The 45,326-nt window shown below is 74.1% G+C and carries 19 protein-coding genes and 2 pseudogenes; 11 read left to right on the top strand and 10 right to left on the bottom strand.

Translation table 11 applies throughout. The features are described from left to right. Nucleotides 1-345: 345 nt before the first annotated feature. Entirely contained in the window at nt 346-1,977 is a 1,632-nt protein-coding gene (locus AB0A74_RS30130) for a protein kinase (protein ID WP_358254686.1), read from the top strand. A gap of 9 nt (nt 1,978-1,986) precedes the next feature. On the opposite strand, the gene AB0A74_RS30125 is transcribed toward AB0A74_RS30130, so the two are convergent. From AB0A74_RS30125 to AB0A74_RS30105, 5 genes are all read right to left on the bottom strand, one after another. Beyond that, on the bottom strand, nt 1,987-4,086 hold the full coding sequence (locus tag AB0A74_RS30125) for a transglutaminaseTgpA domain-containing protein (protein WP_358254684.1): 2,100 nt from the start codon (nt 4,084-4,086) through the stop codon (nt 1,987-1,989). 89 nt (nt 4,087-4,175) lie between these two features. Then, a complete protein-coding gene (locus tag AB0A74_RS30120; RefSeq protein ID WP_358254682.1) occupies nt 4,176-5,306 on the bottom strand; it encodes a DUF58 domain-containing protein in 1,131 nt (376 codons plus the stop codon). Beyond that, on the bottom strand, nt 5,303-6,289 hold the full coding sequence (locus AB0A74_RS30115; RefSeq protein WP_358254680.1) for a MoxR family ATPase: 987 nt from the start codon (nt 6,287-6,289) through the stop codon (nt 5,303-5,305). The genes AB0A74_RS30120 and AB0A74_RS30115 overlap by 4 nt, the downstream gene beginning before the upstream one ends. A 31-nt stretch (nt 6,290-6,320) precedes the next feature. Then, nucleotides 6,321-8,462 carry a hypothetical protein gene (locus AB0A74_RS30110; RefSeq protein WP_358254678.1) on the bottom strand — a complete coding sequence of 714 codons (2,142 nt, stop codon included), beginning with the start codon at nt 8,460-8,462 and terminating at the stop codon, nt 6,321-6,323. Between the two features lie 227 nt (nt 8,463-8,689). Then, entirely contained in the window at nt 8,690-9,181 is a 492-nt protein-coding gene (locus AB0A74_RS30105) for a MarR family transcriptional regulator (protein WP_358254676.1), read from the bottom strand. A gap of 91 nt (nt 9,182-9,272) precedes the next feature. On the opposite strand from AB0A74_RS30105, the gene AB0A74_RS30100 reads away from it, so the two are divergent. Both AB0A74_RS30100 and AB0A74_RS30095 read left to right on the top strand, forming a co-directional pair. Continuing rightward, nucleotides 9,273-9,818 (top strand): YceI family protein, encoded by a 546-nt coding sequence (locus AB0A74_RS30100; protein ID WP_358254674.1) that lies wholly within the window; start codon nt 9,273-9,275, stop codon nt 9,816-9,818. 284 nt (nt 9,819-10,102) lie between these two features. Beyond that, nucleotides 10,103-10,606: an ATP-binding protein gene (locus tag AB0A74_RS30095; RefSeq protein ID WP_358254672.1), complete on the top strand. Its 504-nt coding sequence runs from the start codon at nt 10,103-10,105 to the stop codon at nt 10,604-10,606. Between the two features lie 134 nt (nt 10,607-10,740). Here the strand turns inward: AB0A74_RS30095 and AB0A74_RS30090 are convergent, their stop codons facing one another. After that, nucleotides 10,741-11,577, bottom strand: a complete 837-nt coding sequence (locus tag AB0A74_RS30090) for an EamA family transporter (protein ID WP_358254670.1) — start codon at nt 11,575-11,577, stop codon at nt 10,741-10,743. 173 nt (nt 11,578-11,750) lie between these two features. Here AB0A74_RS30090 and AB0A74_RS30085 point away from each other — a divergent pair, with 173 nt between their 5' ends. Next, nucleotides 11,751-12,365 (top strand): GTP pyrophosphokinase family protein, encoded by a 615-nt coding sequence (locus tag AB0A74_RS30085; RefSeq protein WP_358254668.1) that lies wholly within the window; start codon nt 11,751-11,753, stop codon nt 12,363-12,365. Here the strand turns inward: AB0A74_RS30085 and AB0A74_RS30080 are convergent. Then, nucleotides 12,362-12,967 carry an LUD domain-containing protein gene (locus AB0A74_RS30080; RefSeq protein WP_358254666.1) on the bottom strand — a complete coding sequence of 202 codons (606 nt, stop codon included), beginning with the start codon at nt 12,965-12,967 and terminating at the stop codon, nt 12,362-12,364. The two genes, AB0A74_RS30085 and AB0A74_RS30080, sit on opposite strands and share 4 nt — an antisense overlap. 125 nt (nt 12,968-13,092) lie before the next feature. On the opposite strand from AB0A74_RS30080, the pseudogene AB0A74_RS30075 reads away from it, so the two are divergent. Continuing rightward, nucleotides 13,093-13,335 (top strand): annotated as a pseudogene (locus AB0A74_RS30075) (sigma factor-like helix-turn-helix DNA-binding protein); the annotation flags it as partial. Nucleotides 13,336-13,467: 132 nt separating this feature from the next. On the opposite strand, the pseudogene AB0A74_RS30070 reads toward AB0A74_RS30075, so the two are convergent. After that, nucleotides 13,468-13,611, bottom strand: a pseudogene (locus AB0A74_RS30070) (tyrosine-protein phosphatase); the annotation flags it as partial. A gap of 45 nt (nt 13,612-13,656) precedes the next feature. After that, a complete protein-coding gene (locus tag AB0A74_RS30065) occupies nt 13,657-14,097 on the bottom strand; it encodes a nuclear transport factor 2 family protein (RefSeq protein ID WP_358254665.1) in 441 nt (146 codons plus the stop codon). Nucleotides 14,098-14,175: 78 nt separating this feature from the next. Between AB0A74_RS30065 and AB0A74_RS30060 the strand changes: the two genes are divergently transcribed. The 6 genes from AB0A74_RS30060 (at nt 14,176) to AB0A74_RS30035 (ending at nt 44,136) form a co-directional block, all read left to right on the top strand. Next, a complete protein-coding gene (locus AB0A74_RS30060; RefSeq protein ID WP_358254664.1) occupies nt 14,176-14,724 on the top strand; it encodes an ABATE domain-containing protein in 549 nt (182 codons plus the stop codon). A 516-nt stretch (nt 14,725-15,240) separates the two neighbouring features. After that, nucleotides 15,241-16,506, top strand: coding sequence for a serine hydrolase domain-containing protein (locus AB0A74_RS30055; RefSeq protein WP_358254662.1), 1,266 nt, complete (start codon nt 15,241-15,243; stop codon nt 16,504-16,506). A gap of 80 nt (nt 16,507-16,586) precedes the next feature. Further along, complete coding sequence (locus AB0A74_RS30050; protein ID WP_358254660.1) at nt 16,587-24,152, top strand: amino acid adenylation domain-containing protein; 7,566 nt, start codon at nt 16,587-16,589, stop codon at nt 24,150-24,152. A gap of 3 nt (nt 24,153-24,155) precedes the next feature. After that, on the top strand, nt 24,156-42,737 hold the full coding sequence (locus AB0A74_RS30045; RefSeq protein WP_358254658.1) for a non-ribosomal peptide synthase/polyketide synthase: 18,582 nt from the start codon (nt 24,156-24,158) through the stop codon (nt 42,735-42,737). Continuing rightward, nucleotides 42,734-43,945 carry an MFS transporter gene (locus AB0A74_RS30040; RefSeq protein ID WP_343932105.1) on the top strand — a complete coding sequence of 404 codons (1,212 nt, stop codon included), beginning with the start codon at nt 42,734-42,736 and terminating at the stop codon, nt 43,943-43,945. Before AB0A74_RS30045 ends, AB0A74_RS30040 begins: the two co-directional genes overlap by 4 nt. After that, entirely contained in the window at nt 43,942-44,136 is a 195-nt protein-coding gene (locus AB0A74_RS30035; RefSeq protein WP_343932106.1) for an MbtH family NRPS accessory protein, read from the top strand. The genes AB0A74_RS30040 and AB0A74_RS30035 overlap by 4 nt, the downstream gene beginning before the upstream one ends. Before the next feature lie 25 nt (nt 44,137-44,161). On the opposite strand, the gene AB0A74_RS30030 is transcribed toward AB0A74_RS30035, so the two are convergent. Then, on the bottom strand, nt 44,162-45,124 hold the full coding sequence (locus AB0A74_RS30030; RefSeq protein ID WP_358254688.1) for a Gfo/Idh/MocA family oxidoreductase: 963 nt from the start codon (nt 45,122-45,124) through the stop codon (nt 44,162-44,164). Nucleotides 45,125-45,326: the final 202 nt, after the last annotated feature.

The raw sequence follows: 45,326 nt of genomic DNA, 5'->3' as shown, positions 1-45,326 counted from the left end.
GACTGGATTACCGAGGTGTGCACTTCCGACCTCCCTGGGCGCAGCCCAACCACGCTTTGGTCTTCTCCGCAACCAGCTTTTCCGGTTGCGGAGAAGACCAAAGCGTGGTTGCCTCCGGCAGGCCGTACGGGGAACGAACCGACGCCCTTCCACCCCCCGGGGGCCTGCCGCGCGGCGAGCGCCGCTTTTGATCTTTCCGCTCTTCGCTCTTCGCTCTTCGCTCTCCGACCCCGACCCCGCCCCCCGACCCCGACCCCGACCCCGACCTTGACAGCACACCAGCGCGCAGCGTCCAAGAGCGCGAAGCCCCCTTCCACCCCCACCTCCGCCGGATAAGATCCGGGAGTGGATCCGTCGGACGACCTGAGACAGTGGGCACCCGAGCCCACCGCCACCACCGCGCCGGCGATCAGCCTGCCCGGCTACAGCGACTTCCGGCTAGTCGCCCACGGCGGCGAGGGCACGGTGTACCGGGCGCGCCAAGACGGGCTGGGGCGGGACGTCGCGGTCAAGGTGCTCGACGTGACCGATCCAGGCACCGTGGCGCGGTTCCAGCGCGAGCTGGAGATCACCGTCCGGCTCGGGCGGCAGCACCCGCACATCGTGACCGTGCTCGACACCGGCTCGATCGCGGGTCGGCCGTGCATCGTCATGGAGTACCACGACCTGGGCTCGCTGCACGACCGGCTCACCGAGCACGGCCCGCTGCCCGTCGCCGACGTGGTGGCGGCCGGGATCGCGGTGGCCGACGCGCTCGCGTTCGCGCACGGGCAGGGCATCCTGCACCGGGACGTCAAGCCGCAGAACATCCTGGTCCTCCCGACCTCCTACGTCCTCGCGGACTTCGGGATCGCGCGCGGCGCGGACGCCGGGCACTCCGCGTCCCTGCAGATGGTCAGCTACCGCCACGCCGCGCCCCAGATGGTGGAGGGACACCCGCCGGCGGCGGCGGACGACCTGTGGTCGCTCGGCTCGACCCTGTTCACCCTGCTCGACGGGCAGCCGCCGTTCGCGTCGGCGACGCCCGAGCAGGACACCATGCTCGCCTACCTGGGCCGCGTCCAGTCGATGCCGCCCCGGTCGCTGCTGCGCCGCGACGTGCCGCCGGAGCTGGTCGCGATCATCCTGCGGTGCCTGAACAAGAACCGCGAGGACCGCTTCCCCGACGCCACCTCGCTGCGCGCCGCCCTGGCCGCGATCCCGACCTGGGCCCCGCAGTCCACAGTGGACCCGGACCACACGGTGGCGGTGCGCCGGGACGTCCCCCGGCACTACCCCGAGGGCCCGACGATGGTCCCGGACTTCGGCCCGAGCCCCACCGCGCCCGAACCCGAACCCACCCCGGAACCGCCACCCGCCGAACCACCGGCGCCCCGCACGTGGACCGAGGACCTGGCCGACCTGACCGTCCGCCACTCCACGCACCGCCCACCGGTCCCACCGCCCGCGCCCCCGCTGGTGACCCTCCCGCCGGACCGCCCGCTCACCGCCAAGCCCCGCGACAACCGCATGGCCGGCGAGGGCTCACGGCGCGCGCCGAAGGTCCTCGCCGGCGTGGCGGCACTGGTGGTGGGCGTCGGCGGCGGGGTCTACCTGAGCGTCCGCGACAACGCCCAAACCGTCACCGCCCAGCCGCCGTCGTCCACCACCACCGCCACCACGACCGCCTCGGCCACGTCGCTGCAAGCCGACCCGAGGTTCGTCCCGGTGCTGAAGCGCCTGGAGGACAAGGGTTCCAGCATCACCGTGCACTGGACCGACCCGAGCAGCGGCAAGGCGCAGTTCGTGGTGTTCGACGTGACCGGGCAGACGCCGCGCGGGACGGGCACCATCGCCGCCGGCAACACCCAGCACACCGTCGAGGGCCTGGACCCCAAGGCGGAGCAGTACTGCTTCAAGGTGGTCGCCATCGGCCTGGAGGACTCGACCACGCAACGCGGCTCCTCCGACCAGTCCTGCGCGGTCCGCAACGGCTGACGGGAACGGTCAGCGACGACGCCACAGCGGCCGCGGATCCACCGCCCACAACAGCCGCCGCGACCACCGAGCCCGCCGCTTGACACCTCCCGCGACAACCCGCGCCAACCGCCACGTCTCCGCCTCGCCGCCATGCCTCCCCACAGCCTGCGGCCCGCCGCCCCTCCCCACCGGCTCCACCCCGCCCACCACCACCGCCGTCCCCACCGGCGCGAAGGCCGAGCGGTCGGCCAGTTCCGCCAACCGATCCGCGGGCGGCCCCAACTCGCGGGCGATGTCCGGAGCCGTCCGATCGGGCGGCGGCGTTCGGCCGGCCAGCAACAACCCGTCCAACACGTGCTCCCAGGCCCCCGCCGCACCGGCCCGCCTCAACCGCACGCGCCGCCCCACCCGCAACGCGACCACCAGCAACAACACCACCAGCGGGACCGCGGCCAGCACCACCCAACCCACCCACCGACGCGACTCCGACGCCACCGCCCGCGCCGGCGGCTGGGCGGACGACGGCACGAACGGCGGCGGAGCGGACAACGCGGTCGTCGTCGGCGTGGCGGTGATCGACGCGAGCCGGTCCAGCACCTCCCGCTTGGCCGCCGCGCTGGACCCACCCGACGACGACCCCGCCAGCGGGTCGAACGGGACCCAGCCCCACCCCTCGAAGTACACCTCCGGCCACGCGGTGGCGTCGCTCCCCCGCACCACACGCTCTCCGCCACCAGCAGCACCGACCGCACCGTCCCCGCCGGCGGGCTGGAACCCGACCACCACCCGCGTCGGCAACCCGACCGCCCGCCCCAGCACCGCGAACGCCGACGCGAACTGCTCCGCCGTCCCGGCCCCGGCCCCGGGCTCCCCGGCCGTCCCGAACAGGAACCGCTCCAGCCGCGCGTAGGACGACCCGACCGGCGCGCCGGCGTCCGGGACGCGCCCGGTCCGCACCACCTGCTCGATGGCCACCGCCCGCTCGAACGGCGTCCGGGCGTTCCGCACGATCTGCCGCGCGTACTCCGCCAGCGAGAACGGCAACCCCGGCAACGCCAGGTACCGCCGGGCCCGCTCCCCCGCCGGGACGCCGGCCCGCGTCAGGTCGGCGTCGTCGGGCACGTCCACGACCCCGCGCACCCGGTACGACAACCCCGGCGACAGCCCGTCCAGCAGCACCAGCGACCCGGAGTTCGGGTCCACCATCGCGCCGTCGAGCGTGACCGACGTCGGCCGCCCGGCCGTGGGCACCCAACTGCCGGTCAGCTCGCCGATGGTCACCTCCACCTCGGCCTCGGCGGTCCGGCCGCCCGGCGGCAGGTCCGGGTCCGCGACCGCGCCGATCGGCCCGTACAGCGACGCCGCCCGCCACGCCGCGCCCGAGTAGTCCGACAGCGCCGCGAGCCGGATCGCCCGCTCCGGGCCGCGCACGCGGAACAGCTCGACCGGCCCGAGGTTCGCCCAGGAAGCCAACTGCGGCAACGGGTTCGTCACGCCCAGGTCGGTCACCGGCGGCTCGACCAGCTCGCGCGGCTCGAACGCGCCGGTGGTCGGCACGGTCGAGGCCAGCAGCGCCACCACCGCGACCGGCACCAGCGGCAACGCCGCCAGCAGTCGGCCACCGGTCTCCAACCGGTCCACCACCAGCCAGCCCACCACCAGCAGCGCCACCAGCAGCAGCGCCACCAACCCGTGCCGGTCGGCCTTGCCGGCGGTCAGCAGCGCGGTGCACGTGTAGAGCACGACGACCCCGACCGCGGGCCCCAGCAGGGCGCGGCCGGTCACCGACAGGGCCACCGCCAGCGCGACCCCGAACACCAGCAGCACGCCCGGCACCAGCAGCTCCGGCGTGGCGGGCGCGGGACGGGCGGCGGTCAGCAGGCGCGGCACGACGTCGAGCAGCACGGTGGTCGGGTCGGTGGTCTCGGCGGTGTCGCGGGCCACCCAGTACGCGCCGGCCAGCGCGAACGCCACCAGGCACAGCAACGTCAGCCCGGCCGGCACCCGCCGCCACCGCACCAGCGGCACGCACGCGAACGCCACCACCACCGCGCCGGAGAACACCAGCGCCGGCACCCACCCCTGCCACCCGGCCCCGAGGTGGACCGCCGCCACCACAAGGACCAACACTCCCCAGGCCGACCGCACACCGAACGACCGCACACCCACCGACCCAGCACCCGCCGACCCAGCACCCGGCGACCCAGCACCCGCGCTCACCGCGACACCGCCGTCCCCCACGCCGACAGCAACGACTCCGCGTCCGGCGCACGCAACACCAACACCCCACCCGACGCGGAGATCCCCGCCGCCTCGTCGACCGCCAGCACCACGCCCACCGACGCCCGCGACGCCTCCAACGTCAACGCCGACAGGTCCGACGCCGACCCGCACACCACCGCCACCACGTCCAGGTCCCGGATCGGCACCGGGGAAGCGCCCGACGACCCCACCGCCATCTCGGCCAGCACCGCCAGCACCGCGGACGCGTCGACCGACCCGGCCGCCACCTCCACGTCCACCCCGCCCGAGGAGGTCAGCAGCCGCACCGGGTGCCCCTCGGCGACCGCCACCGTCACCAGCGACGCGGCCACCTCGACCGCGTCCTCGAACCGCGCGGGGTCCGGGTAGCCGCGGGCGTCGTCGTCCAGCAGCACGGCCAGGTGCGGGCGGGCCGGGTCGGCGTCCTCGCGGACCATCAGCGTGCCGGTGCGGGCGGAGGTCGCCCAGTGCAGGCGGCGCAGGTCGTCGCCGGGCACGTACTCGCGCAGGCCCACCAGGTCCGTGCCGCCGCGCTCGACCCGCTCGTCCGCGCCGACGTGCCCGCGCCGCACCCCGCCGGGCAGCCCGCGCACGGGCAGCACGCGCGGCACGACCCGCACCCGGACGACGTCGCCGAGCACGGTCCGCGCCACCGCCAGCCCCGCCAACCCCCGCCGGCTCAACGTCAACGGCCCCACCGGCAGCAGCCCGCGGGCGTGCGTGGGGATCGGGTACTCGACCTCGACCGTCTGCCCCGGCCGCAGCACCGGGATGCCCACCGGCACCGGGTTGCCCGCGACCAGGTCCACCGCGTCGAACACGACCGGGAACCGCTTGCCGGTGCCGGTCAGCTCGACCACGCCGGTGCACGTGCCCAGCCGCGGCACGGTCCGGGGCCGCACGGTCCGGCGCGGCGCGACCCGCGCCCGCGACAACACCGACAGCACCCCGACCGCGGCCAGCGCCACCAGCGCCACGCCCATCCCGACCACGCCGGGGTAGCGCCACCACAGCCCGACCGCCACCAGCAGCACACCGAGCACCACCGCGCCCACGCCGCGCCGGGTCAGCCGCACGCCCCTCATCGCGACGACGGTCTGGGCACCGCCACACCCGCGACGACGTCCTGGAGCACCTGTTCGGTCGTGACCCCGGCCAGCTGCGCCTCGCGGGTCGGCACCAGGCGGTGCGCCAGCACGGGCGCCGCCAGCGCCTGGACGTCACCGGGCACGGCGAAGTGCCGCCCGCGCGAAGCCGCGTACACCTGCACGCACCGCACCAGGGCCTTGAGCCCGCGCGTGCTCGCGCCCAGCCGCAGCCGGTCGTCGGCGCGGGTGGCCGCGCCCAGCTCGCCGACGTAGCGCAGGATCGGGTCCGCCACGTGCAGGGTCTGCAACCGGCGGCCGTACTCCGCGACGACGTGCGGGTTGGACACCGTCGGCACCGCGCCGACGAACCCCGCGCCGCTGCCCGGCCGCAGCACGTCCAGCTCGTGCTCGGGCGACGGGTAGCCGATGGACGTGCGCAGCATGAACCGGTCGAGTTGCGCCTCGGGCAGCCGGTAGGTGCCGTCGAGGTCGATCGGGTTCTGCGTGGCCACCACCAGGAAGGGCGCGGGCACCGCGTGCGCCACGCCGTCCACGGTGACCGTGCGCTCCTCCATGACCTCCAGCAGCGCGGACTGGGTCTTGGCGGCGGCGCGGTTGATCTCGTCGGCCAGCACGATGTTGGCGAACACCGGGCCGGGCCGGAACTTCACCTGGCCGGTCTGCGGGTCGTAGACCGACGTGCCGGTCACGTCGGAGGGCAGCAGGTCGGGCGTGAACTGGACGCGCCGCGACACCCCGCCCAGCGCGCCCGCGACCGCGCGGGCCAGCGTGGTCTTGCCGGTGCCGGGCACGTCCTCCAGCAGCACGTGGCCGCCGGCGAACAGCGACACCAGGACGAGGTCCACCACCTCCCGCTTGCCCCGGACCGCGGTCTCCACCGCGTCGCCCAGGCGCGCGTGCAGGACGCGGAACGCCGCGATCTCGTCCTCGCCGACCGCCGGGACCGCCGTTGTCGTCACTTCTCGCCCGTACCCCTCGTCGTGCCCTTGTTCACTGTTCGTCTTCGGGGCGCTTGCGGTTGCGCAGACCCAGCAGCCACGCCGCCGCCAGCAGCGCCAGGCCGCCGCTCGCCATCGGGGCGGCGTCGGCGCGGGGCGCGCTGCGCGGCTGGCAGATCCGGCCGCCGCCGCAGGGTTCGGGCTCCATGTCGCGCACGATCACGCTGCGGGCGTAGGAGTCGACCGACTGCCCGCCGGCGTGCGCCCGCACGACGATCCGGTTCGTGCCGATGTCCACGTAGATCTCGACCGACCCGCCGCCGCACGCGATGGGCACGGACGTGCTGTAGGTGATGTTGACGACCTCGCACGTGCCGCTGTGGTTGGCCCAGTCGGCCGGGGGCGAGGTGTTGATGATCCGGCTGAACATGTCGCCGGTCGCGCCGACCGAGGAGATCACGACCGCGCCCGCCGTGGGCAGGCTGGGCGGCGGCGGTGTGGTGGTCGTCGTCGTGGTCGGCTGGGGCTGCGGCGGGGGCGTGGTCGTCGTGGTGGTCGGCTGCGGCTGCGGCTGCGTGGTGGTGGTCGCCACGACCGGCGGGCGCACCGAGAACGACGCGGTCGCGGCCTCGCCCGAGCCGAGCCTGTTGTAGGCCGTGACGGACACGTCGAGCCGACCGCTGGCGCAGAACGCGCCGCCCGCGCAGGGCAGCGACAGGTCCGCCGACGTCCCGGCCACCTGGGTGGACTTCGTGCCGCCGCTGAAGCCGCCGGTCGCGGTCACCGAGTAGCCCGACACCGCCTCGCCGTTGTCCGGCGCGGCGCCCCACGTCACGCGGACCACGACGGTCGAGCCGTCGTTGGACACCTGGTTCACCGTCACGCCGGGCGGCCGGCCGGGCGCGACGCCCTTCACCCCGGCGCTCGGGGTGGTGGTCACCGGCGCGTCGGTGGTGGTCGTCGGGTCGGGGCCGCCGGGCCGCCGGTCGTCGCGCGTGGGCGGGTCGGGCCTGGGCGGCGGCGGGCTGGGCACGCTCGGGATGGGCGAGCGGTCCGGGTCGGTGACCGGGAGTTCGGGGCTGCGGATCACCACGTCCTTGGTGCGGCCGTCGGTGTCCACGATGACGCCGTTGGACGCGCCGGGGGTGTTGATGAACAGCTTGCCGTCGTCGAAGACCAGCTCGGGGTCGTTGCCGGGCGCGGGCACGTCCTGGCTGCCGCGCTTGCCCGACCGGTCCAGCACCACGACCTTGCCCGCGCCGCGGCACGGCACGTAGACGCGGTCGCGGAACACGGCGGGGCGGCCGGGGCGGGCACAGCCGTACTGGCCCATGTCCACGCGCACCACGTCGTCGTCGGAGACCAGCACGACCGCGCTCGCGTCGGGCACGGCGGCGGGCACCAGGCCGGGCGGACTGGACTGGGCGGCCAGCACCTCGCCGGACAGCGAGTCGGTGCCCAGGGTGAGGTCGCGGGTGGTGCCGTCGCGCACGACGACGCCGCCCTCCAGGCCCAGCAGGGTCACGCCGCGCTCGTGGGGCACCAGGGCCGTGCGGGGGCCGGCGCCGGGCACCGGCCGGTTGGAGAGCTGACGGAACCTGTCGGCGTCCTCGGCCCACTCCAAGGCGTGCAGGTTGCCGCCGTGGTCGACGGCCCACACCACGCCCCGGTCGTCGGCGACGACGTCGGCCAGCGGCCGGCCCACCCGCCACGGCTCGCCGACGTCGGCCAGGGTCACCGGGTCCACGTTGTGCACGGTGCCCGCGTCGCGGTCGACCACGTAGATGCGGTCGTCCACGATGAGCACCTTCGGCGACTGCCCGACCGGAGCCTGGCGGCGTCCGCTGGCGAGCAGGGTGGCCAGGTCCACGACGGTGATCTGGCCGGTGCGGCGGTCCAGGACGATCAGCCGGTCGTCGGACTGCGCGATCTCCAGCTGCGCGTCGCCGCCGCTGACCTGCAACCGGGTCTGCGGCTTGCCCGAGCTCGGGTTGACCTGCACGACCTCGCCGCGCTCGTCGTCACCGAGCCAGGTCATCCCGTCGGAGACGTCGACGGCGGTGCGCGCGATCCCGTTGCCCAGCGCCGCGCCGACCAGCAGCAACACGCCCAACGAGGCCGCGGTGGCACTCGCCGATTGACGGCGGCCGACCGCGACGACCCGACGAGCGATCTTCCCCAGCGTTAACCCCACGCGCGGATGCTAACGCCCTCCTATGACACTTCGGAGGAGACTCTTCGGCCCTGCTCCGACCGGCGCAAGGACCTTCGGCCGGATGCGTCCACTTCGGACCGAACACCTCCCTCGCGGGAGGGACGCCCGACTGCGCTGCACGCCGAAGGGACGCCCGGTCGCGCTCCACGCCGGAGGGCCCGCCCGGTCGCGTCCCTCGCGCCGGGGCGGGGTGAGCGCTCGCCCGGCTAGAACTCGCCCAGCTCGGCCCGCACCTGGGCGCACTCGCCCTGCAGGCCCTTGTCGATCGCCCGGCTGATCTCCTCCAGCGACCGCAGCTGCTCCGGGGTCAGCACGTCGAACAGGTGCTCGCGCACCGCCGTGACGTGTCCGGGGGCGGCCTCCGCCAGCACGGCGTACCCGCGGTCGGTCAGCACGGCGATGGAGCCGCGCCGGTCCGACGGGCACGCCTGCCGCTGCACCCAGCCCTCCTTCTCCAGCTTGGCCACCGCGTGCGAGAGCCGACTCCGGGAGGAGTGGCAGACCAGGGCCAGCTCGCTCATCCGCAGCGACCGGTCCGGGGCCTCGGAGAGTGCGACCAGGATCTCGTAGTAGGCGACCGGCATCCGCGAGTCGCGCTGCAACTGCCGGTCGAGGTGTTCGGTGAACTTGGTCACGGCGGTCATGAAGCCGCGCCAAATCCGCTGTTCATCGGCGTTCAGCCACCGCACTTCGCTCATGCTCCCATCATACGGGCCTTGTTGAACTCTCAACCAGGATGCGCTATGTTCGGTTGAGAGTTCAACCAGACCGAGCGAGAAGGACTACACCATGACCACGCAGACCGTGCAGATCCCCGGCTACATCGCGGGCACGTGGGCGATCGACCCGGTGCACTCGGACGTCTCCTTCGTGGTCCGCCACCTCGGCATCTCCAAGGTCCGCGGCCACTTCGACACGTTCGAGGGCCAGATCGTGACCGCCGAGAACCCGCTGGAGTCGACCGTCACCGCCAAGATCGAGACGGCGTCGATCAACACCAAGAACGAGGCGCGCGACGCCCACGTCCGCAACGAGGACTTCCTGGACGTCGAGAAGTACCCCGAGCTGACCTTCACCTCCACCGGCGTGCGCGCCAACGGCGAGGGCTTCATCGTCGACGGCGAGCTGACCCTGCGCGGCGTGACCAAGACCGTCGAGCTGGAGCTGGAGCTCAACGGCTTCGGCGACGGCTTCGAGGGCGCGAAGGTCGCGGGCTTCTCCGCCAGCACCGAGATCAGCCGCAAGGACTTCGGCGTGACCGGCGGCGCGGCGGGCGCGGCCGTCGGCGACAAGATCACCATCCTGCTGGAGATCGAGGCCGTCCTGCAGGCCTGAGCACCCCTTCGAAGGGGCCTGACCGGCGAGTCCGGACAGGCCCCTTTCGCGTGCACGCGCAGTGGTCGCATCGCTGGTTCGAGTGACCCCTGATATTCCACCCCAGTCCGCACATCGGTACGGTCTGAGACCTTCCAGGCACGAACCGTGAACCACCGGCCCGCTCCGCCCGTACTAATGGACACGTTCCGCTCACGGTGTCTAGACCACGTGGGTGACACGGGCTGTATTCATGGCACCATCTGGCGCAACATGCGGCTGGACGCCCGGCGAGGAGGATCGGTGTGAACGCCCGGACCGAACAGGTCGACGACATTCGACTCGTCGCGCTGCCCACCGCGGTCAACGTCGCGGACATGTTCGTGCGCTTCTCGCTCGGCGAGTGGCGCCTGCGCTCGATGCAGGACGAGGCCGCCCAGACGGCCCGCCGCCTGGTGGCCGCGGCGGTCGAGGTGGCCGACCAGCGCGCCCCGGGGTTCCTCCTGGTGCGCCTGCGCCTGAGCGGCAACTGCCTGGTCGTGGAGGTCGAGGGCAACCGCGTGGCGCTGCCGCCGGAACTGGCGGGCGGCCGGGCGGGCCTGGTGGACCTGACGGCGGGCGGACGCCTGGCGTGGTGCGAACTCTCCCTGCCGTCGGGCATGAACGCCTCGGCCGTCCCCCTGCCGCGCCGCGAACCCCGCCGCTCCCCGGCGGCGGAGGCGCTGGGCGACGAGCCCGAGGTGGACCCGGAGGTCATCCAGCGCATCCTCTACGGCCTGGGCGGCGCGATGGACCGCCGCCAGGACTGACCTCGGCCAGGCCTGACCCCCGCCGGACCTGACCCCTGCCTGACCTGACCTCGGCTGGACCCTCGGCCGAGCCACGGCACCCCGGAGGCTGCCCGGTCGCGCGCACCGCGCCCGACCGGGCAGCCTTCCCCGTCTCAGCGGGCCAGGGCCGCCAACGCCACCGCCAGCACGGCCATCCCCGCCCAGGACACGGCGGGCAACCGCTCCCCCAGCACCACGACACCCAGCACCGCCGCCACCGCCGGCTCGGCGAGCGTCAACGTGGTCGCCGCGGCGGCCGAGGTGTGCCGAAGCCCCAGGCCGAACAGCAGGTAGGCCAGGAACGTGGTGAACACCGACAGGTGCGCCACCACCGCCACCCCGCTGCCGGCGCCCAGCCACCCGACCCCGAGCCACAGCAGCACCGGCAAGGTCAACACCGACGCCCCGCCGAACACGGTCCCCACCACGGCCCGCGCCGGGAACCCCACCCCGATCAGGTGCGCGCACACCACGGAGTAAGCGGCGTAGGACAACCCCGCGACCACGGCCAGCCCCACGCCGACCAGGTCCACGTGCGCCTCCCCGCCCCCGAGGACGAGCGCCGCGCACCCCGCCACCGCGGTCGAGGTCACCAGGGGCCGCGAGCGCACCCCCAGCACGATCGGCGCGGTCGCCAACGCCACGGTGGTGGCCACCGCGACACCGGTCCGCGCCACCGCCGGGTAGAACGCCAACGCGTACCCGGCCACGGTCACCGCCCCGACCAGCAACAACCGCCGATCGGCCCGGACGACGACCGACCGCGCGCCGCGCGCGGTCAAGAACAACAACAGGCCACCGACGACCAACCCCGCCGCGCCGACCGCCGCCGCGGGTGCGGACGACGGCGCCAACGAGCTGACGGTCCCGGTGGTGCCCCACAGGAAGCACGCGCCCAGGATGGGCAGCGGTCCGTGGGTGAAGCGTGCTCGAAGCACAGTGGACGACACGTGTTCTCCGTTCGCGGATGTCCGAAAAAGGGCGCGAACGGGCGCACGGCGACAGGGCCGAGCGGATTTCAGGAGGTTGCCGCGGGTGCGCCCGTCAGGCGGCCGGCGGCGGCAGAACGACGTGCCAGTGGGTGTTCACACCCGGCATCGTAGCTGATCGGTACGCTGGGATCATGGAGACGGGCGTCGCCGACGACCTGCTGCGGCAGTCCCTGGTGGTCTACAAGTTCGCGGTCGAGGAGCTGATGACGAAGCTCCGCATCCTCAGCGAGGAGTTCGACCTCGTCCACCGGCACGACCCGATCGAGCACATCACCCAGCGCGTGAAGCGCCCCGACGCGATCCTCGACAAGCTGCGCCGCAAGGGCCTGCCCGCGGACCTGGCCCTGGCCGCCGAGCACCTGGACGACGTGGCCGGCGTGCGGGTGGTCTGCCCGTTCGTCTCCGACGTCTACCGGGTCCGCGACATGCTGGCCCGCCAGAGCGACGTCGAGATCCTCAAGACCAAGGACTACATCGCCGCCCCGAAGCCCAACGGCTACCGCAGCCTGCACCTGATCGTCCGCATCCCGGTCTTCCTGTCCGACCGCGTGGAGCACGTCAAGGTGGAGGTCCAGTTGCGCACGATCGCGATGGACTTCTGGGCCACCCTGGAGCACAAGCTGTTCTACAAGTACGACGACCAGGTGCCCGCCGGTTTCGTGGAGGAGCTGACCAGCTCGGCGGCCATCGCGGCCGAGCTGGACGCCCGCATGGAGTCGCTGCACCAACGCATCCAGCACGACTAGAACCCGATCGCCTCCCGCAGCAGCAGCACGGTGGCCCGCCCCGGCCGGGGTTCGGCGTTCAGGACGAGCAGGCGGTTGACGGCGCTGGGCATGCCGTACACGGCCTGGGCGCGGGCGTTCTCCAGCGGGAGGGCGTGCTCCTCGACGCGGCGCAACGCCGTGGCCAGGTCGGGCACCACCTTCTGCGCGCCGACCACCCACACCGCCCGCGCCGCGCCACCGGCGTTGGCGGGCAACTGGCTGCCGCTGCCCGAGGCGAGCACGACCGAGCCGGTCTCGGTCACCGCCGCGACGCTGTTGACCACGAAGTCGGGGCCGGCGACCAGCTTGCGGATCTCGTCGGCGCCCGTGGCCCGGTCGATGGCCAGGACCCGCGGTCTGATGGCGTCGTACCGGCCGCTGGCGTTGATGTCCTCGTCGATGCCGGACAGCCGCAGGGTCTCGCTGGCCCCGGTGAGCACGCTCGCGCCCTCGGGCACCAGCTCCCCGACGCGGGCCCGCGCGGCGGCGACGTCGGCAAGCACCTCGGCCGCGAACCCGTTGGCGCGCAACGCCGCGGCCACCCGCTCCAGTCGCTCGGACGAGGCTGGTTCGTCGAACAAGTCAGTCTCCTCACTCGTCGTTGTCACCGGTACGACAAGACAGCGCCCCGGAACGTGAGGTCCGACCCCACGACCCGGGGCGCTGTCTTGTCTGATCAGGTGTGAGCGAGCGAGGGAGCCGATTCATGACCACCACGGCCCAGCACGGGGCCCCGGGCGTCACCGCGGTCATGGGCGAACGCCGCCGGCTGATCAACCTCGCCCACCGGCTCCCGGGCTCGCCGGCCAACGCCGAGGACGTGGCGCAGGAGACCCACGCCCGCTGGTACGCCCTGTCCCCGGCCGAACGCGTCGCCTTCGTCCTGCACGACGTCTTCCGCTACCCCTACGCCGAGATCGCCGCGGTCCTCGGCCGCACCACGGCGGCCTTCGCCGCCAACGCCGCCTCGATCCACGGCCCCTGGTCCGGCATCCCGAGCGCCGCGAAACCCGCCGCCAGCCGCCCCGCGCTCGTCCGGGTCGCGCAGGTCCACCACGGTCCGGATCCCGTGGTCCCGGACCGCAGCCCACCCCGCCCCGGTCAGCCGGTCCGGCGCGTCGGCGCGCACCACCGCACCCACCCGCGTGACCCGCGACCCGGCCGCCAACCCCCCGAGGTCCCGGGCGTTGTAGCAGCCGTCCCACTCCAGGTGCCGGTCGATCACGCCCTGGAGGACGTCCGACCCGCCCCACCGGTTGTGCGCGGACCGTCACCCGAGCGGGAGATCGTCGTCCGACGCCGGGTCGATCCGCCGCTCGTGCGCCCCGATCCGGACGTCGTTGATGCTCGCCTCACGCCGCCGCATCAAGCCGTCCGCCGCGAACTCCCAGTTCTCGTTGCCGTAGCTGCGCCACCACTGCCCCTCGTCGTCGTGCCACTCGTACTGGAAGCGCACCGCGATCCGGTCGCCCGCGAACGCCCACAGGGACTTGCGCAGCACGTACCCGTGCTCCCGCTCCCACTTGCGGGTCAGGAAGGCGACGATCTCGTCCCGGCCGGTGACGAACTCGGACCTGTTGCGCCACACGGAGTCCGGTGTGTACGCCGCCGCCACGCGCAGCGGGTCGCGCGTGTTCCAGGCGTCCTGCGCGGCCCGGACCTTCCGGCGGGCGGTCTCCTCGTCGAACGGCGGCACCAGCTGCACGGTCAACCCCCTCTAACGTTTGCGGTTCGCCGCAAACGTTAGAACACGTGCCTAACGCATGCAAGCCGGTGCTACCGTGAGACCGTGCTGCCCGATGAACCCCGCCCCGTCCGCCTGATGAACACCGTCTGGGCCGACCGCTCCGGGCCGCACGACGACCTCACCACGACGGAAGGCCTGACCACCTGGCTGGGCGGCGCCCCCGCGGACGCCGCCGACCTGGAGGCGTTCCGCGCCCTGCGCCAAGCCCTGCGCGACCTGGCCGCCACGATCACCGACGACACCCGCGAGATCGCCGCCGGCCGAGACCCTGACGCGGCCGTCGCCGCCGTGAACGCGGCCGTCCGCCGCGCCGCCACCTGGCCGCAGCTCACCGTCGAGGACGGCGACCTGGTCCGCCGGACCACCACGGACACCGCCGGCCGACCCGCCGAGGTCCTCGCCGCCACCGCGGCGGAGGCGGTCGAGCTGTTCACCGGTCCGGACCACGCCCTGCTGCGCGCCTGCTACGCCCCGGGCTGCGTCCTGTACTTCGTCAAGGACCACCCGCGCCGCGAGTGGTGCTCGCCGGGCTGCGGCAACCGCGTCCGAGCCGCCCGCCACTACCGCCGCACCCGCGCCGCCGACGCGTAACACCCGGCCGCGCACACCGCGCGCCGATCGGCCGCACACCGCACGCGGGCTGACCGCACCCCCACGCGCCGGCTCATCACGCGCCGACGAGCCGAACACATTGCACGTCGCGCAACCCGCAGAAGCGCCCGCCGCGCACACCGACAACCCGACCGGCGAGTAACCACAAACGACGACCGATGCCGGAAGGTTACGCCTGTGGCCGCATTTCTTCGGTAACACTGTCCAACACCGTGAAATATACTTCGCGAGTCCATCCAGTGGACACCCCCGCGCCGGGTTTCCCCCCGAGTGCGAATAGACCTCACATACGCCCCGGCACTTACGGAACCGGCCAGTCCAAACCAGGCCGTTCGAGTGAAATGGGGAGGCGCCGCCGGAAACGGCCGGTTACTTCCGCAGAAACCGGGGAATCTTAATTCGGCAGATGCTCCGTTTGGCGGTCGCGTGGCTCCCGGAACGGCCGTCAACGTAGGTCCGCGACCAAATGGTCCATTCGCACAAAGGATCGGATCGATGAACCGCGAACAGATCGCCCGTCGATTAGTCGGCCTCGTCGACGAGCACCTCGTGCCCGGCGCGCAGCTCGCCGTGCACCGCCCCGGTGAAGGGCTGTGGACCACCGCCGTCGGCCTTCCCCCCGACGCGGCCGTGCCCATCGGGTCGATCACCAAGACCTTCACCGCGACCGTCGCCATGGCCCTGGTCTCCGACGGCGACCTCGACCTCGACGCGCCGCTGCCCGACGTCGGCCTGCCCCTCACGCTGCGCCAGTTGCTCAGCCACACCGGCGGCCTGCCGTCCGACCCCGACGACGTCCACGGCACCTCGCTGCGCCGCCACGCCCTGGAGGCGTGCCGCACGCTGGTGCCGCTGCACCGCCCCGGCGCGGGCTTCTCCTACTCCAACATCGGCTACGTCCTGGTCGGCCACCTCATCGAGCAGGCGACCGGGATGTCCTGGTGGGAGGCGGTGGACGCGGTGCTGCTGCGCCCGCTGGGCCTGCGCCCGCGGTTCACCGTGGGGCCCGACACCGACCGCGCCGCGGTGCCGGGCCACGCCGTCAACGCCGCGCTGAAACGGGTCGTCCCGGTGCGCCAGTCGCTGGCCCTGGTGGACGCGCCGGCGGGCGCGCTGGCGGCCAGCGCCACCGACCTGGTGACGTTCGGGCGGATGCTCGCGGGCGCGCCGCCGACCCTGGTGGACCCCGACGACCTCGACCTGATGCGCGCGCCGGTGCGGCACGCGGAGCCGTTCGGCATGGCCGACGGCTGGGGGCTGGGCCTCGCCCTCTACGAGCGGGACGGCGCGGTGTGGGTGGGCCACGACGGCACCGCCGACGGCACCTCCTGCCACCTGCGGATCAACCCCGACGACGGCACCGTGGTCGCGCTGACCACCAACGGCAGCAGCGGCTTCGCGCTGTGGCGCGACCTGGTGCCCGAATTGGCCGAGGCCGGCCTGCCGGTCGCCGATTACGACGGATTCCGCGCGCTGCGCCGCCGGATCCCGCCCCCGCCGGAGTGCGCGGGCCGGTTCCGCAACGGCGACACCGAATACAAGGTGCGACCGGCCGACTGCGAAGAGTTGGAGCTCACGGTGGACGGCGAGCCGTTCGCGGACCTGTCGTTGTTCGACGGGCTGGTGTTCGCGATGCGTGATTCCGACACGGGCGACACCAGCCAGACGGGCCGTTTCCTGCGGGACCCCCAGCGCGGGTCGATCGAGTGGATCCAGATCGGCGGCCGGCTCGCCCGGCGGCAGGTCCCGGAAATGGTCTGAAAAACACGTTTGGACCCCAGTAAAAGCGGGTAAGGCGGCGCCCGCTGCTCCCCGAATCCCCCAGAAAGGTTCCGCTCGCGATGACGTCTGCCCAAAACCTGCCGAGACTCGTGGCCGAGCAGGTCGCCCGAACCCCCGAGGCCCCCGCCGTGGTCTGCGCCGAGGGCGCGGTGAGCTACCGCGAACTCGACGCGCGCGCCAACCGCCTGGCGCACCTGCTGCTGGCCAAGGGCGCCCGACCGGAGCGGGTGGTGGCGATCGCCCTGCCCCGGTCGGTGGACAACGTCGTCGCCCGGCTCGCCGTGCTCAAGACCGGCGCCGCCTACCTGCCGGTCGATCCCGCCTACCCGGCCGAGCGCATCGACTTCATGCTCGCCGACGCCGAACCGCTGCTCGTCCTCGACGGCCCCCTGGACACCGACGGGCAGCCCGACACCGACCCCGGTGTGCCGATCCACCCCGACTCCCCCGCCTACGTCATCTACACCTCCGGCTCCACCGGGCGGCCCAAGGGCGTGGTGGTGACGCACCGGGGTCTGCCCGCGTTCGCGCGCGCCGAGATCGCGCACTTCGACGTGCGGCCCGGCGACCGCGTCCTGCAGTTCAGCTCCCCCAGCTTCGACGCGTCCGTGCTGGAGCTGTGCATGGCGCTGCCGGCCGGCGCGGCCCTGGTCGTGCCGCCGCCCGGCCCGTTGCTGGGCGAGCAGCTCGCGGACGTCATCGACGGGTTCGGCGTGACCCACGCCCTCATCCCGCCGGTGGCGCTCGCGACCGTCCCGGACCGGCCGCTGCCCACCTTCCGCTGCCTCGTCGTCGGCGGTGACGCGTGCGCGCCCGACCTGGTGGCCCGGTGGGCCCCCGGCCGGACCATGGTCAACGCCTACGGCCCCACCGAGTCCACCGTCGTCACCAGTTGGAGTGGGCCGCTGGAGCCGGGCGGCGCGCCACCCATCGGCCGGCCGATCCCCGGCACCGAGGTCCGGGTGCTGGACGACGAGCTGCGCCCGGCCGAAGAGGGCGAGCTGTACGTGACCGGCGTGGGCCTGGCGCGGGGCTACCTGCGCCGGCCCGGCCTGACCGCGGCCCGGTTCGTGGCCGACCCGTTCGGCCCGCCCGGGTCGCGCATGTACCGCACCGGCGACGTGGTGCGCCGCGCCCCGGACGGCGAGCTGGCGTTCGTGGGCCGCGCCGACCACCAGGTGAAGATCCGCGGGTTCCGGGTCGAGCCGGGCGAGGTGGAGGCGCTGCTGCGCGAGCACCCGGCGGTGCGGCAGGCCGTCGTCGTCGCCCGCGACGAGCCCAAGCGGCTCGTGGCCTACGTGGTGGGCGAGGTCGAGGGCCTGCGCGAGTACCTGGCCGCCACGCTCCCGGACTACCTGGTGCCGTCGGCGTTCGTCGCGCTGGACACCTTCCCCCTGTCCCCCAACGGCAAGCTCGACCGCGACGCGCTGCCCGCGCCCGTCGTCGGCACGGCCCCGGAGGACTTCGTCGCGCCCCGCACGGACGCCGAGCGGCGGGTGGCCCAGGCCTGGCAGGAGGTCCTGGGCGTCCCCCTGGTCGGCGCGCACGACGACTTCTTCGCCCTCGGCGGCGACTCGATCCTGGCCGTGCGGGCGCTGGCCCGGCTGGGCGGCCTGCCGGTCGCGGCCATGTTCGAGCACCGGACGGTCGAGGCGCTGGCCGCCGTGCTGCCCACGCGCACCCCGATCCCCCGCGTCCCGCACGACCGACCGCTGCCGCTGTCCCCCGCGCAGCGCCGGCTGTTCTCCCTCGACGGCACCGCCGAGCAGAACACCGGCGTGGGCCTGCGGCTGACCGGGCCCCTGGACGTGTCCCGCCTGGAGGCCGCGCTGGACGCGCTGGCGCGACGCCACGCCGCCCTGCGCACGACGTTCGACGTGGTGGACGGCGAGCCGGTGCAGGTGGTCGCGGACCACGGCACCATCCCGCTGGTCGTCGGGGACGAGCGCGAGCTGTGCGCGCCGTTCGACCTGCGGCGCGGCCCGCTGACCCGCGCGGTGCTCAAGCCCCTCGGCCCGCAGGACCACGTCCTGGTCCTGGTGCAGCACCACATCGTCACCGACGGCTGGTCGGTGGCCGTGCTGGTGGACGAGCTGGCCGACCTCTACGCGGGCGTCGAGCCGGCCGCGCCCACCGCCCAGTACCCGGACTTCGCGGTCTGGGACGCCGACCGCCCGCACCAGGACGCCGCCTACTGGGTCGAGCGGCTGGCCGGGCTGGAAGCGCTCGACCTGCCCACCGACCGGCCCCGCCCGGCCCTGCGCACCACCGCCGGCGCGGTCCACCGCCGCCCGCTGCCCCGCGACCTGGTGGACCGCCTCACCGCCGTGGGCCGGGCGCACGACGCCACCCTGTTCACCACGCTGACCGCCGCCGTGCAGGTGCTGCTGTCCGCACGGGCCCGGCAACGCGACATCGCCGTCGGCACCGTCACCTCCGGCCGCGACCACGCCGACCTGGAGCGCGCGGTCGGGTTCTTCGTGCGCACGCTCGTCCTGCGCTCGTGGGTGGACCCGGACCTGCCGTTCACCGCGTTCCTCGACCAGGTCCGCGGCACCGTCGTGGAGGCGTTCGAGCACGAGGACGTGCCGTTCGACCGGCTGGTGGCCGAGCTGGGCGTCGAGCCCGACCCGAGCCGCACTCCCCTGGTCCAGGCGGTCGTGGCGTTGCAGCAACCCCTGGTCGAGCGGGCGGACTTCGGCGGGCTGGCGCTGGCCGAGCACGACCTGCCCCGCCCGCACGCCCGGTTCGACCTGGTGGTCGAGTTCTGGCCGCGCGACGACTCGCTCACGCTGACCGTCGAGTACAACACCGACCTGTTCGACGCCGAGACCGTCGAGCGCCTCGCCGAGGACCTCGACCGGCTCCTCCACGACGTCGTGGCGCACCCCGACCGGCCGCTGAGGTCGTTGGTGGAGCTGGACTTCCCGCCCGACGACGCCGTGCGCGTCCGCGGCCTGCGGGTGGACCTCGCCGAGGTGGAGGAGACCCTCAAGCGGCACCACGAGGTGGCCGACGCCGTCGTGGTCCCGGTGGACGGCCGCCTGGTCGCCTACGTGGCGCCGCCGGTGAACCCGGCCGCCCTCAAGGGTTTCGCCGGCCAGACCCTGCCCGCGCACGCGATCCCGGCCACCTTCGTCGGGCTGCACCGGCTCGACCGCGCCGACCTGCCCGCGCCGCCGCGCGAGTCCGACGGGTACGTCGCGCCCCGCACGCCCACCGAGGCCGTGCTGGCGGACGTGTTCGCCGAGGTGCTGGGCGCGCCGAAGGTCGGCGTGCGGGACAACTTCTTCGCGCTGGGCGGCGACTCCATCCTGGGCATCCAGGTGGTGACCAGGGCCCGCGCGGCCGGGCTCGTGCTGACCTCGCGGGACATCTTCGCCCACCAGACCGTCGCCGCGCTCGCGCCGCACGTCACCCGCGACCTGCCGCCCGACGCCGACCAGGGCCCGGTCACCGGCGACGCGCCGCTCACCCCGATCCAGCGGTGGTTCCTGGGCACCGGTTCCCGGCTGTTCGAGCAGTCCCTGGTGGTGGACCTGGACTTCGCCGTCACCGAGGCGGACCTGGCCGACGCCGTCGCCGCGCTGGTCGAGCACCACGACGCCCTGCGGATGCGGTTCGAGGCGGACCGGCAGGTCAACCGGCCGGTCGGCGGCCCGGACCCGTTGCTGCGCGGGGAACTCGTCGGTCCGCGGTCGGTCCGGCTCACCGCGCACCACCTGGTCGTGGACGTGGTGTCGTGGCGCATCCTGGCCGAGGACCTGGTGACCGCGTTGCGGCGGGAACCGCTGGGCCGCAAGACCACGTCGTACCTGGACTGGGCGCGCCGGCTGGCCGGGCACACCCGCGCCGGCGGGTTCGACGACGAACTCGCGCACTGGGCCGCCGTCACCGGCGGGGACGTCCCCACCGACCGCCGGGGCGCCAACACCTACGCCACCGAGCGGGAAGTCACCGTCCGACTGTCCGAAGAGGACACCACCGCGCTGCTGCGCGACGTGCCGGAGGTGTACCGGACGCAGGTCAACGACGTGCTGCTGACCGCGCTGGGCCGGGTGCTGGCCGACTGGACCGGTCGCGACCGGGTCGTGGTGGACCTGGAGGGCCACGGCCGCGAGGAGCTGTTCGCCGACATCGACCTGTCCCGCACGGTCGGCTGGTTCACCTCGGTCTACCCGGTGGCGCTGGACGTGCCGCGCGAGTGGGGCGCGGCCCTGAAGTCGGTGAAGGAGCGGTTGCGGGCCGTCCCGCGGCGCGGGATCGGCTACGGGGCGCTGCGCCGGCTCGCCGGCGGCCCCGCGTGCGACCCGGCCGTGGGCTTCAACTACATCGGCCGGTGGGGCGGCGGGCAGCGCGACCTCGACCTGACCGCCGACCCCGACATGCCCCGCCCGCACCTGCTCGACGTGGTCGGCCGGGTGCAGGACGGGCGGCTGGAGGTCGCCTGGCACTACAGCGCGGCCGTGCACGACGAGTCCACCGTGGCGCGGCTGGCCGAGTCCTACGCGGCGGCGCTGCGCGCGGTCATCGCCCACTGCGCCGCCCCGGGCGCGGGCGGCCGGACGCCGTCGGACTTCCCGCTGGCGCGGCTGACCCAGGAGCAGGTGGACCGGATCACCGGCGAGGACGCCTACCCGCTCACGCCGATGCAGGCGGGCATGGTCTTCCACGGCCTGGGCGAGCGCGGTCGCCTCGGCGGGTCGGACGCCCGCGTGTACTTCCAGCAGATCACGTTCCTGGTGGACGGGGTGCCCGACTCGGCGGCCTTCGCCCGCGCCTGGCAGCGGGTGGTGGACCGGACGCCGGTGCTGCGGTCGAGCGTGCTGTGGGAGGACGTGCCCGAGCCGCTGCAGGTGGTGCACGAGCACGCCGAGGTGCCGTTCACGTTCCTGGACTGGAGCGACCTGGACGAGGACGCGCGCGCCGAGCGGCTGCGGGTGTTCCTGGAGCAGGACCGGGCGCTGGGCATCGACCTGTCCGTGCCGCCGCTGATGCGGGTGGCCGTGGTCCGGCTCGCGCCGGAGACCGTGCGGGTGGTGTGGACGTTCCACCACGTGCTGTTGGACGGGTGGAGCGTCTTCCAGGTGCTGTCGGACGTGCTGGGCGAGCCCGCCGAGCGCCGGCCGTTCCGGGACTACGTGGCGTGGCTCGCGGCGCAGGACGAGCAGGCCGCCGAGCGCCACTGGCGGGAGGTGCTGGGCACGTTCGACTCGCCGACGCCGCTGCCGGCCGACCGGCCCGCGGCGGGACCGGCGGCGTCGTCGGAGCGGCACGCGGTCGCGTTGTCGGCCGAGGAGTCGGACCGGCTCTACGCGTTCGCCCGCACCCACGGCCTGACCGTGAACACGATGGTGCAGGCCGCGTGGGCGTTGCTGCTGGCGCGGTCGTCGGGGCAGCGGGACGTGTGCTTCGGCGCGACCGTGTCCGGGCGGCCGGCGGACCTGCCGGGCGCGGACGCCATCACGGGCATCTTCATCAACACGCTGCCGGTGCGGGTGGCGGTGGACGGCACGCGGCCGGTGGTGGCCTGGCTGCGGGGGCTCCAAGCCGCGCAGGCGGAGTCGCGGCGGTTCGAGCACGTGCCGCTGACCCGGCTCAAGGCGTGGAGCGCGGTGGCCGACGGGGTGGACCTGTTCGACAGCGCGGTGGTGTTCGAGAACTACCCCGTCGAACTGGGTGACGGGATGGGGCTGCGCGAGATCGAGGCCGTGGAGACCACGAGCTTCCCGCTCAGCGCCACGGTGTACCCGTCGCAGCGGCTGGGCGTCCTGCTGGGCTACGAGCCCGCGGTGTTCGACGCCGCGACCGTCGAGCGGCTGGGCGAGCGGCTCAAGGCGCTGCTGGTCGGGCTGGCCGAGGACCCCGAGCGGCCGGTGGCGCGCGTGCCGTGGCTGTCCGACGCCGAGCGCCGGCAGGTGCTGGTGGACTGGAACGGCGACGCCGAGTTCCCGGTCACCACGACCATCCCCGAGCGGTTCGCCGCGCAGGCCGCCCGCACGCCCGACGCGATCGCGGTCAGCTTCGCCGGAGAGCACCTGACCTACCGGGAGCTGGACGAGCGCTCCAACCGGCTGGCCCACCACCTCGTCGCGGCGGGCGCGGGCCCGGAGCGCCTGGTGGCCCTGCTGTTCGAGCGGACCGCGGACCTGGTCGTGGCCGTCCTCGGCGTGCTGAAGTCCGGCGCGGCGTACCTGCCGATCGACCCGGCCTACCCCGCCGAGCGCATCGCGGGCACGATCGCCGACGGCAAACCCGTGGTCGTGCTGGACCGGCTGCCCGACCTGTCCGGGTACCCGACGACCGCGCCGCGCGTGGAGCTGCACCCGGAGAACTCGGCGTACGTGATCTACACGTCCGGTTCGACCGGCAAGCCCAAGGGCGTGGTGATCCCGCACAGCAACGTCATCCGGCTGTTCGCCGCCACCCGGCACTGGTACGGGTTCGACGAGAACGACGTCTGGCCCCTGTTCCACAGCTACGCGTTCGACGTGTCGGTGTGGGAGCTGTGGGGCGCGCTGCTGCACGGCGGGCGGTTGGTCGTCGTGTCCTACGAGACCTCCCGGTCGCCGCGCGAGTTCGCCCGGCTGGTCCGGGAGGAGGGCGTGACGGTGCTCAACCAGACGCCGTCGGCGTTCTACCAGCTCATCCCCGAGCAGCCGGACGTGGAGCGGGTGATCTTCGCGGGCGAGCCGCTGGACCTGGACAAGACCAAGGACTGGCGCGGCGCCGGGACCATGATCAACATGTACGGCATCACCGAGACGACCGTGCACGTCACCTACACGGTGGCCGACGGCTCGATCGGCGTCCCGATGCCCGACCTGCGGGTCTACGTGCTCGACGAAGACCTCGAACCGGTGCCGCCCGGGGTGGTCGGCGAGATGTACGTGGCCGGCCCCGGCCTCGCCCGGGGCTACCTCGACCGGCCGGGCCTGACCGCGTCCCGGTTCGTGGCCAACCCGTTCGGCGCGCCGGGCGAGCGCATGTACCGCAGCGGCGACCTCGGCGTCTGGCGCGACGGGACGCTGCACTGCCTGGGCCGCGCGGACCACCAGGTGAAGATCCGCGGGTTCCGCGTCGAGCTGGGCGAGATCGAGGCCGTCCTCGCGGCGCACCCCGCGGTCGCGCAGGTCGTCGTGCTCGCGGTGGACGAACGCCTGGTCGCCTACTACGTGCCCGACGGGCACGTGGCCGTGGCGGACCTGCGCGAGCACGCCTCGGCCGCGCTGCCCGACTACATGGTCCCCGCGGCGTACGTGGCGCTGGACCGGCTGCCGCTCAACGCCAACGGCAAGCTCGACCGCGCCGCGCTCCCCGCGCCCGAGCGCGACGCGGTCACCTCCACCGAGTACGTGGCCCCGCGCACCGAGACCGAGCGGGCCATCGCCGAGATCTGGGCCGAGGTGCTCGACGTGGACCGGGTGGGCGTGGAGGACAGCTTCTTCGCGCTGGGCGGCGACTCCATCCGCAGCCTGCGCATCACGTCCCGGACCAAGGCGGCCTTCGACGTGGACCTGTCACCACGCGACGTGCTGACCGCCCGCACCGTGTCCCACCTCGCCGGCCTGGTCGAGGAACTCGTGCTGGCCGACCTCGAAGCCCTCGCCGACCGGGAAGCGTGAGCCATGACGACCTCCAGGGAAGACCGCATCTCCGCACTGCCCGCACACCTGCGGGAGCGCCTGCGCAAGCGGCTCGCGGGCCGCGCCGCCCCCGCCGACGTGATCCCGCGCGCCGGGCACGACGGGCCGTTCCCGCTGTCGGCGGGCCAGCGCCGGCTGTGGTTCCTGCACCAGGTGGCGCCGACCGACTACAACACCGCGCTGGCGCTGCGGCTGCGCGGCGAGCTGGACGTGGACCGGCTGACCGCGGCGCTGCGGGAGCTGGTGCGGCGGCACGAGTCGCTGCGCACCACGTTCCCCGAGGTGGACGGCGAGCCGGCGCAGGTCGTGCGCGACGTGCGCCTGGACGTCCCGGTGGTGGACGCCGACGACCTCGACGCCGCGTTGCGCGCCGAGGTGGAGCGGCCGTTCGACCTGGCGGACGGGCCGGTGTTCCGGGCGCTGCTGGTCCGGCACGCCGGTGACCACGTGCTGCTGCTGACCTCCCACCACATCGTCGTGGACGGCTGGTCGCTCGGCGTGCTGACCGAGGAGCTGGGCGCGCTGTACCGGGGCGAGGCGCTGCCGCCGACCGACCTGCGCTACGGCGACTACGCGGTGTGGCAACAGGACCGGCCGGCCGACCTGGACTACTGGCGCGACCGGCTGGCCGGCGTGACGCCGCTGGACCTGCCCACCGACCGGCCGCGCCCGGCGGAACGCTCGTCGGCCGGCGCGACGCACGAGTTCACCGTGCCGCCGCTGCTGGCCTCGCGGCTGGCGGAGCTGGCCCGCACGCACGAGACGACCCTGTTCACCGTGCTGCTCACCGCGTGCCAGGCGCTGCTGGCCCGCTACACCGGCCAGGACGACATCGCCGTGGGCACCGTGACCACCGGCCGCAACCGGCCCGAACTCCAGCGGCTGGTCGGGTTCTTCGTCGGCACGATCGTGCTGCGCTCCACCGTGGACACCGCCCGGTCGTTCGCCGACCTGCTCGCCGGGACCCGCATGGGCGTGCTGGACGCGTTCGCGCACGACGAAGCCCCGTTCGACAAGGTCGTGGAGGCCCTGGGCGTGCCGCGCGACCCGAGCCGCACGCCGCTGTTCGACGTCATGGTCGTGATGCAGAACGCCGGCACCGCGCTGCCCGCCCTGCCCGGCCTGGAGGTCACCGAGCACCCGCTCACCCGGCGGCACGCGAACTGGGACCTCAGCGTGGACTTCGCCGAGACCGGCGACGGCATCCAGGGCCTGGTCGAGTACAGCACCGACCTGTTCGACGCCGCGACGGTCGCGCGGCTGTGCCGCCACCTGCTGATCCTGCTCGCCCGCGTGGTCGCCGAGCCGGACCGGCCGCTGGCCGAGGTGCCGCTGCTGCTGGGCGACGAGCCCTCGCCGCACGGCCCGGCGGCGGAGGTCCCGGACACCACGTTCCCGGCGCTGTTCGAGGCGCAGGCCGCCCGGACGCCCGACGCGACCGCGTTGGTGTGCGGGGACGACGTGCTGACCTACGCCGAGGTCGAGGCGCGGGCGAACCGGCTGGCGCACCGGCTGGTGGCCGACGGCGTGCGGCCCGAGCAGGTGGTCGCGCTGTCGTTGCCGCGCGGGGTGGACGCCGTGGTGGCGGTGCTGGGCGTGCTCAAGGCCGGCGCGGTGTACCTGCCGGTGGACCCGTCGCTGCCGGAGCGGCGCAAGGCGCACCTGGTCACGGACTCGGGCGCGGTGCGGGTGCTGGACGGCCCGGTGGACACGACCGGCCTGCCCGACACGCCGCCGAAGGTCCGGATCAGACCGGACCAGGCCGCCTACGTCATCTACACCTCCGGGTCCACCGGCACGCCCAAGGGCGTCGTGGTCGAGCACCGGAACCTGGTGAACCTGCTGGTCAACCACCGCAACGACTTCGCGTCGCAGCCCCTGCGCGTCGCGCTCACGGCCGTGTTCTCGTTCGACACGTCGTGGGAGGGCCTGGTGCTCATGGCCGACGGCCACGAGCTGCACGTCCTGACCGACGAGGTCCGGCTGGAGCCGACCGCGCTGGTGGCCTACGTGCGCGAGCACCGGATCGACTTCCTCGACCTCACCCCGTCCTACGTGCAGCAACTGCTGCCCGCCGGGCTGCTCGACGGCCCGCACCGGCCGAAGGTGCTCATGCTGGGCGGCGAGGCGCTGGGCCCGGCGCTGTGGCGGGAGCTGGCGGCGTCGCCGACCCGCGCCTACAACTTCTACGGGCCCACCGAGACCACGGTGGACGCGGTGTCCACGCTGGTCGAGGGCGACCGCCCGGTGATCGGCCGTCCGCTGCGCAACATGACGGCGTACGTGCTCGACCCCAACCTCCAGCCGCAGCCGGAGGGCGTGCCCGGTGAGCTGTACCTCGCCGGGCCGCAGGTCGCGCGCGGGTACCTCGACCGGCCGGGCCTGACCGCGTCGCGGTTCCTCGCCGACCCCTTCGGCGAGCCCGGGTCGCGCATGTACCGCACCGGCGACCGGGTCCGGTGGGTCGGCGACCGGCTGGAGTACCTGGGCCGCACCGACGACCAGGTCAAGATCCGGGGCCACCGCATCGAGCCCGGCGAGGTCGAGGCCGCGCTGCTGTCCCACCCCGACGTCCGCGAGGCCGCGGTGGTGGCCCGCGCCGACGACGGCCACACCCGGCTGGTCGCCTACGTCGTCGCCGAGTCGCCGACCGACCTGCGCGACCACCTCAAGCGGCTGCTGCCGGACTACCAGATCCCGTCGGCGTTCGTGGAGCTGGACCGCATCCCGTTGACGCCCAACGGGAAGCTGGACAAGGCCGCGCTGCCGGCGCCCCGGGCCCGCGCGGCCGGCGAGGTCGTCGCCCCGCGCACGCCGGCGGAGGCCGAGCTGGCCCGGATCTGGGCCGAGGTGCTGGGCGCCGAGCGGGTCGGCGTGCACGACAACTTCTTCACCCTGGGCGGCGACTCGATCCTGTCCATCCGGCTGGTGTCGCTGGCCCGCCAGGCCGGGCTGCGGCTGACCTCGCGGGACGTGTTCCGCCACCAGACGATCGCCGAGCTGGCCCTGGTCGCGGGCGAGGGGGAGGCCGCCGCGCCGGCGCGGGTCTTCACCGGTCCCGCGCCGCTGACGCCGATCCAGCGGTGGTTCTTCGCCGGGCACGGGCCGTTGGCGCACTTCACCATGTCGCTGCTGGTGGAACTCGACCCGGCGGTGGACGGGACCGCGTTGCGCGCGGCCGTGCGCGCGGTGGTGGACCACCACGACGCCCTGCGGCTGCGGTTCCGGCGGGTCGGCGACGGCTGGGCGCAGGAGGTCGCGCCCGCCGGGGCCGAGGTGTTCACCGTCTGCCCGGACGTCGAGGCGGCGGACGTCGAGGCGGCGGCGGTCGAGGCCCGGCGGTCGCTGGACGTCGAGCGCGGGCCGCTGGTGCGGGCGGTGTTCTTCCCCGGTGACCGGCCGGCGCTGCTGCTGGTCGCGCACCACCTGGTGGTCGACGGCGTGTCGTGGCGGATCTTGTTGGAGGACCTGGAGAAGGCGTACCGGGGCGAGGCGCTCGACCCGGTCGGCACGTCGTTCACCGACTGGGCGCACCGCCTGGACGAGCACGTGCGGCAGGGCGGGTTGGCCGACGCGCTGGAGCACTGGCGGTCGCTGCCCGAGCCGGCGGCGCTGCCGGTGGACCGGTCCGGGCCCAACACGGTCGGGTCCACCCGGTCGGTGACCGTGCGGCTGGACCGCGCGACCACCGACGCCCTGCTGCGCGACGTGCCGCCGGTGTACCGGACGCAGGTCAACGACGTGCTGCTGAGCGCGCTCGGCCGGGCGCTCGCGGAGTGGACCGGGCGCGACGCGGTGAGCGTCGCCCTGGAGGGCCACGGCCGCGAGGAGCTGTTCGACGCGGACCTCTCGCGCACGGTCGGCTGGTTCACCACGCAGTTCCCGGTGGTGCTGGAGACCAGCGCCGACTGGGGCCGCACGCTCAAGACCGTCAAGGAGGCCCTGCGGGCGGTGCCGCACAAGGGGCTGAGCTACGAAGCCCTGGGCCTGACCGGGCTGCCGGACGTGTCGTTCAACTACCACGGCCGGTTCGACGTGACCGGCGGCGACCTGGTCCGGGCGCGCCGCGAGCCGGCCTCCGGCGACGTGGCCCCCGACCGCGACCGGCCGCACCTGCTCGACGTGACCGGGCTGGTCGAGAACGGCGAACTGGCCCTGCGCTGGGACTACTCGGCGAACGTCCACGACGGGGGCACCGTGCGGCGGCTCGCGGAGCGGGTCGTGGCGGCGTTGCGGGAGATCGTGGCGCACTGCGCCGAGCCCGGCGCGGGCGGCCGGACGCCGTCGGACTTCCCGTTGGCGCGGTTGACCCAGGAGCAGGTGGACCGCATCGCCGGGCCGGACGTGGAGGACGTCTACCGGCTGACGCCGTTGCAGGCCGGCATGGTGTTCCACAGCCTGGTCGAGCCCGGCGCGTACGTGGACCGGGTGCGGCTGGTCCTCGACGGCGTCACCGACCCCGACGCCCTGCGGCGGGCGTGGCAACGGGTCGTGGACCGCACACCGGTCCTGCGCACGTCGATCGTGTGGGACGGCCTGGCCGAGCCGGTGCAGGTGGTGCACCGGGACGTGGCGCTGCCCGCCGACGGCGAGATCTCGCTGGACACCGCGCCCCTGCTGCGGGTGGCGGTCACACCGCTGGGCGGCGACCGGGTCGAGGTCGTGTGGACCTCCCACCACGTCGTGCTGGACGGCTGGAGCACCGGGCAGGTGTTCACCGAGGTCCTGGAGCACTACCGGGCGATCACCACGGGCACGCCCGCGCGCGTGCCGACCCGCCGGCCGTTCCGGGACTACCTGGGCTGGCTGGCCGAGCAGGGCGACACCGAGCCGTACTGGCGACACGTGCTGTCCGATGTGGACGGTCCGACGCCGCTGCCGTTCGACCGGCCGCCGGCCGAGGCGCACCGGGCGGAGTCGACCGAGTCGGTGCTGGTCGCCGTGGACCTCGGCGACGCGCCGCAACGGCTCGGGCTGACGGTGAACACGGTCGTCCAGGGCGCGTGGGCGCTGCTGCTGTCCCGGGTCTCCGGCGAGCGGGACGTGGTGTTCGGCAGCACGGTGTCCGGGCGGCCGGCGGAACTGCCCGGCGTCGAGGACATGGTCGGCATGCTGATCAACACCGTCCCCACGCGGGTGGCGGTGGACACGTCGGCGCGGGTCGCGGCGTGGCTGCGCGACCTCCAGGCGGCCCAGGGCGAGGCCCGCCGCCACGACCACACCTCCCTGGCGGAGATCCAGTCGTGGCTGGGCACGCGGCTGTTCGACAGCGTGGTGGTGTTCGAGAACTACCCGTTCGACCAGTCCGGCGACGGCCCGCGCGTGGTCGAGGTGGACACGGTGGACAACACCACCCTGCCCCTCACCCTGACCGCGGCCGGGTCGCGGCGGCTGGACCTGGACCTGGCCTACGACCCCGACCTGTTCGACGCGGCCACCGCGCGCCGCCTCGCCGGCTGGCTGCGCGACCTGGTGCGCGACCTGGTCGACCGGCCGGACGCGCGGATCGCCGACCTGCCGTGGCTCACCCCCGAGGACGAGCACCGCGTGCTGGTCGAGTGGAACCGGACCGCCCTGCCCACCCCGGGCACGCTCTACCCCGACGTGGTCGCCGAGCAGGCCCGGCGCACGCCCGACGCCACCGCGCTGGTCTTCCGCGACCGGTCGCTGACCTTCGCCGAGCTGGACGCCCGCGCCAACGCCCTGGCGCACCACCTGCGGGCCGAGGGCGTCGGGGCGGAGGACGTGGTGGCCGTGCGGGTGCCGCGGTCGGCCGACGTCGTCGTGGCGCTGCTGGGCATCCTCAAGGCCGGCGCGGTCTACCTGCCGATCGACCCGACGCTGCCCGCCGACCGCGTCGAGCTGCTGCTGGACGACGCGCGGCCGAAGTTCGTGCTCGACGCCCTGCCCACGCTGTCGCCCGCGGACGAGGCGCCGGACGTGGTGCTCCGGCCGGAGCAGGCGGCCTACATCATCTACACCTCCGGCTCCACCGGCAAGCCCAAGGGCGTGGTGGTGGAGCACCGGCAGCTGGCCAACCTGTTCTACGCCAACCGGCACGAGCTGATGGGCGAGCGGACCCGGTTCGCGCTCACCGCCACCTTCTCCTTCGACACGTCCTGGGAGGGCCTGCTCTTCCTCGCCGCCGGCCACGAGCTGCACGTCATCGACGACGAGCTGCGCCTGGACCCGGACGGGCTGGTGACCTACGTCCGCGACCACCGCGTGGGCACGATGGACCTCACCCCGTCCTACGCGCACCGGCTGGTCGCCGCCGGGCTGCTGGAATCCGGCCTGGAGCAGCTCATGCTCGGCGGCGAGGCCGTGGACGCCGCGCTGTGGCGGCGGATCGCCCGCTCGGGCGTGCGCGGCTTCAACTACTACGGCCCCACCGAGACCGCGGTGGACGCGGCCTCGACCCGGGTCGCCGGCGACCACCCGGTCATCGGCCGCCCGCTGCACAACGCCCGGGCGTACGTGCTGGACGCCGACCTGCGGCCGGTGCCGCCCGGTGTGCCCGGCGAGCTGTACGTGGGCGGCGCGCAGGTCGGTCGCGGCTACCTCGGGCGCCCCGGCCTGACCGCCCAGCGGTTCCTGCCCGACCCGTTCGGCCCGCCCGGCGCGCGCATGTACCGCACCGGCGACCGGGTCCGCTGGCTCGACGGCGTCCTGGACTACCTGGGGCGCGCCGACGACCAGGTGAAGCTGCGCGGCTTCCGCGTCGAGCCCGGCGAGGTCGCGGCGGCGCTGCGCGAGGTGCCCGGCGTGCGCGACGCCGTCGTGGTCGTGCGGTCCGGCCGGCTCGTCGGGTACGTCACCGGCGAGCCCGAGACCGACGCCCGCGACCACCTCAAGGCGTCGCTGCCGGACTACATGGTGCCCTCGGCGGTGGTCGCGGTCGAGGCGTTCCCGTTGTCGCCCAGCGGGAAGCTCGACAAGAAGGCGCTGCCCGAGCCGGAGTTCGGCGGCGGGTTCCAGGAGCCCCGCACACCCGCCGAGCGCACGATCGCCGCGATCTGGGCGGACGTGCTCAAGCTCGACCGGGTCGGCGCGGACGACAACTTCTTCGCGCTCGGCGGCGACTCGATCCTCAGCATCGGCGTGACCTCGCGGTTGCGCGAGGCGTTCGGCGTGCAGCTGTCCCCCCGTGCCCTCTTCCAGCACCCCACGGTGTCCGGCCTCGCGACAGCGATCGCCGGTCTGAGTGCGGTGGACGCCATCCCGGTGATCCCGCGCGGTGGCGTCCACCCCCAGTCCCCCGCCCAGCGGCGGCTGTGGTTCCTGGACCGCTTCGAACCCGGCGGCACGGAGTACGTCACCCCCACCGCCCTGCGGCTGCGCGGACCGCTGGACCTCGCGGCCCTGCGCCGGGCGCTCAACGGCCTCGTCGCGCGGCACGAGTCGCTGCGCACGACGTTCGACGACGACGTGCAGGTCGTGCACGAGCCCTTCGAGCTGCCGGTGGAGGTCGAGCACGGCTCGTGGGAGGACGTGCTGCGACAGGAGGTCGGCACGCCGTTCGACCTGCGCGAGGGTCCGCTGGTGCGGGCGCGGCTGGTGCGCGTGGCCGACGACGACCACGTGCTGGTCCTGACCCTGCACCACATCGTCACCGACGGCTGGTCCACCGGTGTGCTGGCGCGCGACCTCGGCGCGCTCTACGCGGGCCAGGAGCTGCCGCCGCTGCCCGTGCAGTACGTGGACTACACGGCCTGGCGCGAAGACCCGCCGGTCGACTACTGGGCGGACCGGCTGGCCGGCGTGCCGGTGGTGGAGCTGCCCACCGACCGGCCCCGCCCGGCGGTGCGCACGGGCGCGGGCGCGGCGCACGAGTTCACCGTGCCGGCGGAGGTGTCGGCGGGGCTGCGGGAGCTCGCGCGGCGCCGCGGCGACACCCTGTTCACCACCCTGGTCGCGGCCTGCCAGGCGTTGCTGGCCCGCTACACCGGCCAGGACGACATCGCGGTGGGCACCGCCGTGTCCGGGCGCGGCCGGGCCGAGCTGGACGACGTGGTGGGCCTGTTCGTCAACACGCTCGTGTTGCGGTCCACAGTGGACGGCAGCCGGACGTTCGACGAGTTCCTGTCCGGCGTGCGCCGGACCGTGCTGGACGCCTTCGCCCACCAGGACGTGCCGTTCGAGCGGGTCGTGGAGGCGGTGCGCCCCGAGCGGGACCCGAGCCGCAACGCCCTGTTCGACGTGATGGTCCTGGTGCAGAACACGGCGAGCGAGGTGCCCGAGCTGCCCGGCCTGCGGGTCGAGGAGCTGGCGGTGCCCACGGTGTCGGCGCTGTGCGACCTGACGTTCGAGTTCGGCGAGTCCGGCGGCGACCTGCTGGCCGCGGTCGAGTACAGCACCGACCTGTTCGACGCGGCCACCGTCGAGCGGATGTGCCGGCACCTGGTGGCGCTGCTGGCCGCGGTCGCCGCCGACCCGGACCGCCCGCTGCGCGAGGTGTCCCTGCTGCTCGGGGACGAGCCCTCGCCGCACGGGCCCACGCTGGACGTGCCGGACACGACGTTCCCCGCGCTGTTCGAGGCGCAGGCCGCGCGCACGCCCGACGCGACCGCCCTGGTCTGCGGGGACGACCGGCTCACCTTCGCCGAGCTGGACGCGCGCGCGAACCGGTTGGCGCACCACCTGATCGGCCTGGGCGCGCGCCCCGAGCGGACCGTGGCGGTGCGGCTGCCCCGGTCGGCCGACGCCGTCGTCGCAGTCCTCGCCGTGCACAAGGCGGGCGCGGTGTACCTGCCGATCGACCCGGCCCTGCCCACCGAACGCCTCGACGTGCTGCTGGCCGACGCCGCGCCGACCGTCGTGCTCGACTCGTGGCCCGACCTCACGACGTGCCCGGACACCCGGCCGCGGGTGGACCTGCGACCGGACAACGCGGCTTACGTCATCTACACCTCCGGTTCGACCGGCACGCCCAAGGGTGTCGTGGTCGAGCACCGCAACCTGGTCAACCTCCTGCACAACCACCGCGACGACTTCGCCACCGAGCACCTCAGGGTCGCGCTGTCCGCGGTGTTCACGTTCGACACGTCGTGGGAAGGCCTGGTGCTGCTGGCCGACGGGCACGAGGTGCACGTCATCACCGACGACGTCCGCCTGGAACCGGCGGAGTTCGTGCGCTACGTCCGCGTGCACGGCATCGACCTGGTCGACGCCGGACCGCCGTTCGCGCGGCAGCTCCTCGACGCCGGCCTGCTCACCGGCACCCACGCCCCGAAGATCCTCACCCTCGGCGGCGAGGCCCTGGACACCGCGCTGTGGCGGGAACTGGCCCGCTCGGGCGTCCGCGCCCACAACTTCTACGGCCCCACCGAGACCACGGTGGACGCCGTGTCCACGCGGATCACCGGCGACCGGCCGCTCATCGGCCGACCGCTGCGCAACCTGACCGCCTACGTGCTGGACGCCGACCTGCGCCCCCAGCCCGAGGGCGTGCCCGGCGAGCTGTTCGTCGCCGGACCGCAGGTCGCCCGCGGCTACCTCGACCGCCCCGGCCTGACCGCCCAGCGGTTCCTGCCCGACCCGTTCGGCGGCGGGCGCATGTACCGCACCGGCGACCGGGTCCGCTGGGTCGGCGACCAGCTGGAGTACCTGGGCCGCACCGACGACCAGGTGAAGGTCCGGGGCTACCGCGTCGAACCCGGCGAGGTCGAGGCCGCGCTGCTGGCCCACCCGGACGTGCGGCAGGCCGTGGTGGTGCCGCGCGAGCACGGCGGTCACACCCGGCTCGTCGGCTACGTCGTCGGGGCCGCGACCGACCTCGCCGCCTGGCTCAAGGACCGGCTGCCCGAGCACATGGTGCCGTCGGTGTTCGTCACCCTGGACGGGGTCCCGCTGACCCCGAGCGGCAAGGTGGACCGCCGGGCACTGCCCGCGCCGACGTTCTCCGACGCCGGGCACGTGCCGCCGCGCACGCCGGTGGAGGCGGAGCTGGCCCGGATCTGGGCCGAGGTGCTGGGCGTCGAGCGGGTCGGCGCGCGGGACAACTTCTTCGGCCTGGGCGGCGACTCGATCCTGAGCATGCAGGTGGTGTCGCGGGCGCGGCAGGCCGGGCTGCGGCTGACCTCCAAGGACGTGTTCCTGCGGCAGACGGTCGCGGACCTGGCGCTCGCGGTCACCGCGGCCGAGGACGCCGCCGACGCGCCGGCGTTCACCGGTCCGGCGCCGCTGACGCCGATCCAGCGCTGGTTCTTCGCCGAGCACGGGCCGTTGGCGCACTTCACGATGTCGGTGCTGGTGGAGTGGGGCGACGTGGTCGTGCCCCGCCTGCGGCAGGCGCTGGAGGCCGTGGTGGCGCACCACGAAGCCCTGCGCACGCGGTTCGTGGAGGTGGACGGCGAGTGGCGGCAGGAGGTCGGCGAGGCCGGCGACGTCCTGCACCTCGCCGCCACCCTCGACCACGCGGCCGAGGCCACCCGGGCCCGGCAGAGCCTCGACCTGCGGCGCGGTCCGCTGTTCCGGGCCGTGCTGTTCCGGGACGGCAGGCTGTTCCTCACCGCGCACCACCTGGTCGTGGACGCGGTGTCCTGGCGGGTGGTCCTGGAAGACCTGCGGACCGCTTACGACGGCGGCGACCTGGGCCCCAAGAGCCTGCCGTTCACCGACTGGGCGCACCGCCTCGACGCCCACGTCCGCGCGGGCGCGATGGACGACGCCCTGCCGTACTGGCGGGCGGTCCCGTCCGAGGAGCCCCTGCCCACCACCGCCGGCAGCGCGCGGACCGTGCGCGTGCGGCTGGGCCGGGAGGAGACCGACGCCCTGCTGCAGCGCGTGCCCGAGGCGTACCGGACGCAGGTCAACGACGTGCTGCTGACGGCGTTGGCGGCGGCCTTCGCGGGCCGGGTGCTGGTGACGCTGGAGGGCCACGGCCGCGAGGAGCTGTTCCCCGGGGCCGACGTCTCCCGCACGGTCGGCTGGTTCACCGCCCAGTTCCCGGTGGCGCTGGACCTGCCCGCCGACTGGGGCGACGCGCTCAAGACCGTCAAGGAACAGCTGCGCGCCGTGCCGCACAAGGGGTTGAGCTACGACGCGTTGCGGCAGACCGGCCGGTTGTCCGGGCCGCTGCCCCGCGTGTGCTTCAACTACCTGGGCCGGTTCGACGAGGACGTGGTCGAGACCGACCTCGGCCGCGAGGTGCCCGACGACCTGGTCCGGCCCAACGCGCTGGACATCACGGCCGCGGTGACCGGCGGCGAGCTGGTGCTGGACTGGGAGTACTCGACCGAGGCCGACACCGAGCAGGCCGTGCGCGCGCTCGCCGACCGGATGGTGGACGCGCTGCGCGGGATCGTGGCGCACTGCGCCGGGTCCTGGGGTCGCACGCCTTCGGACTTCCCGCTGGCCCGGCTCACCCGGGAGCAGGTGGACCGGGTCGTGACGCCGGACGTCGAGGACGTCTACCCGCTCACCCCGTTGCAGACCGGCATGTTGTTCCACAGCCTGGTGGACGACGGGTCGGCCTACTTCAACCAGCTGCGCGTCCGGCTGTCCGGGGTGGACTCGCCGCAGCGGCTGGCGCGGGCGTGGCAACGGGTCGTGGACCGCACCCCCGTGCTGCGCACGAGCGTGGTGTGGGAGGGCGTGGACGAGCCGGTGCAGGTGGTGCGCCGCGACGTCGTCGTGCCGGTCGAGTTCGCGCCGGTGACCGACGACCTGGTGGCCCGCGACGCCGAAGCGGGCCTGGACCTCACCCGCGCGCCGTTGATGCGCCTGACGATCGGGCGCGTCTCGGACACCGAGGTGGACGTGCTGTGGACGTCGCACCACCTGCTGCTGGACGGCTGGAGCACGTCCCAGGTGTTCGGCGAGGTGCTGGCCGAGTACGCCGGGGACGCGCCGGTCGCGCGGCGGCCGTTCCGGGACTACCTGGCGTGGCTGGGCGAGCAGGACCACGCGGCGGCCGAGCGGCACTGGCGGGGCGTGGTGGCGGGCTTCACCGCGCCCACCCCCCTGCCCTACGACCGCCCGCCCGCCGACGCGCACCGCGCCGAGTCCTCCGCCCAGGTGGTGCTGGACCTGCCGGTCGACCGGCTCGACGGGGTGGCCCGCGCCCACGGCCTGACGGTGAACACCCTGGTCCAGGGCGCGTGGGCGCTGCTGCTGGCCCGCACCTCCGGCGAGCGGGACGTGGTGTTCGGCACCACCGTGTCCGGGCGGCCCGCGGAGCTGCCCGGGGTCGAGGACATCGTCGGCATGTTCATCAACACCGTGCCGACGCGGGTGTCGGTGGACCCGCTGGACGACGCCGTGACCTGGCTGCGACGGCTCCAGGACGCCCAGATCGAGTCGCGCCGCCACGACTTCGTGGCGTTGGCGCAGGTCCAGGCGTGGGCGGGCGGGCGGCTGTTCGACAGCCTGCTGGCGTTCGAGAACTACCCCGTGCGGGCCCCGTCCGGTGACGCGCCGGCGGTCGGCGAGGTCGACGGGCTGGACACGACGACGTTCCCGCTGACCGTGCGGGCGCACGCGGACTCGGCGCTGCACGTCGAGCTGACCTACGACCCGCGCCTGTTCGACGCGGCCACCGTGGAGACCCTGGGCGCCCGGCTCACCCGCCTGCTCGACGCGCTGGGCGCCGACCCGACGCGCCGGATCGGCGAGCTGCCGTGGCTGTCCGAACAGGAGCGCCGGCAGGTCCTCGGGTCGTGGAACGGCGACGCGACCAGCACGGTCACCACGACCATCCCGGAGGTGTTCGCCGCCCAGGCCGCGCGCACGCCCGACGCGGTGGCGGTGACGTTCGACGGCTCGGCCCTGACCTACCGGGAGCTGGACGAGCGGGCGAACCGGTTGGCGCACCACCTCGTCGCCGAGGGCGCGGGGCCGGAGCAGTTCGTGGCGCTGCTGCTGCCGCGGTCGGCGGAGCTGGTGGTCGCGGTGCTGGCCGTGCTCAAGGCGGGCGCGGCCTACGTGCCGATCGACCCGGCGTACCCGGCGGAGCGCATCGCGGGCATGGTCGAGGACGCCCGCCCGGTGACCGTCCTCGACCGCCTGCCCGACCTGTCGGGCTACCCGTCCACCCCGCCGAGGACGTCGCTGCGCCCGGAGAACCCGGCGTACGTGATCTACACGTCCGGCTCGACGGGCAAGCCCAAGGGCGTGGTCATCCCGCACGCCAACGTGATCCGCCTGTTCACGGCGACGGACCACTGGTTCAAGTTCGACCACACCGACGTCTGGACCCTGTTCCACAGCTACGCCTTCGACTTCTCCGTCTGGGAGCTCTGGGGGCCGCTGCTGCACGGCGGGCGGCTCGTGGTGGTGCCCTACGAGGTCTCCCGGTCGCCGCGCGACTTCGCGCGGTTGCTGGACGACGAGGGCGTGACCGTGCTCAACCAGACGCCGTCGGCGTTCTACCAGCTCATCCCCGAACAGCCGGACGCCCGGTACGTGATCTTCGGCGGTGAGGCGCTGGACCTGCGCAAGGTGGCGGACTGGCGGGGCGCCGGCACGTTGATCAACATGTACGGCATCACCGAGACCACCGTCCACGTGACCTACACCGAGGCGGACGGCACGGTCGGCGTCCCCATCCCCGACCTGCGGGTCTACGTGCTGGACGACGACCTCCAGCCGGTGCCGCCGGGCGTGGTCGGCGAGATGTACGTGGCCGGGCCGGGCCTGGCCCGCGGCTACCTCGACCGGCCGGGCCTGACCGCGTCCCGGTTCGTGGCCAACCCGTTCGGCGAGCCCGGGTCGCGCATGTACCGCTCCGGCGACCTGGCCCGCTGGGTGGACGGGAAGCTGGACTACCTGGGCCGCGCGGACCAGCAGGTGAAGGTGCGCGGGTTCCGGATCGAGCCCGGCGAGGTCGAGGCCGTGCTGGCGGCCCACCCGGCCGTGCGGCAGGTCGCCGTGGTGGCGCGGGAGGACCGGCTGGTCGCCTACGTCGTGGCCGACGAGCCGGTGCCTGCCGCCGCGCTGCGCGAGCACGCGGCGCGCACCCTGCCCGACCACATGGTGCCGGCGGCGTACGTGCCGCTGGAGCGGTTGCCGCTGAACAACAACGGCAAGCTGGACCGGGCCGCGCTGCCCGCGCCGGACCGGGACGCGACGGTCGCCGACGGGTACGTCGAGCCGCGCACCGACACCGAACGGCTGGTGGCGCGGACCTGGGCGGACGTGCTGGGCCTGGCGCGGGTCGGCGCGGAGGACGACTTCTTCGCGCTGGGCGGCGACTCGATCAGCAGCATCCGGGTCGCGGCCCGGCTGCGGGAACGGTTCGACGTCTCACCGCGCGCCCTGTTCGACCACCCGACGGTGGCCGGGCTGGCGGCGGCCCTGAGCGGTGAGGCCCAGACCCCGATCCCCCGCGCGAACCCCGCCGTCCCGCCGGCCGGCGCGGAAACCGCCCTGTCCGGCGGAGACCCCGCGCTGTCCGGCGGCGGGTTCCCGCTGTCGTTCGCGCAGCAGCGGCTGTGGTTCCTCGACCAGTTCTCCCCCGGCGGCACCGAGTACGTGACCCCGCTCGCGGTGCGGCTGCGCGGTGAGCTGGACGTCGAACGGCTGCGGCGCGCGCTGACCGCCCTGGTCGCCCGGCACGAGTCGCTGCGCACGACGTTCCCCGCGGTGGACGGCCTGCCGGTGCAGGTGGTGCACCCGCCGCACGACCTCACCCTGCCCTTGCTCGACGAGCTGCCCGAGATCGAGCCGTTCGACCTGGCCACCGGTCCGCTGTTCCGGCCGGCGCTGGTCCGGGTCGCGCCGGACGAGCACGTGCTGGCGCTGACCATGCACCACATCGTCACCGACGGCTGGTCCGGCGGCGTGCTGGTGTCCGACCTGGCCGCGCTCTACGAGGGCCACGACCTGCCGGAGCCGCCGGTGCGGTACGTGGACTTCGCGGCCTGGCAGCGCGAGCAACCGCTGGACGCCCAGCTCGACCACTGGCGGGAGGAGCTGCGCGGCGTGCCCGCGCTGGAGCTGCCCACCGACCGGCCGCGCCCGCCCGTGCAGACCACGGCCGGCGCGCAGGTGGAATTCGCGGTGCCCCGCGACGTCGCCGACCGGGTCCGCGACATCGCCCGCCGGCACGACTGCACGCTGTTCATGGCGCTGGTCGCGGCCTGCCAGGCGTTGTTCGCCCGCTGGTCGGGCCAGGAGGACTTCGCGCTGGGCACGGTCGCCGCCGGGCGGGAGCGGCCGGAGCTGGAGCGGGTGGCCGGGTTCTTCGTCAACACCCTGGCCCTGCGCGCCCGGGTCGAGCCGCGGGCCACCTTCCCCGAGCTGCTGGCCCGGGTGCGGGAGACCGTGCTGGCCGCGTTCGCCCACCAAGACGTGCCGTTCGAACGGGTCGTGGACGCCGTGCAGCCCGACCGCGACACCAGCCGCACGCCGATCTTCCAGGCGGTGGTGGCGTTGCAGAACGCGCCGCGCCCCACCGGGTTCGCGGGGCTGGAGGCCACCGACGTGGCGCAGCCGGTCACCTCGACCGGGTTCGACGTGACGGTGGAGTTCACCGAGGAGGACGACGGCGCGCTGAGCGGGTCCGTCGAGTACAACACCGACCTGTTCGACGCCTCGACCGTCGAGCGGCTCGCCGAACACCTGGTGACGCTGCTCGACGCCCTCACCGACGACCGTCCACTGTGGAGCCTGCCGATGCCGCGCGCGGAACTGCGCGAGCTGGCCCGGTTCGGCGACGGCGGTCCCGCGCACCCGTTCGTGTCGTTCGCGGGCCTCGTCGAGGCCCAGGTGGCCCGCACGCCCGACGCCCTCGCGCTGACCGGCGCGGCGGAGCTGACCTACGCGCAGCTCAACGCGGCGGCCAACCGGTTGGCGCACCACCTGATCGCGGCCGGCGCCGGGCCCGAGCGGGTGGTGGCGGTGCGGCTGCCGCGGTCGGCGGAGCTGGTCGTGGCGGAACTGGCGGTGCTCAAGGCGGGCGCGGCGTTCCTGCCGGTGGACCCGGCCTACCCCGCCGAGCGGATCGGGTTCATGCTGGCCGACGCCCGGCCGCTGCTGGTGCTGGACGGGCCGGTCGACGTGTCCGACCAGCCCGACCACGACCCCGGCGTGGCCGTGCGGCCGGAGCACCCCGCGTACGTGATCTACACGTCCGGCTCGACCGGCCGGCCCAAGGGTGTCGTGGTGACCCACGCGGGCATCTCGACGTTCTCGGCCGCCGAGGTCGCGCACCTGGACGTGCGGCCGGGCGACCGGGTCCTGGAGTTCTCCTCGCCCAGCTTCGACGCGTCCGTGCTGGAGCTGTGCATGGCGCTGCCCGCCGGGGCCGCGCTGGTGGTGCCGCCGCCCGGTCCGCTGCTGGGCGACCAGCTCGCGGACGTCGTCGACGAGTTCGGCGTGACCCACGCGCTCATCCCGCCGGTCGCGCTGGCCACCGTGCCGGACCGGCCGCTGCCGACCTTCCGGACGCTGGTGGTCGGCGGTGACGCGTGCTCGGCGGACCTGGTCGCGCGGTGGGCGCCGGGCCGGCGGATGGTCAACGCCTACGGGCCCACCGAGTCCACCGTGGTCACCAGTTGGAGCCGGCCGCTGGCGCCGGGCGGCGTGCCGCCGATCGGCCGGCCGCTGCCGGGCACCCGCGTGCACGTCCTGGACGCCGAGGGACGACCGGTGCCGATCGGGGTCCCGGGCGAGCTGTTCGTGGCCGGCGTCGGCCTGGCGCGCGGCTACCTCGACCGGCCCGGGTTGACCGCGGCGCGGTTCGTGGCCGACCCGTTCGGGCCGCCCGGGTCGCGGATGTACCGGACCGGGGACGTGGTCCGCTGGAACCGCCGGGGCGAGCTGGAGTTCGTGGGCCGCGCCGACGAGCAGGTCAAGATCCGCGGCTTCCGGGTGGAGCTGGGCGAGGTCGAGACGGCGGTGCTGCGGCACCCGGACGTGCGCGAGGCCGTGGTGGTCGCGCGGGCCGACGGGGCCGGGCACAAGCGCCTGGTCGCCTACGTCGTCGGCGCGGTCGGGGACCTGCGGGAGTTCCTGGGCGAGTCGCTGCCGGAGTACCTGGTGCCGTCGCTGTTCGTGCCGGTCGAGGCGCTGCCGATGAGCCCCAACGGGAAGGTGGACCGGGCGCGGCTGCCCGAGCCGGACTTCTCGGCCCTGGCCACGGCGGAGTACGTGGCGCCGGCCGGACCGGTCGAGGAGGCGCTGGCGGCGGTGTGGGCCGACGTGCTGGGCGTGCCGCGGGTCGGCACGGCGGACAACTTCTTCGCGCTGGGCGGCGACTCCATCCTGAGCATGCAGGTGGTGGCGCGGGCCCGGCAGGCGGGGCTGCGGTTCACCACGCGGGACCTGTTCGCCCACCAGACCATCGCCGCGCTCGCGCCCGTGGTGACCGGCGAGGCGGCGGCCGGGGAGCAGGCGGCGGTGGTCGGCGACGTGCCGCTGACGCCCGTGCAGCACTGGTTCCTGCACTCGGGTCGGCGCAACCCGCACCACTTCAACCAGTCCCACCTGGTGCGGCTGGACCCGGAGGTGGACGTCGAGCGGCTGCGGACCGCGTTGCGGCGGCTGCTGGCCCACCACGACGCGCTGCGGATGCGGTTCAGCCACGCGGACGGGTCGTGGCGGCAGGAGAACGCGCCCGTGTCGGACGTGGACGTGCTCCTGGTCGTGACCGACGTGGCCGACCGGGAGGCGTTCGCGGACGAGGTGCACGCGAGCTTCGACCTGGCGACCGGGCCGCTGCTCAAGGCGGTGCTGTTCGCCGGGGACGAGCCGGAGCTGCTGCTGGTGGCGCACCACCTGGTGGTGGACGGGGTGTCGTGGCGCATCCTGCTCGACGACCTGGAGACCGCCTACGCCGGCGGGGACCTGGGCGCGAAGACGACCTCGTTCCAGGAGTGGGCGCGGCGGCTGTGGGCGCACGTGACCGAGGGCGGGTTCGACGCCGAGGTGGACCACTGGAGCGTTCCCGTCCCGGCGGCCGACGAGGCGCGCGGGCCGGTGGACGTGGTGACCGTCGAGCTGTCGCCGGAGGACACGGACGCGTTGCTGCGCGGCGCGCCCGCCGCCTACCGGACACGGGTCAACGACGTGCTGCTGGCCGCGTTGGCGTGGGCGTTGGCGCGGTGGACCGGCGAGTCGCGGGTCGCGGTGGACCTGGAAGGGCACGGCCGCGAGGACCTGTTCGACGGCGTGGACCTGTCCCGCACGGTCGGGTGGTTCACGTCCGTCTACCCGGTGATGTTGGACGTTCCGGAGGGTGACTGGCGCACGCGGGTCAAGTCGGTGCGGCGGCAGTTGCGCGCGGTGCCGGGCGGCGGCGTCGGCTGCGGCGCGCTGCGCCAGCACGGCCGGGTGCCGGCGGGCGGCACGCCGGCGGTGGCGTTCAACTACCTCGGGCAGTTCGACGCCGGGTCGGCGGAGTCGAGCGGCCTGTACCGGGCGGTGCTGCCGTCGATCGGCCGCGACCACGACCCGGCCGACCCGGCGCACCACCTGGTCGACGTGGTCGGCGAGGCGGGCGACGGGCGGATGGTGTTCTCCTGGTACTTCCACCCGCAGGTGCACCCGGCCGACGAGGTCCGCGCGGTCGCGGCGGACTTCGCGCAGGCGCTGCGGGCCATCGCGGAGGACTGCCGGCGATGACGACCTCGTTGGCGCGCAACCGGAACTACACCCTGCTGTGGAGCGGGCAGGCGGTGGCCGAGGTCGGCTTCTCGGCGTCGCTGATCGCCTTCCCGCTGCTGGTGCTGGCGGTCACCGGGTCGCCCGCCGCGTCCGGGCTGGTGCTGGCCGTGGACGCGGCGGCGCAACTGCTGGCCGGCCTGCCCGCGGGCGTCCTGGTGGACCGGTGGGACCGGCGGCGGATCATGCTGGCGTGCGAGGCGGCCCAGGCCGTGGCGCTGGGAACGCTGGTGGTGGCGCTGCTCCACGGGGTCGCGTCCGTGCTCCACATGGCGGTGGTCGCGGCCGTGATGGGCGTGTGCCGGGCGCTGTTCGAACCGGCCGAGGACGCGTGCCTGCCGAAGCTGGTGCCCGACGAGCAGTTGGCGACGGCGGTGGCGATGAACTCCGCCCGGACGTCCCTGGGGCAGATGGCGGGGACGGCGTTGGGCGGCGTGCTGTTCGCGGTGACCCGGTGGCTGCCGTTCCTGGTGGACCTGCTGACCCACTGCGTGGCGTTCGTGACGCTGCTGTTCCTGCGCGTGCCGCCGCGCACCCCGACGGTCGGGAAGGCGGACTTCCTCGGCGAGATCCGGTCGGGCCTGCGGTGGGTGTGGCAGCGGCGCGAGATCCGCGTGACGGCGGTGTGCGCGGTGGTGCTCAACCTGTTCTTCAGCGCGTTCTACCTGGTGGTGATCGTGCTGGCGCAACACCGGGGCGTGTCCCCGGCGGTCATCGGCGTGATGGCGGCGATGCTCGGGGTGGGCGGTGTCGTCGGCTCGCTGCTGGCGCCGCGCCTGCACCGGGTGCTGGGGCCGTACGTGTCGATCGCCGGGGTGTTCTGGGCGGTGACGCTGTTGACGCCGGTTTCCCTGCTGGTTGCCGACGGGTACGCGCTCGGTGGGGTGTTCGCCTTGATGATGGTGCTGGCGCCGACGGCGAACACGACGATCTCGACCCACCAGCTCCTGCTGACGCCCGACGAACTGCGCGGGCGGCTCAGCGGGGTGCTGGCGGTGGCCGTCGGGTTGGCGGGCGTGCTCGGCCCCGTGCTCGGCGGTGTGTTGACGGAATTCCTGGCGCCCACCGACGCGGTCGTCGTGTGTGCCGTCGGGATCGCTTTGGTGACCGCGTTCGTGACGGTGAGTCCCACGTTGCGGCGCTACGCTGATCAGGAGGTTGTCTCGTGAGGTCTGACATCGCTTACCAGGTGCTGGTCAACGACGAGGGCCAGTACTCGCTGTGGCCCGCGCACCAGCCGGTGCCCGCCGGCTGGGTGGCCGACGGCAAGACCGGCACCCTGGACGAGTGCTCCGCCCACGTGGACGAGGTGTGGACCGACATGCGCCCGCGTTCCCTGCGGGAGGCCATGAACTCCTGAGGCGCGCCCCCGGACCCGGCGCGGACTACAACGACACGTCCGCGCCGGTCCGAGCCGCTTCCACCAGCGCCTCCCCCACCCGCGCCGTGCGCTGGGAGTCGTCCAACGACACGAGCGGAGCCCGACCGGTCCGCACCGCCTCGGCGAACGCGGCGGCCTGGTGCTCGTAGGCGTCCGCGCCGGGCAGGACCTCCTCACGCCAGCCCTCGTCGGTCACCACGGTGATCACGCACTCCTCGTCGGGCCCGGTCCAGGCGTTGCGCACCCCGATCCACCCACGCGTGCCCTGGAGCTCGTAACGAGCACACGGCCCGTAGTCGAAGCCGTAGTCGATCTGCGCGACCCGCCCGTCCCCGAACTCCAACGTGGCCACACCACTGGTGTCCACCGGCGCGCCACCCGCGGAGTGGAACCGGGCCCGCACCCGCTCGGGCGCCCGCCCGAACGCCCACAACGGAACGTCGAACGCGTAACACCCGACATCCCAGGTGGCCCCGCCCCCCAACGAGGGGTCGTACCGGATGTTCCCGACGGGATCCATCACCCCGGCGAACGCGGCCCGAACCACCCGCAACTCACCGATCACCCGCGAGGCGAGCAACTCCACCACCCGCCGCTGCTGCGGGTGGAACCGGTACATGTAGGCCTCCATGACGGTCAACCCACCAGCCGCCGTCGCGACCTTCTCGACATCCGCGACGGACAACGCCAACGGCTTCTCGCACAGAACGTGCTTGCCCGCCTCCAGCGCGCGGAGAGTCCAGGGCACGTGCTCGGAATTGGGCAAGGCGATGTAGACGGCATCCACGCCGGGATCGGCCAACAACGCCTCGAACCCGTCATGCACCCGAGCACCGAACCCAGCCGCGAACCGCGCGGAAGCCTCCACCCGACCAGGCCGAGCGGCGACAGCGACAACGGCGTTCCCAGCAGCCCGGTGGATGGCAGGCGCAACCCGAGTACTGATGAACGCCGTAGACCCCAACACACCCCACCGCAACACAAGACCTCCCAGACCACCCGACAACGCGCCACCTTAACCGATCCAGTCAAGACACCCACCACAAAACGCACGATCGCCCTTCACGGGCTATCAGCCACAGGAAGGGCCTCGGTTCGTTCCCCGTACGGCCTGGGCGCAGCCCAACCACGCTTTGGGGTTCTTGGCAACCAGCTTTTCCGGTTGCCAA

The organism is Saccharothrix sp. NPDC042600 (genome assembly GCF_040647305.1).
GTDB classification, from domain to species: domain Bacteria; phylum Actinomycetota; class Actinomycetes; order Mycobacteriales; family Pseudonocardiaceae; genus Actinosynnema; species Actinosynnema mutabilis.
The sequence above is the reverse complement of the archived record's forward strand: the minus strand, read 5'-3'. Positions and strand labels throughout refer to the sequence as shown.

Coding starts and splice junctions, on each gene's coding strand:
- AB0A74_RS30120 (WP_358254682.1), bottom strand. CDS start 5,306: ATGAGGGGCGTGCGGCTGACCCGGCGCGGCGTGGGCGCGGTGGTGCTC.
- AB0A74_RS30105 (WP_358254676.1), bottom strand. CDS start 9,181: ATGAGCGAAGTGCGGTGGCTGAACGCCGATGAACAGCGGATTTGGCGC.
- AB0A74_RS30100 (WP_358254674.1), top strand. CDS start 9,273: ATGACCACGCAGACCGTGCAGATCCCCGGCTACATCGCGGGCACGTGG.
- AB0A74_RS30085 (WP_358254668.1), top strand. CDS start 11,751: ATGGAGACGGGCGTCGCCGACGACCTGCTGCGGCAGTCCCTGGTGGTC.
- AB0A74_RS30055 (WP_358254662.1), top strand. CDS start 15,241: ATGAACCGCGAACAGATCGCCCGTCGATTAGTCGGCCTCGTCGACGAG.
- AB0A74_RS30050 (WP_358254660.1), top strand. CDS start 16,587: ATGACGTCTGCCCAAAACCTGCCGAGACTCGTGGCCGAGCAGGTCGCC.
- AB0A74_RS30045 (WP_358254658.1), top strand. CDS start 24,156: ATGACGACCTCCAGGGAAGACCGCATCTCCGCACTGCCCGCACACCTG.
- AB0A74_RS30040 (WP_343932105.1), top strand. CDS start 42,734: ATGACGACCTCGTTGGCGCGCAACCGGAACTACACCCTGCTGTGGAGC.